Annotated in this window: 57 protein-coding genes, 1 tRNA gene, 1 pseudogene and 1 riboswitch (1 of these 60 cut by a window edge); of the genes and pseudogenes, 32 read left to right on the forward strand and 27 right to left on the reverse strand. The window is 66.2% G+C overall.

Going from position 1 to position 53,826, the window contains the following annotated elements; all coding sequences use genetic code 11:
* From DEO45_RS06865 to DEO45_RS06875, 3 genes are all read left to right on the forward strand, one after another.
* On the forward strand, positions 1–45 hold the 3' portion of the coding sequence (locus DEO45_RS06865) for a histone H1-like repetitive region-containing protein (RefSeq protein WP_114341587.1). It extends 618 nt beyond the left edge of the window; the window shows 45 of its 663 coding nt (coding positions 619–663); the start codon falls outside the window, past its left edge; the stop codon is at positions 43–45.
* Positions 46–179: 134 nt separating this feature from the next.
* Positions 180–611, forward strand: a complete 432-nt coding sequence (locus DEO45_RS06870; RefSeq protein ID WP_223250809.1) for a hypothetical protein — start codon at positions 180–182, stop codon at positions 609–611.
* 81 nt (positions 612–692) lie between these two features.
* Positions 693–1,721: an aminopeptidase gene (locus DEO45_RS06875; RefSeq protein ID WP_114341589.1), complete on the forward strand. Its 1,029-nt coding sequence runs from the start codon at positions 693–695 to the stop codon at positions 1,719–1,721.
* Between the two features lie 30 nt (positions 1,722–1,751).
* On the opposite strand, the gene DEO45_RS06880 is transcribed toward DEO45_RS06875, so the two are convergent.
* A complete protein-coding gene (locus DEO45_RS06880; protein WP_114341592.1) occupies positions 1,752–2,558 on the reverse strand; it encodes a cytochrome c in 807 nt (268 codons plus the stop codon).
* A 340-nt stretch (positions 2,559–2,898) separates the two neighbouring features.
* On the opposite strand from DEO45_RS06880, the gene pncB reads away from it, so the two are divergent.
* Positions 2,899–4,083 (forward strand): nicotinate phosphoribosyltransferase, encoded by a 1,185-nt coding sequence (gene pncB / locus DEO45_RS06885; RefSeq protein WP_114341595.1) that lies wholly within the window; start codon positions 2,899–2,901, stop codon positions 4,081–4,083.
* A 60-nt stretch (positions 4,084–4,143) separates the two neighbouring features.
* Here pncB and DEO45_RS06890 read toward each other — a convergent pair whose 3' ends face one another.
* The 3 genes from DEO45_RS06890 to DEO45_RS06900 all read right to left on the reverse strand — a co-directional run bounded on the left by DEO45_RS06890 (position 4,144) and on the right by DEO45_RS06900 (position 6,854).
* Positions 4,144–4,938, reverse strand: a complete 795-nt coding sequence (locus DEO45_RS06890; protein WP_114341597.1) for a MetQ/NlpA family ABC transporter substrate-binding protein — start codon at positions 4,936–4,938, stop codon at positions 4,144–4,146.
* Between the two features lie 231 nt (positions 4,939–5,169).
* Entirely contained in the window at positions 5,170–5,847 is a 678-nt protein-coding gene (locus tag DEO45_RS06895; RefSeq protein ID WP_114341600.1) for a methionine ABC transporter permease, read from the reverse strand.
* Positions 5,844–6,854, reverse strand: a complete 1,011-nt coding sequence (locus tag DEO45_RS06900) for a methionine ABC transporter ATP-binding protein (protein ID WP_114341602.1) — start codon at positions 6,852–6,854, stop codon at positions 5,844–5,846. The genes DEO45_RS06895 and DEO45_RS06900 overlap by 4 nt, the downstream gene beginning before the upstream one ends.
* 99 nt (positions 6,855–6,953) lie before the next feature.
* Here DEO45_RS06900 and DEO45_RS06905 point away from each other — a divergent pair, with 99 nt between their 5' ends.
* Positions 6,954–7,439: a glutathione peroxidase gene (locus DEO45_RS06905; RefSeq protein ID WP_114341605.1), complete on the forward strand. Its 486-nt coding sequence runs from the start codon at positions 6,954–6,956 to the stop codon at positions 7,437–7,439.
* A 138-nt stretch (positions 7,440–7,577) separates the two neighbouring features.
* Positions 7,578–8,060 carry an FKBP-type peptidyl-prolyl cis-trans isomerase gene (locus tag DEO45_RS06910; protein ID WP_114341607.1) on the forward strand — a complete coding sequence of 161 codons (483 nt, stop codon included), beginning with the start codon at positions 7,578–7,580 and terminating at the stop codon, positions 8,058–8,060.
* A gap of 81 nt (positions 8,061–8,141) precedes the next feature.
* Here DEO45_RS06910 and DEO45_RS06915 read toward each other — a convergent pair whose 3' ends face one another.
* Together DEO45_RS06915 and DEO45_RS06920 are read right to left on the reverse strand one after the other, a co-directional pair.
* Complete coding sequence (locus DEO45_RS06915) at positions 8,142–9,239, reverse strand: phospholipase A (protein WP_114341610.1); 1,098 nt, start codon at positions 9,237–9,239, stop codon at positions 8,142–8,144.
* A 118-nt stretch (positions 9,240–9,357) separates the two neighbouring features.
* A complete protein-coding gene (locus DEO45_RS06920) occupies positions 9,358–9,801 on the reverse strand; it encodes a hypothetical protein (RefSeq protein WP_114341897.1) in 444 nt (147 codons plus the stop codon).
* Between the two features lie 179 nt (positions 9,802–9,980).
* On the opposite strand from DEO45_RS06920, the gene DEO45_RS06925 reads away from it, so the two are divergent.
* Positions 9,981–11,213 (forward strand): winged helix-turn-helix domain-containing protein, encoded by a 1,233-nt coding sequence (locus DEO45_RS06925; RefSeq protein WP_114341613.1) that lies wholly within the window; start codon positions 9,981–9,983, stop codon positions 11,211–11,213.
* A gap of 13 nt (positions 11,214–11,226) precedes the next feature.
* Here DEO45_RS06925 and DEO45_RS16575 read toward each other — a convergent pair whose 3' ends face one another.
* Positions 11,227–11,697, reverse strand: a complete 471-nt coding sequence (locus DEO45_RS16575; protein WP_189339690.1) for a hypothetical protein — start codon at positions 11,695–11,697, stop codon at positions 11,227–11,229.
* Positions 11,698–12,039: 342 nt separating this feature from the next.
* On the opposite strand from DEO45_RS16575, the gene DEO45_RS06935 reads away from it, so the two are divergent.
* The 6 genes from DEO45_RS06935 to DEO45_RS06960 all read left to right on the forward strand — a co-directional run bounded on the left by DEO45_RS06935 (position 12,040) and on the right by DEO45_RS06960 (position 16,185).
* Positions 12,040–12,249 carry a cold-shock protein gene (locus DEO45_RS06935; RefSeq protein ID WP_114341702.1) on the forward strand — a complete coding sequence of 70 codons (210 nt, stop codon included), beginning with the start codon at positions 12,040–12,042 and terminating at the stop codon, positions 12,247–12,249.
* Between the two features lie 257 nt (positions 12,250–12,506).
* Complete coding sequence (locus DEO45_RS06940; protein WP_068096862.1) at positions 12,507–12,716, forward strand: cold-shock protein; 210 nt, start codon at positions 12,507–12,509, stop codon at positions 12,714–12,716.
* Between the two features lie 86 nt (positions 12,717–12,802).
* Entirely contained in the window at positions 12,803–13,729 is a 927-nt protein-coding gene (locus DEO45_RS06945; RefSeq protein ID WP_114341706.1) for an alpha/beta hydrolase family protein, read from the forward strand.
* 57 nt (positions 13,730–13,786) lie between these two features.
* Positions 13,787–14,848, forward strand: a complete 1,062-nt coding sequence (locus DEO45_RS06950; RefSeq protein ID WP_114341709.1) for an NADH:flavin oxidoreductase/NADH oxidase — start codon at positions 13,787–13,789, stop codon at positions 14,846–14,848.
* Positions 14,849–14,858: 10 nt separating this feature from the next.
* Complete coding sequence (locus DEO45_RS06955; protein WP_114341713.1) at positions 14,859–15,734, forward strand: pirin family protein; 876 nt, start codon at positions 14,859–14,861, stop codon at positions 15,732–15,734.
* Between the two features lie 148 nt (positions 15,735–15,882).
* The gene (locus DEO45_RS06960) at positions 15,883–16,185 is read left to right on the forward strand and encodes a DUF962 domain-containing protein (RefSeq protein ID WP_114341716.1); all 303 of its coding nucleotides are present in this window, start codon (positions 15,883–15,885) and stop codon (positions 16,183–16,185) included.
* Positions 16,186–16,194: 9 nt separating this feature from the next.
* On the opposite strand, the gene DEO45_RS06965 is transcribed toward DEO45_RS06960, so the two are convergent.
* On the reverse strand, positions 16,195–16,584 hold the full coding sequence (locus tag DEO45_RS06965) for a cytochrome c (protein WP_114341720.1): 390 nt from the start codon (positions 16,582–16,584) through the stop codon (positions 16,195–16,197).
* 119 nt (positions 16,585–16,703) lie between these two features.
* Here DEO45_RS06965 and DEO45_RS06970 point away from each other — a divergent pair, with 119 nt between their 5' ends.
* On the forward strand, positions 16,704–17,513 hold the full coding sequence (locus tag DEO45_RS06970) for a tRNA threonylcarbamoyladenosine dehydratase (RefSeq protein ID WP_114341900.1): 810 nt from the start codon (positions 16,704–16,706) through the stop codon (positions 17,511–17,513).
* Between the two features lie 98 nt (positions 17,514–17,611).
* Here the strand turns inward: DEO45_RS06970 and DEO45_RS06975 are convergent, their stop codons facing one another.
* The 3 genes from DEO45_RS06975 to gluQRS form a co-directional block, all read right to left on the reverse strand.
* Positions 17,612–18,538 (reverse strand): tetratricopeptide repeat protein, encoded by a 927-nt coding sequence (locus DEO45_RS06975; RefSeq protein ID WP_114341723.1) that lies wholly within the window; start codon positions 18,536–18,538, stop codon positions 17,612–17,614.
* Positions 18,539–18,746: 208 nt separating this feature from the next.
* Positions 18,747–19,487 (reverse strand): acetoacetyl-CoA reductase, encoded by a 741-nt coding sequence (gene phbB, locus DEO45_RS06980; protein ID WP_114341725.1) that lies wholly within the window; start codon positions 19,485–19,487, stop codon positions 18,747–18,749.
* Positions 19,488–19,598: 111 nt separating this feature from the next.
* Complete coding sequence (gene gluQRS, locus DEO45_RS06985; RefSeq protein WP_114341727.1) at positions 19,599–20,465, reverse strand: tRNA glutamyl-Q(34) synthetase GluQRS; 867 nt, start codon at positions 20,463–20,465, stop codon at positions 19,599–19,601.
* Between the two features lie 128 nt (positions 20,466–20,593).
* Between gluQRS and htpX the strand changes: the two genes are divergently transcribed.
* Positions 20,594–21,496, forward strand: a complete 903-nt coding sequence (gene htpX, locus DEO45_RS06990) for a protease HtpX (protein WP_114341730.1) — start codon at positions 20,594–20,596, stop codon at positions 21,494–21,496.
* A gap of 70 nt (positions 21,497–21,566) precedes the next feature.
* On the forward strand, positions 21,567–23,435 hold the full coding sequence (gene htpG / locus DEO45_RS06995) for a molecular chaperone HtpG (protein ID WP_114341733.1): 1,869 nt from the start codon (positions 21,567–21,569) through the stop codon (positions 23,433–23,435).
* A gap of 244 nt (positions 23,436–23,679) precedes the next feature.
* Here the strand turns inward: htpG and DEO45_RS07000 are convergent, their stop codons facing one another.
* From DEO45_RS07000 to DEO45_RS07030, 7 genes are all read right to left on the reverse strand, one after another.
* Positions 23,680–24,633: an HNH endonuclease gene (locus DEO45_RS07000; protein ID WP_114341735.1), complete on the reverse strand. Its 954-nt coding sequence runs from the start codon at positions 24,631–24,633 to the stop codon at positions 23,680–23,682.
* A 74-nt stretch (positions 24,634–24,707) separates the two neighbouring features.
* A complete protein-coding gene (locus DEO45_RS07005; protein ID WP_114341738.1) occupies positions 24,708–25,670 on the reverse strand; it encodes a restriction endonuclease in 963 nt (320 codons plus the stop codon).
* 249 nt (positions 25,671–25,919) lie between these two features.
* Positions 25,920–26,477: a hypothetical protein gene (locus DEO45_RS07010; RefSeq protein ID WP_114341740.1), complete on the reverse strand. Its 558-nt coding sequence runs from the start codon at positions 26,475–26,477 to the stop codon at positions 25,920–25,922.
* Between the two features lie 326 nt (positions 26,478–26,803).
* Entirely contained in the window at positions 26,804–27,427 is a 624-nt protein-coding gene (locus tag DEO45_RS07015) for a DUF4124 domain-containing protein (RefSeq protein ID WP_189339691.1), read from the reverse strand.
* 100 nt (positions 27,428–27,527) lie between these two features.
* A complete protein-coding gene (gene pnuC, locus DEO45_RS07020) occupies positions 27,528–28,097 on the reverse strand; it encodes a nicotinamide riboside transporter PnuC (RefSeq protein WP_114341743.1) in 570 nt (189 codons plus the stop codon).
* 1 nt (position 28,098) lies between these two features.
* Positions 28,099–30,291, reverse strand: a complete 2,193-nt coding sequence (locus DEO45_RS07025) for a TonB-dependent siderophore receptor (protein WP_114341905.1) — start codon at positions 30,289–30,291, stop codon at positions 28,099–28,101.
* 54 nt (positions 30,292–30,345) lie between these two features.
* A riboswitch (TPP riboswitch) is annotated at positions 30,346–30,441 on the reverse strand.
* Positions 30,442–30,495: 54 nt separating this feature from the next.
* Positions 30,496–31,626: a phosphotransferase enzyme family protein gene (locus DEO45_RS07030; RefSeq protein WP_114341745.1), complete on the reverse strand. Its 1,131-nt coding sequence runs from the start codon at positions 31,624–31,626 to the stop codon at positions 30,496–30,498.
* A 129-nt stretch (positions 31,627–31,755) separates the two neighbouring features.
* On the opposite strand from DEO45_RS07030, the gene DEO45_RS07035 reads away from it, so the two are divergent.
* The 4 genes from DEO45_RS07035 to DEO45_RS07050 all read left to right on the forward strand — a co-directional run bounded on the left by DEO45_RS07035 (position 31,756) and on the right by DEO45_RS07050 (position 34,489).
* Complete coding sequence (locus tag DEO45_RS07035) at positions 31,756–32,649, forward strand: AEC family transporter (RefSeq protein ID WP_114341907.1); 894 nt, start codon at positions 31,756–31,758, stop codon at positions 32,647–32,649.
* Positions 32,650–32,720: 71 nt separating this feature from the next.
* Entirely contained in the window at positions 32,721–33,308 is a 588-nt protein-coding gene (locus tag DEO45_RS07040) for a response regulator (RefSeq protein ID WP_114341749.1), read from the forward strand.
* A gap of 36 nt (positions 33,309–33,344) precedes the next feature.
* Complete coding sequence (locus DEO45_RS07045; protein WP_114341752.1) at positions 33,345–33,743, forward strand: RNA-binding S4 domain-containing protein; 399 nt, start codon at positions 33,345–33,347, stop codon at positions 33,741–33,743.
* Between the two features lie 98 nt (positions 33,744–33,841).
* Positions 33,842–34,489 (forward strand): response regulator, encoded by a 648-nt coding sequence (locus DEO45_RS07050; RefSeq protein ID WP_114341754.1) that lies wholly within the window; start codon positions 33,842–33,844, stop codon positions 34,487–34,489.
* A gap of 9 nt (positions 34,490–34,498) precedes the next feature.
* Here DEO45_RS07050 and DEO45_RS07055 read toward each other — a convergent pair whose 3' ends face one another.
* Together DEO45_RS07055 and mutS are read right to left on the reverse strand one after the other, a co-directional pair.
* The gene (locus DEO45_RS07055) at positions 34,499–35,941 is read right to left on the reverse strand and encodes a catalase (RefSeq protein WP_114341757.1); all 1,443 of its coding nucleotides are present in this window, start codon (positions 35,939–35,941) and stop codon (positions 34,499–34,501) included.
* A gap of 192 nt (positions 35,942–36,133) precedes the next feature.
* Positions 36,134–38,773, reverse strand: coding sequence for a DNA mismatch repair protein MutS (mutS, locus tag DEO45_RS07060; RefSeq protein WP_114341760.1), 2,640 nt, complete (start codon positions 38,771–38,773; stop codon positions 36,134–36,136).
* A 90-nt stretch (positions 38,774–38,863) separates the two neighbouring features.
* On the opposite strand from mutS, the gene DEO45_RS07065 reads away from it, so the two are divergent.
* From DEO45_RS07065 to DEO45_RS16485, 8 genes are all read left to right on the forward strand, one after another.
* A complete protein-coding gene (locus DEO45_RS07065; RefSeq protein ID WP_114341762.1) occupies positions 38,864–39,373 on the forward strand; it encodes a CinA family protein in 510 nt (169 codons plus the stop codon).
* Positions 39,374–39,521: 148 nt separating this feature from the next.
* The gene (gene recA / locus DEO45_RS07070; RefSeq protein ID WP_114341765.1) at positions 39,522–40,559 is read left to right on the forward strand and encodes a recombinase RecA; all 1,038 of its coding nucleotides are present in this window, start codon (positions 39,522–39,524) and stop codon (positions 40,557–40,559) included.
* Between the two features lie 32 nt (positions 40,560–40,591).
* Complete coding sequence (locus tag DEO45_RS07075) at positions 40,592–41,128, forward strand: regulatory protein RecX (protein ID WP_114341767.1); 537 nt, start codon at positions 40,592–40,594, stop codon at positions 41,126–41,128.
* 83 nt (positions 41,129–41,211) lie between these two features.
* Positions 41,212–43,839 (forward strand): alanine--tRNA ligase, encoded by a 2,628-nt coding sequence (alaS, locus tag DEO45_RS07080; RefSeq protein WP_114341769.1) that lies wholly within the window; start codon positions 41,212–41,214, stop codon positions 43,837–43,839.
* A 267-nt stretch (positions 43,840–44,106) separates the two neighbouring features.
* Positions 44,107–44,310, forward strand: coding sequence for a carbon storage regulator CsrA (gene csrA, locus DEO45_RS07085; RefSeq protein ID WP_114341772.1), 204 nt, complete (start codon positions 44,107–44,109; stop codon positions 44,308–44,310).
* 87 nt (positions 44,311–44,397) lie between these two features.
* Positions 44,398–44,490, forward strand: a tRNA-Ser gene (locus DEO45_RS07090).
* Positions 44,491–44,572: 82 nt separating this feature from the next.
* Positions 44,573–45,487 (forward strand): site-specific integrase, encoded by a 915-nt coding sequence (locus tag DEO45_RS07095; protein WP_114341776.1) that lies wholly within the window; start codon positions 44,573–44,575, stop codon positions 45,485–45,487.
* 23 nt (positions 45,488–45,510) lie between these two features.
* Positions 45,511–45,837, forward strand: a complete 327-nt coding sequence (locus tag DEO45_RS16485; RefSeq protein ID WP_147269685.1) for a hypothetical protein — start codon at positions 45,511–45,513, stop codon at positions 45,835–45,837.
* A 21-nt stretch (positions 45,838–45,858) separates the two neighbouring features.
* Here the strand turns inward: DEO45_RS16485 and DEO45_RS16490 are convergent, their stop codons facing one another.
* From DEO45_RS16490 to DEO45_RS07105, 3 genes are all read right to left on the reverse strand, one after another.
* The gene (locus tag DEO45_RS16490; RefSeq protein WP_147269686.1) at positions 45,859–46,101 is read right to left on the reverse strand and encodes a hypothetical protein; all 243 of its coding nucleotides are present in this window, start codon (positions 46,099–46,101) and stop codon (positions 45,859–45,861) included.
* 190 nt (positions 46,102–46,291) lie between these two features.
* A complete protein-coding gene (locus tag DEO45_RS07100) occupies positions 46,292–46,843 on the reverse strand; it encodes a hypothetical protein (protein WP_114341779.1) in 552 nt (183 codons plus the stop codon).
* 23 nt (positions 46,844–46,866) lie between these two features.
* Positions 46,867–47,199 (reverse strand): outer membrane protein assembly factor BamE, encoded by a 333-nt coding sequence (locus DEO45_RS07105; RefSeq protein WP_147269687.1) that lies wholly within the window; start codon positions 47,197–47,199, stop codon positions 46,867–46,869.
* A 181-nt stretch (positions 47,200–47,380) separates the two neighbouring features.
* On the opposite strand from DEO45_RS07105, the gene DEO45_RS07110 reads away from it, so the two are divergent.
* The 4 genes from DEO45_RS07110 to DEO45_RS07125 all read left to right on the forward strand — a co-directional run bounded on the left by DEO45_RS07110 (position 47,381) and on the right by DEO45_RS07125 (position 49,576).
* On the forward strand, positions 47,381–47,749 hold the full coding sequence (locus DEO45_RS07110) for a helix-turn-helix domain-containing protein (protein ID WP_114341786.1): 369 nt from the start codon (positions 47,381–47,383) through the stop codon (positions 47,747–47,749).
* A 6-nt stretch (positions 47,750–47,755) separates the two neighbouring features.
* On the forward strand, positions 47,756–48,484 hold the full coding sequence (locus tag DEO45_RS07115; protein WP_114341790.1) for a hypothetical protein: 729 nt from the start codon (positions 47,756–47,758) through the stop codon (positions 48,482–48,484).
* Between the two features lie 71 nt (positions 48,485–48,555).
* The gene (locus DEO45_RS07120; RefSeq protein WP_114341793.1) at positions 48,556–49,203 is read left to right on the forward strand and encodes a hypothetical protein; all 648 of its coding nucleotides are present in this window, start codon (positions 48,556–48,558) and stop codon (positions 49,201–49,203) included.
* Between the two features lie 136 nt (positions 49,204–49,339).
* Entirely contained in the window at positions 49,340–49,576 is a 237-nt protein-coding gene (locus DEO45_RS07125) for a hypothetical protein (RefSeq protein WP_114341796.1), read from the forward strand.
* Between the two features lie 253 nt (positions 49,577–49,829).
* On the opposite strand, the gene DEO45_RS07130 is transcribed toward DEO45_RS07125, so the two are convergent.
* The 4 genes and pseudogenes from DEO45_RS07130 to DEO45_RS16580 all read right to left on the reverse strand — a co-directional run bounded on the left by DEO45_RS07130 (position 49,830) and on the right by DEO45_RS16580 (position 53,583).
* Positions 49,830–50,840: an NAD-dependent epimerase gene (locus DEO45_RS07130; RefSeq protein WP_114341799.1), complete on the reverse strand. Its 1,011-nt coding sequence runs from the start codon at positions 50,838–50,840 to the stop codon at positions 49,830–49,832.
* Positions 50,841–50,855: 15 nt separating this feature from the next.
* Positions 50,856–52,133 carry a Vi polysaccharide biosynthesis UDP-N-acetylglucosamine C-6 dehydrogenase TviB gene (gene tviB, locus DEO45_RS07135; RefSeq protein WP_114341803.1) on the reverse strand — a complete coding sequence of 426 codons (1,278 nt, stop codon included), beginning with the start codon at positions 52,131–52,133 and terminating at the stop codon, positions 50,856–50,858.
* 109 nt (positions 52,134–52,242) lie between these two features.
* A pseudogene (locus DEO45_RS07140) lies at positions 52,243–52,713 on the reverse strand (transposase); the annotation flags it as partial.
* Positions 52,714–53,406: 693 nt separating this feature from the next.
* Positions 53,407–53,583, reverse strand: a complete 177-nt coding sequence (locus tag DEO45_RS16580; protein ID WP_189339692.1) for a hypothetical protein — start codon at positions 53,581–53,583, stop codon at positions 53,407–53,409.
* Positions 53,584–53,826: the final 243 nt, after the last annotated feature.

Genomic DNA, 53,826 nt, shown 5'->3' on the forward strand with positions numbered 1-53,826 from the left:
GTGCTGGCCGCCCAGCGCGGCGAGCAGGGCAAGCGCAAGGGCTGACTGGCTTTGCGGATCGTTGCCCGGCGCGACATGGCTGGCGGATAAATGCCGCACGGCCACGTGTCGCAAACTCAGTACGCGTTCAAGCTGCGCGCCCTAGTTTGGCATCGTCACTCCTCTGAGGGAGGCGGATCATGAAACGTCTGCTGGCCAGCCTTGCCCTGACCGCTGCCGTCGCGGCGGTCTCGGGCTGTTATTACGATCCGGGTTACAGCTACGTGCGCGGTTCCGGCTACGTCGGCGATGCCTACTATGGCGACGGCGGCAGTACCTATGTCGTGACGCCGGGTTACTACGACGGCTATTACGACAACTATTACGGCGGCTATTACGGCAACGGTTATTACGGCTGCTGCTACGCACCCGGCGTCAGCGTGGGAGTCGGCAGCGTATGGTACGGCGGCTCGCGCTATCGCCACGATGGCTACCGCGACGATCACCGTGACTATCGCGGTCATGCCGGCCAGTGGCAGGGTCGCCGCGACGGCGGTCACCGGGACCGCGGCGACCACGATGACCGCAACAACCATCGCGGACGCTATCGCGACCACGATGATCACCGCTGAGGCATGAGACAGCACGGAGGGATGCCCCGGCTCCAATGGCCGTCGCGCCGCGGTTTTCCAAGGCTCATCGTCATCGCGGCGATGGGCCTTTTGCTGTGCGCTTGCGGCGGCCTGCGCTACTACGCCCAGGCGGTGCGCGGGCAGGGCGAGCTGATCGTCCATCGGCATGCGGTCAGTACCTTGCTGCAGGATCCGGCCACCGATCCGCAGCTCGCCGCACGCCTGCAACGTGCGCAGCAGGCGCGCCGGTTCGCCTCGCAGCAGCTTGGACTGCCGGACAACCGCAGCTATACCGGCTACGTGGTGCTGGACCGGCCGTATGTGGTGTGGAACGTGTTCGCCGCGCCGCGCTATTCGGTGGAGGCGGTGCCGCAGTGCTTTCCGGTGGCGGGCTGCGTGGCCTATCGCGGCTGGTTCGGCGAAGCCGATGCGAAGGCCGATGCGGCGCGGCTGCAGGCGCGCGGCGATGACGTGTGGATCGGCGGCGTGCCGGCGTATTCCACCCTGGGTTGGTTCGCCGATCCGATCCTGTCGAGCATGCTGCGCTGGGACGACGACGAGCTGGACGGCACCATCTTCCACGAGCTGGCGCACCAGCGTATCTACGTGAAGGGTGACACCGCTTTCAACGAATCCTTTGCGACCTTCGTGCAGAACGAGGGCTTGCGCGAATGGCGCCAGTCGCGCGGCCTGCCGCCGGGCGACGGCAACGCGCAGGCGATGGACGACGGTTTCACCCGGCTGGTGCTGGACTTGCGCGCGCGGCTGAAAACCCTGTACGCCAGCGGCATGGACGCCGCATCGATGGAGGCCGGCAAGCAGCGCGAAATCGCGGCGTTCCGCGTCCGCTACGCCCAGTGGCGCGACCGGAACTGGCCGGGCGAACACCGCTACGATGCCTGGGTTGCCCGCCCCATCAACAACGCGCGACTGTTGCCGTTCGGCCTGTACGACCGCTGGACGCCGGCGTTCGCCGCGCTGTTCCGGTATGCCGGGCAGCGTTGGCCGGCGTTCTATACCGACGTGCGCGAACTCGCGCGGAAGCCGCAGGCGCAACGCGAGCAGGCGTTGCGGCAATGGTGCGCGGGAAACTGTTCGGACGGAAACTGAAGGGCCCAGGGCCGCCGCTGAGTCCCTGCATCAGCGGGCCGGCTTTCGCCCCGCCATATGCCGCAGGTAGGCCAGCACGGCGTCGAGGTCGGCATCGGACAGCGCATGCGTGTCGAATCCGGGCATCTTCGCCTGCGGCCAGCGACGCAGCGACTGCGGATCGCGGATGAACGCGCGCAACAGGTCGGCGCGCAGGTATTCGGTGGGGTTGTGCGGGAGGTTCAGATCCGGGCCGAGCCTGGCATCGCCCTGGCCGTTGAGCGTGTGGCACGCAAAGCAGGTGCGTTGGAATGCGGCGAAACCACGCCGTACTTCGTTGTCCGGCGGCAGCGAGGGATCGGGCAGGATCGCCGGGAAGCGTTCGGCCACGCCGCCCAGTCGGCGGATGCTCGCCAGCTGATACGGCCATTGTTCCGGGCCGATGCGTGCAGCCTTCGGCCGCGTCCACACCACGTAGAACGGCCCGGCGCTGCCGTGCCCGGGCAAGACAGGCCACGGCCGGGCCGGATCCTCGACCGCCAGCCACGCTTCGCCGCCCAGCCTGTTCAACAGCAACGCGGCGGGGATCTCGGCGGCAAAGCCGTCGGCGGCGACGAACTGCAGGTGGTCGCCTGCCGCAATGCCTCCAAGCAGGGCGGCAAGCGGCACCGCGCGGTAGCGCATCGGGCGATGGAACGCGACATCCGCCGGCACCTCGATTATGCGTGCGTCGCCCCGCTCGAGCAGGGCCTTGGTCCGATAGGTCACGACGCCGTGGCCGAGGTCGACCCTCAGCTCGGCCGCCGCCGCGGGTTGGGCCAGGCACAGCGCGATCAGGCACAGGACGATCAGCTTCATGGCCGGTTCCGGCGGGAGGTGGTGGGATGACGCGTGACGATGCACGCAACGAGGGCGCCCGCGCAAGCCTGTCGGAAAGCTGAACAAGTCCCCGCATGCACGTTGAACTCACGCCCGGGCGGCCACACTAAGGCCATGTATCGCCGTGACGGCGACAAGAAGTGGTGCAGTCCATCGCATCACTGAGGGGTCGGCACTTCCTCCCCTGGATGCCACCTGACAAACCCCATCAGTCCTCCCCTGGCTGATGGGGTTTTTTTTGCGCGAAAACTCCGCCGGTGCGCGTGCCACATGCCCTGGCGTGGATAATGGCTCACTTCCGTGCGCGCCTGGGCGACTGATGATCATCGATTCGCTGCTCGACACTGACCTGTACAAGTTCTCGATGATGCAGGTGGTGCTGCACCAGTATCCCGCCGCCCAGGTCGAATACCGCTTCAAGTGCCGCACTCCGGACATCGACCTGGTGCCGTGCCTCGACGAGATCCGCGCTGAACTGAAGGCGCTGTGCCGTTTGCGTTTCGCGGCGGACGAGCTGGACTACCTGCGCGGCTGGCGTTTCATCAAGAGCGATTTCGTCGATTTCCTCGGGCTGTTCCAGCTCAACGAAAAGTATGTGGAGATCGCGCCGGCCGAGGCCGGGAACGGCGAGATCGAGATCCGCATCCGCGGACCGTGGCTGCACACGATCCTGTTCGAGGTGCCGCTGCTGGCGATCGTCAACGAGGTGTACTTCCGCCATGCCAGCGGCGGCCTCGACCCTTCCGAGGGGCGCCGGCGGCTGCAGGCGAAGATTGCGCTGCTGCGCGACACGCCCGGCTATGCCGACTGCAAGGTGGCTGACTACGGCACGCGCCGGCGCTATTCCCGGGTGTGGCAGGAGGAGGTGGTGACCACCCTGCGCGATGGCCTGGGCGAGCAGCTGGCCGGCACCAGCAACGTGTGGCTGGCGCGCAAGCTGGGGTTGACCCCGCTGGGCACGCTGGCGCACGAATACCTGCAGGCGCATCAGGCGCTTGGCCCGCGCCTGCGCGATTCGCAGGTGGCGGCGCTGGAGGCGTGGGCGAAGGAGTATCGCGGCGACCTCGGCATCGCACTGTCGGACGTCTACGGGCTCGACGCGTTCCTGCGCGACTTCGACATGTACTTCTGCAAGCTGTTCGACGGCACCCGCCACGACTCCGGCGATCCGTTCGTCTGGGGCGAGAAGGTACTGGCGCACTACAGCGCGAACCGGGTCGATCCGCGCAGCAAGGTGCTGGTGTTCAGCGACGGGCTGGACATCCCCAAGGTGATGCAGCTGTACGCCTACTTCCGCGGTCGCTGCCAGCTGGCGTTCGGCGTGGGCACCAACCTCACCAATGACATGGGGCCGGCGCCGCTCAACATCGTGATCAAGATGATCCGCTGCAACGACCAGCCGGTGGCCAAGCTGAGCGACTCGCCCGGCAAGAACATGTGCGAGGACCAGGCCTACGTGGCCTATCTGCGGCAGGTGTTCGGGATTCCCGCCGCGCAGGGCTGATCGCGGAGTGCGATCTGCGGTTTCCGGCTCCTTTCCTGCAAGCAGGGAGGGAGCGCTAGCCTAGAACGCGGGCAGCACGGCGCCGTGGTACTTCTGTTCGATGAACGCCTTGATCTCGGGGCTGTTCAGTACCCTGGCCAGTTTCTGCACGCGCGGGTCGTTCTGGTTGTCGGGGCGGCCGACCAGGTAGTTCACATACGGCGAGTCCTTGTCCTCGATCAGCAGCGCGTCTTTCGTGGGGTTCAGTCCCGCGGCGAGGGCGTAATTGGTGTTGATCAGGGACAGGTCCACCTCGTCCAGCGTGCGCGGCAGCATCGCCGCCTCCAGCTCGCGGAACTTCAGGTGTTTCGGATTCGCGGTGATGTCCTTCAGCGTGGACAGCTCATTGTTCGGATCTTTCAGCGTGATCAGGCCATGCTTCGCCAGCAACAGCAGCGCGCGGGCGCTGTTGCTGGGGTCGTTCGGCAGCGTTACGCCGGCACCATCGGGCAGCTGGTCGATGTTCCTGTACTTCTTCGAGTACGCGCCGAACGGCTCGATGTGCACGCCGGTGATGGTGATGAGGTGGGTGCCGCGCTCGCGGTTGAACGCGTCCAGGTAGGGCTTGGTCTGGAAGTAGTTCAGGTCGATGGCCTTCTCGGCCAGCTGGGTGTTTGGCTGCACATAGTCCGCGAATACCTTGATCTGCAGATCCACGCCTTCCTTCGCCAGCAGTGGCTTGGCCTGCTTGAGGATCTCGGCGTGCGGAATCGCCGTGGCGGCCACGCGGAGCACCTGGCCGTCCTCCTTCGGTGCGGAACAGCCCGTCAGGAACAGGGTCAGGGCGGCGGCAAGGGAGGCAAGCAGCAATCTCATGGTCAACATCCACTTGTGCGATGCACAATGATAAGCGGTCTATACCGCCAGACACAAACCGGCGGGACCAGCGTTTCCTGCAGCGCGTCAGGCCTTCGGCGTGGCATAGCCGGCCAGCAGAAGCAGGGCCAGGACGGCGGCGACAGCGGCGAGCAGCAAACTCATGGCGGCGATTCTCACAGGCGGCCAACGAAGGTAGGCCGTGGATACTGCCGGGCACAAATAACCAAATCAGCGCCGCTTATAACGCGCCACGATGCGGTCGCCAATCATCTGCAGCGCCTGCACCAGCAGGATCAGCAGCACTACGGTGACCAGCATGTAGTCGGACTTGTAGCTGAGATAGCCGTAGCGGTAGGCCAGGTCGCCCAATCCGCCGGAGCCGATCGCGCCGCCCATCGCGGTGTAGCCGACCAGCGCGATCGCGGTGACCGTGATGCCGGCGAGCAGGCCGCCGCGGGCTTCGGGGAGCAGCACGTGGCGCACGATCTGCCACAGGCTGGCGCCCATCGCCTGGCTGGCCTCGATCACGCCCTGCTGCACCTCGCGAAGCGCGGTCTCCACCAGCCGCGCGAAGAACGGCGCGGCGCCGATCACCAGCGGCGGGATCGCGCCGCGGATGCCCAGCTTGGTGCCGACCAGGGCGTAGGTGACCGGCATCAGCACGATCATCAGGATGATGAACGGCACCGAGCGCAGGATGTTCACCAGCAGCGAGGTCGCGGCATAGAGCTTCGGCATCGGCCGCAGCTGGCCCTTGCCGGTCAGGTACAGCAGCACGCCCAGCGGCAGGCCGATCAGCACGGTGAGCGCCAGCGAGCCGCCCAGCATCAGCAGGGTGTCGATGCAGGCGCGGCCGATCTCGCCCCAGTCGTCGATGTTCGGAAAGAGTTTCTGCAGCGGGTTCATCGGCGCAACTCCTCGATCTCGATGCCGGCCGTGCGCAGCGCGGCCAGCGCGGCGTCCACCCGTTCGCCCTGCATGGCCAGGGTGAGCTGGCCGTAGGGCAGGTCCTTGATGCGGTCGATGCGACCGGCGAGCAGGTTGAACTCGACCCCGGTCTCGCGCGCCACGCGGCCCAGCGCCGGCGTCAGCGTGGCGTCGCCGCGGAAGCTCAATCGCAGGAGCCGCCCGGGCACCCGGGCGAACGGCGCCAGTTCGCTGGCTGCTTCTTCCGGCAGCGCTTCGTTGACGAAGCGCTTGGTGGTGGGGTGCTGCGGATGCAGGAACACGTCGGCGACCGCGCCGCGCTCGACGATCGCGCCCGCGTCGAGCACCGCCACGCGATCGCACACGCGGCGCACCACGTCCATCTCGTGGGTGATCAGCACGATGGTGAGTTTCAGCTCGCGGTTGATCTCGGCCAGCAGTTCCAGCACCGAGGCGGTGGTCTGCGGATCGAGCGCGCTGGTGGCCTCGTCGCACAAGAGGATCGTGGGCCGGTTGGCCAGCGCGCGGGCGATGCCGACACGCTGCTTCTGGCCGCCGGAAAGCTGCGACGGGTACTTGTCGGCGTGCGCACTCAACCCCACCCGCGCCAGCAGTTCGTCGACGCGTGCGCGCAGCACGCCGGCATCGCGTTCGCCGGCCAGCCGCAGCGGGAACGCCACGTTGTCCGACACCGTCTGCGAGGCGAGCAGGTTGAAGTGCTGGAAGATCATGCCGATCCGGCGCCGCTGCGCGCGCAGCGCCGGTTCGTCCAGCGCGGTCATCTCGGTGTTGCCGACGAAGATGCGCCCGCCGCTGGGCCGCTCGAGCAGGTTGATCAGCCGTATCAGCGTCGACTTGCCGGCGCCGGACAGGCCGATGATGCCGAACACCTCGCCGTCGGCGATGTCGAGGCTGAACGGCTGCAGCGCGGGGATGTCCCTGCCGTCGACGCGGTAGGACTTGTGGACATCGACGAAGCGGATCACGACGGGCCTGGCCTGCGGATGGGTGGGCCATTCTATGCCACGTGCTATGGCGGCGATGGCGTATGCTGCGGGATGAACCTGTCGAGACGGAGCCTTTCCATGTCCAGCGTGTACGACTTCACCGTTCGCGATATCGACGGCAACCCGCGCCCGCTCGCCGAATGGCGCGGCAAGACCCTGCTGATCGTCAACGTCGCGTCCAGATGCGGCTTCACCCCGCAATACAAGGGGCTGGAAACGCTGTGGCAGGATCAGCGCGATCGTGGACTGGTGGTGCTGGGTTTCCCGTGCGACCAGTTCGGCCACCAGGAGCCCGGCGACGAGGCCGAGATCAGGACTTTCTGCAGCACCCAGTACGACGTGACGTTCCCGCTGTTCGCCAAGATCGAGGTCAACGGCGAGCACGCGGATCCGCTGTACAAGTGGCTGAAGAGCGAGGGCAAGGGCATCCTCGGCAGCGAGTCGATCAAGTGGAACTTCACCAAGTTCCTGGTCGACGCGGATGGCCAGGTGGTGAAACGCTACGCCTCCACCGACACCCCGGAGAAGATCGGCCGGGACACGCTGGCCCGGCTGGGCGGCTGACGGCGGCATGGCGGAGGGAGAGGCGGCCGGCACCGTGTTCCGGCGCCGCCGATCCCGGCGACCCTGCGCGCTTCTGCTACCCTTGCCCGCCCCTGTCGGCGCCAGGCCGGCGGACCAGACCCCATTCGCGAGAACGCCATGCAGATTGCCCAGAACTCCGTTGCCGCCTTCCATTACACGCTGACCGACGATGAAGGCCAGGTCATCGACAGCTCCGAGGGCCGCGAACCGCTGACCTACCTGCACGGCAGCGGCCATATCGTGCCGGGCCTGGAGAAGCAGATGGAGGGCCGCTCGGCCGGCGACAGGTTTACCGCCGACGTGGCGCCGGAGGAAGGCTATGGCGTGCATCACGCCGAGCTGATGCAGGAAGTGCCGCGCGCGGCGTTCCAGGGCGTCGAGGACATCCAGCCCGGCATGCAGTTCCAGGGCAACGGCCCGCAGGGGCAGATCAACGTCACCGTCACCAAGGTCGAGAACGACGTGGTGTTCATCGATGCCAACCACCCGCTGGCCGGCAAGACCCTGCACTTCGCCGTCGAGGTGACCGACGTGCGTGACGCCACCGCGGAAGAGCTGGCGCACGGCCACGTGCACGGCGCGGGCGGCCATCACCACTGATCGCCTGCACGGTAGGTCCACGCTCCGCAAGACGTACGAAGGCCCGGTGCCTGCACCGGGCCTTCGTCGTTGGCGGCCTGCTCAATACCAGTCGAGCAGCGACACGCCCAGGCCGAGGTAGGTGGCGTTGTGGTTGTAGTCGATCAGGCTTTCGCCGTAGCCCTTGAACACTTCCAGGTAACCGCGCAGGTTGCCGGCCACCGGGAAACTCCAGCTGAAGCGCGCCGAGCCATGGCTGCGGCTGCCGCCGCGCAGGGAGTGGCGCAGCAGCATGCCGAATTCCTGGCCGTGCCATTCGTGCACGATCTGCATCTCGCCACGGCCCATGTAATCGCTGATGTCGGGGTTGTCGTTGGTACGGCGCGATTCCGGAACGTGCCACCACGGGCTCAGCATCACGGTCCAGTCGTCGCGCTCGAAACCCACGTTCGCGATCACCCGGTTCCAGCTGCGCGACAACGGGTTGCTGCGCCCGTTCGACTGGTGGTTGAAGCCGATGCCGAGCAGGCGCCCGTCCCAGCCGAGCACCTGGTAGTGGGTATCGAATACCAGGGTGGCCTCGGGTTCGTAGTTGGTCTCGCGGAACGGGCGCGACAGCTTCGCGTTGTAGACCTGCCAGCGCGAGGACTGGGTGTAACCCACCCACAGGTCGCCGGCATCGCCGAACACGCCCTGCCATACCTTGGACTTCAGGCTGAGCTGGAACTTCATCTCGGCATTGTCCAGCTGCTCGCCCGGACCCGGCACGGTGTTGTCCGGATTGGGGCTGTGCGGGCGGCGGTTCTGGTTGCTGGTGACGAACACGGGCAGCACGTACACCGGCTTGTAGCCGCGGATGTTGAACGTACCGAGCTTGCTCTCCGGCGACAGCTCCCAGCGGCTGTCAAGCAGCGACAGCGGCTTGGCCACCTCGCTGTTGGTTTCCACGGCGGCGGCAGGTGCCTTCGCGCGGTCGCGGCCGAAGACGCCCGGCGTGGCGGTTGCCGGGTTCACCCGCTTCTGCGCCACCGGCAGGTTGACCCGCCCGGTCGCGTGGTCGTAGCAGGCCAGTCGCTGCGCATCGTTTTCGATCGCGGTACAGGCGCGGATGTCGGTGGGATCCGGATTCTGCGCGTGCAGGGGGGTACTTGCCCAGCCGATGCACAGCATCGTGGCGATGGCCGCAATCGATTGCATCATGCAGGAACGGTCCTGGCGGGTCGGCACGCCAGTCTAGCGGAGCGGCTTGCGCTGACGGTGATTGCCGCGTGAAAGCACCGGCCGCATCCGTGGCCGGCGTTTCGGGGTGAGGAGGAACCTACTTGTTGGAGAGCCAGCGCGCGTATTCGCTCTTGCTGATGCGGCCGTCCCGGTTGCGGTCGGCGTGGAGGAAGTCGTTGGCCAGCAGCGGGTAGGCTGCGGCCTGTTCCTCGGTGATGTATTTGCCGCCACCGGAAAGCTGCTCGAAGCTCGGCGCCGGTCCCGCGGGCGGGGGCGGCGGCATGCTCGAATGCACCACCAGTTCGCCGGCCGGCGTGTTCATGGTGGCCGCTCCTGTCTGGCCATTCGGTGGCGGGCTGGTCGTGCTGGCGGGCGGCGGCGATACCGAAGCGGCGGCCGGCGGCGATGCCATCGAGGCAGCGGGTGGCGGAGATGTCATCGAGGTGGCGGGCTGCGGCGACGCCTGCTGGGCGAGCAGGCTGCCGGCGGAGAACAGGGCACCAGCGGCGAACGTGGTCAACAGTGGCTTGCGGAATTTCATCATCGGTACTCCATGCCAGAATGTGGGTGGGTTCGTGCGGATGTCCGCATGGCAGCAGATCTTCGTTGCGGCCGATCCAGATTCACGCTAGCAGGGGTTATGTAAATGCCGACTCAAGATCGGTGGCATGAATTCGTGAAGAAAATGTTTCGTTGGGCGTCGCTTCAGGTGGTTTCCGCGTGCTGAGCCTGGGGCAGGCGCGCGCCTTGCAGCTGTCGGCGCAGGGCCTGTTGCAACCGTTGCGGCGGCGGCCACGTCGTGGCGATGTGGTAACGGCGATCGAGCGCATGCGCCTGTTGCAGATCGACACCATCCACGTGGTGGCGCGCAGCCCATACTTGGTGCTGCACTCGCGCCTGGGGGACTATCCCGCGACGTGGCTGGACGAGGCGCTGGAGGAGGGCCGGCTGGCCGAATGCTGGGCGCACGAGGCCTGTTTCGTCAGCGCCGCTGACGTGGCCTGGCATCGCGGCACGCACGGCCATCGCAACCATCATTGGGCGTACCGCAACGCGGCGCGGACGCATCGCGAGCACCGCGCCGACATGGAGGCGCTGCTGCAGGGCATCCGTTCCTCCGGGCCGGTGCGTGCGGCGGATTTCGCGCGCAGCGACGGCGTCGCGAAGCCGGGATGGTGGGAATGGAAACCGGAGAAGCGCTGGCTGGAGGCGTGGTTTGCGCTGGGTGAGCTGATGGTGGCGCGGCGCGACAATTTCCAGCGTGTCTACGACCTGGCGGGAAATGTGCTGGCCCGGCTCGACCCGCCGTTCGACCCCGCTTTGATGCCCGCCGCGGCGGAACTGCGCCGGCGTTTCGTCGTCGACGGCGTGCGCGCGCTGGGGGTGACCCAGGCCGGCTGGATCGCCGACTACTTCCGCCTGCGGCCGAAGGTGAGCGACCGCGAACTGGCGCCGCTCGTGGCCAGCGGCGAGCTGCTGGCGGTGCCGGTGCAGGGCTGGAATGTTCCGGGCTACGTGCACTGCGACCACGCCGAAGCGCTGGGCAAGGCGCTGGCCGGTCGCCTGCGCGCCACGCACACCGCGCTGCTGTCGCCGTTCGATCCGCTGGTATGGGATCGGGCGCGGGTGCGGGCGATGTTCGGTTTCGAGTACACCATCGAGTGCTACACGCCGGCGCCGAAGCGCCGCTACGGCTACTACGTGCTGCCGATCCTGCATCGCGGCCGCCTGGTCGGGCGGCTCGATGCGAAGGCCCACCGCGGCATCGGGGTGTTCGAGGTCAAGGCACTGTTCCTTGAGGCGGGTGTGGCGCCGGAGCCTTCGCTGGTGCGGGCGGTGGCGGCGGCAATCGCCGGCACTGCACGCTGGCACGGTACCCCGGAAATCCGGCTGGACCGCACCGACCCGGCGGCACTGGCCCGGCCGCTGCGCGCCGCGCTGAAACACGCGTGAGGACGGTTGGCCGCTACGGCGTGCTGGCCGGCGCCGGATTTTCCGCGCATGACTTGCCGTGCAGCGCCTCGCGCAGCTGACTGGCCAGCGAATAGCAACGCGTGGCCAACTGCGGACGGATGTCGGGGTTCTGCGAATCGCGCAGCAGGCTGGTGCGCATCGCCTCATAGCGGGACTGCAGTTGGCCCGGCGCATAGATCGCGGCCGCGCGATGGCAGGCCAGGTAGCTCGACAGGTAGTCGTCGCAGGCGGGAATGCCGGTCTGTTCCGGCAGTCTGGCTTCGTCGGCGGGGCTGCTGCTGGTCACGGCGTGCTTGCGGTGCGTCGTGCCGGCGGTGTTGGTGGTGGTCCTGGTGGTCGTGGCGGCGCCGGTCGTGGTGGTCGTGGTTGACCTGGTCGTCTTGGCGGCCTCGTGCTGGGCGCAGCCGGCCAGCAACAGGCCGCCGGCCATGGCGGCAAGGGTCAGGCGGGAAGGGATGGACATGGTCGGCTCTCCTCGGCAGCGCGACCGTTGCGGCGCGCCTAAGCCGCCGCAACGGTCGCAGATCGGGTGACTTGCCGCCACTAGACAATGTCGCAGGTCAAGAAAACCTGAATTTGCCGCCGGATGGATCAAAAACGATGACTTTGCTCCATTCCGTTCAACCCAGTCGTGCCGTTATGATCCGCCCACTGTGTTTGCCGGGGTCAGCAGAGTTTGTGACCCGATGCCGCCGATCCGCGATCTGCCACATCGTTCACCCCAGGGTTGTTTCCTTGCACACCAGTTGAGTCGGCCACTGCCATTGCAGTGGCCGAGCCCATAAACCTGTGGAGTGGTCAATTTATGTCTGATCGTCAGATCGGTACCGTCAAGTGGTTCAACGATGCCAAGGGCTTCGGTTTCATCGCCCGCGACAATGGCCCGGACGTGTTCGTTCATTTCCGCGCCATCAGCGGCAGCGGCTTCAAGAGCCTGCAGGAAGGCCAGCAGGTCTCCTTCAAGGTCGTGCAGGGCCAGAAGGGCCTGCAGGCCGAGGAAGTGACGCCGGCCTGATTCCGGATGCATGTAGGGGAAACCGGGCAACCGTGCCCGGTTTTTCCCTGCCCGGATTATGTCCGCGACAACCGGCTTGACAAATCACTTGCAATCAGAAAATCCGTTATGCTTGCGCCGCTGCGTCTGCTTGGCTACGTGCGTGCCCGGTAGGGATTTCCTGAATCCGACTGTTGCACCAGACCCTGCATGCTCAGTAAACCGTCGGCTCGTAGGGGCCGGTTTGTCTCAGCGTCTGGATAGGATCGGAGTGAGTCATGTCGGATCGTGAAGTGGGTACTGTCAAGTGGTTCAACGACGCCAAGGGTTTCGGCTTCATCAGCCGCGACAACGGCCCTGACGTTTTCGTGCATTTCCGCGCCATTACCGGCACGGGTTTCAAGAGCCTCCAGGAAGGCCAGAAGGTGAGCTTCAAGGTCGTCGACGGCCAGAAGGGCTTGCAGGCCGAGGACGTCACCCCCGTCTGATCGCGGTGGCGGAATTCGTTTTTGGGGGCCGGCGCAAGCCGGCCTCTTTTTTTGTCGCGGCCGCGGCGATTCGCTAGCCTGTGGGGATGAGCGACCATCCTTCCGGCCATGCACCCGAACCCGTTGCGGTGATCGAGCCGCTGGTGATCCCGGTGACGGCGGGTGACGGCGCCAGCTTCGAACTGCTGGCGATCCAGCCCGGCGGCGACTGGCACCAACTGCTGTACTGGGTGCCGGCCATGGGCATCCCGGCCCGGCACTACCTGCCGCTGGCCGGTGCGCTGGCGGCGCGGGGCATCGCGGTAGTGGTGCACGAGTGGCGCGGCATCGGTTCCAGCAACCGGCGCGCCGGCCGCACTTGCAACTGGGGGTATCGCGAGCTGTTGCAGGACGACCTGCCCGCGGGCCTGGCCGCGGTGCGCACGCGCTGGCCGCGGGCCGGATGCTGGCTGGGCGGGCACAGCCTGGGCGGGCAACTGGCCACGCTTCATGCCAGCCTGCATCCGCAGGCGTTCGCCGGCCTGTTGCTGGTGGCCAGCGGGGCGCCCTACTGGCGCCGCTTCCGGCACGGCTGGCTGATCGGCGCGGCGTACGCACTGGCTCCGCTGCTGGCTGGCCTGGTCGGCTACCTGCCCGGGCGGCGGATCGGCTTTGGCGGCAACGAGGCGCGCGGCGTGATCGCGGACTGGGCGCGCAGCGGGCGTACCGGGCGTTATGCCGCGGACGGGATGGCGCAGGATTTCGAGCGGCAGCTGACCGCCCTGCAACTGCCGTCGCTGGCCCTGCGCCTGCAGGACGATTGGCTGGGGCCACCGGCTTCGCTGGCCTGGCTGCTGGGCAAGCTGGGATCGGCGGAACGCCTGGTGGAGGTGGTCACGCCGCAGGACATGGGCGGCCTGCCCGCCGACCATTTCGGCTGGATGAAGGCGCCTGCGGCGGTCGCCACGCGGCTTGCCCGCTGGATGGAGGCTCGCGCCGCGCCGGTTGCCGCCCAGGACAACACCGCGGCTTGATTACGGCAGAAGCCGTCTGCATCTCGTCGGACTCCCTCTCCTGATCCGGACGCACCGATGAAACTGTTCGAACCGCTCGCCCAGCGCAGCCTGACCCTGCGCAACCGCCTGGTGGTGTCGCCGATGTGCGAGTACTCGGCCACCGACGGCGTGCCGAACGACTGGCACATGGTGCACCTGGGCAGTCGCGCAGTCGGCGGCGCCGCGCTGGTGATCGCCGAGGCTTCGGCGGTCTCCGCGCAGGGCCGCATCTCGCCGCAGGACACCGGCCTGTGGAACCAGGCCCAGCAGGACGCATGGCAGCCGATCACCCGCTTCATCAAGGCGCATGGCGCGATCGCCGGCGTGCAACTGGCGCATGCCGGGCGCAAGGCCAGCACGCTGCGGCCATGGGACGGGCATGGTCCGGTGCCGGCCGGGCAGGGTGACTGGCTTACCGTGGCGCCATCGGCGCTGCCGTTCGATGCCGGCTGGCCGGCGCCGCAAGCGCTGGACGAAGCCGGCATCCAGGCGGTGATCGCGGACTTCCGCGCCGCCGCGCAGCGATCGCTGGCGGCCGGCTTCGAACTGGTCGAGCTGCACGCGGCGCACGGCTATCTGCTGCACCAGTTCCTGTCGCCGCTGAGCAACCGGCGCGACGACCGCTACGGCGGTAGCCTCGAGAACCGCACCCGCCTGGTGCGCGAGGTGATCTTCGCCGTACGCGAAGTGTGGCCGGCCGAACTGCCGCTGTGGCTGCGCCTCTCGGCCACCGACTGGGCGGACGAAGGCGGCTGGGACATCGGCCAGAGCGTCGAACTGGCGCGCCAGGTGAAACCGTTGGGCGTGGACCTGATCGACGTCTCCAGCGGCGGCCTGCTGCCGCACGCGAAGATTCCGCTGGCGCCGGGCTACCAGGTGCCGTTCGCGGCGCAGATCCGCCGCGAGGCCGGCGTCGCCACCGGTGCGGTGGGCCTGATCACCGGCGCGGAGCAGGCCGCGCAGATCGTCGCCAACGGCGATGCCGACGTGGTGCTGATCGCCCGCGAGAGCCTGCGCGATCCGTACTTCCCGCGCCGCGCGGCGCAACAGCTGGGTGCGAAGATCGACGCCCCGGCGCAATATCAACGAGCCTGGTGAGGAGGGCGCGATGGAAGCCACCCCGATGCTGATTGCCGATGCCCGCGTGCACGATCTGGGCGACGGCTTCATGGTTCGCCGCATGCTGCCGGTGCTGCAGGCGCGCCACGTCGGCCCGTTCGTGTTCTTCGATCACATCGGGCCGGCCACGTTCGCCGCCGGCAAGGGCATGGACGTGCGGCCGCATCCGCACATCGGCCTGGCCACGGTGACCTGGCTGTTCGACGGGGTGATCCGTCATCGCGACAGCCTCGGCAGCCTGGCCGACATCCGTCCCGGCGAAGTGAACTGGATGACCTCCGGCCGCGGCATCGTCCACTCCGAACGCACGCCGCCGGAGGCGCGCCAGGGCGGGCAGCTGCTGCATGGCATCCAGGTCTGGGTGGCGCTGCTGCAGGCCGATGCCGAGGTGGACCCGGAGTTCCACCACCACGATCGCGCCGCGTTGCCGAAGATCCGCCGACCCGGCATGGAGGCCGTGCTGATTGCCGGCACGGCCTACGGCGAGCGCTCGCCGGTGAAGGTGTTCGCGCCGATGTTCTTCCTGGAAGTGCAACTGGCCGCGGGCGCCGAACTGGCGTTGCCAACCGAGCACAGCGAGCGCGGCGTGCACGTGGTCGAGGGCGCGGTCCGCTGGGGCGAACTGGAGGTCGGCGCGCTGCAGATGGCGGTGCAGGCTGGCCCCGCCGCGCCGCCGCTACGCGCGCACGAAGCGAGCCGCCTGATGCTGTTCGGCGGGGCGCCGCTGGATGGCGAACGGCACCTGTGGTGGAACTTCGTGGCCAGCACGCGCGAGCGCATCGAGCAGGCCAAGGCCGACTGGCGCGAGGAGCGCTTTCCGAAAGTGCCCGGCGACGACAAGGAGTTCATTCCTCTGCCGGAGTAGGCGGCACGGATTGCCTTGCTTCGCAGGGCGGACACTGTCCGCCGCTCTCGGCTTCAACGAGGCAAAGGCCGGCGGCCAGTGCCCGCCCTACAGCGCGCACGGATCGGTCGCGTGGCAGAATCGGCGCATACCGTCGCGGAGCAGAAACATGTCCGGCTACAGCAGCTTTGCCGAGTTCTATCCGTTCTACCTCAGCGAGCACGGCAACCGCATTTGCCGCCGGATGCATTTCATCGGCAGCACGCTGGTGCTGGCGGTGATCGTGCTGGCGCTGGCCAGCGGCCGGCTACGCTGGCTGTGGCTGGCGCCGGTGGCCGGCTACGGTTTCGCCTGGCTCGGCCACTTCGCGTTCGAGAAGAACCGTCCGGCCACCTTCAGGCACCCGCTGTACAGCCTGATGGGCGACTGGGTGATGTATGGCCAGATGCTGCGCGGCAGGATCCGCTTCTGAACGGCAGCCTCAGCGGTATTGTTGGTGGCAGCTCTTGCAGGTCTCGCCGACCGGCTTGATCGCCGCGGCCAGCGCCTCGCAGGTGGCCGGTGCGGCCTGCACCGCCTGCTGCAGGTGATCCTGCAACTGGGTGGCATCGTCGGTGAAGGCCTTCTCGTCGATCCCGAACACCGGCGTGATATCGCCGGCGGTGGACTGCAGGCGGGCCAGGTGGTGCTGGACCTTGACCGGGTCGCACTGCTTTGCCTTGATCGCGTTCTTCAGTTCGCCCAGGTGGTAGCCCATCGTCTCCATCACGGCCTTCGGCATCGGATTGCGCGCGGCCAGCGCATTCATCACGTTGGCCGTGCCGATCACGCCGATCACCAGGCCGAGCAGGATCATCAGGGCTACGCGCATCGGGACGGTTCCATGAGAAGGGAAGCCCGCAGGATAACCCGCGCCGGTGCACGGCATCCATGCAGGCACGATAAAATGGCGCATTTGCATCGCAGGATCCGCCGGTGACCCACGCAGACATAACCACGCACCCGCTCGGCGGCGCCGCGAGCGGGACGACCTTTCCGGCTGAGCGCTTCGCCGGCGTCGAACGCCTGTACGGCACCGGCAGCGTGGCGAGGCTGTCGCGCGCGCACGTCTGCGTGGTCGGCATCGGCGGCGTCGGTTCGTGGGCGGTCGAGGCGCTGGCGCGCAGCGGCGTGGGTCGGCTCACCCTGATCGACGCGGACGAGGTCTGCGTATCCAACACCAATCGCCAACTGCACGCGCTCGACGGCGAGTACGGCAAGTCGAAGGTGGGCGTGATGGCGGAGCGTGCGCACGCGATCAATCCGACGATTCGGCTGGAGGCGGTCGAACGTTTCCTCACCCCGTCCTCGCTGGACGAACTGCTCGATCGCGGCTACGACGTGGTGCTGGATGCCTGCGACGCGTTCCGGGTGAAGCTGGAGACGATCGCCTGGTGCCGCCGACGCAAGCTGCCGATCGTCAGCGTGGGCTCGGCCGGCGGACGCACCGACCCCACACAGATCCGCGTGCGCGACCTGTCGCGCACCGAACACGACGCGATGTTCAGCCTGATCCGCAAGAAGCTCCGCGCCGACTTCAACTTCCCGCGCAACCCGGACCGCTACTTCGGCGTGTCGGCCGTCTATTCGCTGCAGAACGTGCAGTACCCGCAACCGGACGGCACGGTGTGCGGCACCCGCCCGCCCGGCGGCGACGCGATGAACCTGGCCTGCGGCGGCGGCCTGGGCGCCGCCACCCATGTCACCGGGGCGTTCGCCTTCGCGGCCGTGGGCAAGGTGCTGGAGAAGCTGCTGGGGTGACTGGGCACGGGAGCGGCCGCTCCCGTGCCCGCATGTCGAGACCACCGAGGTCTGGTCAATCTCGCCGCATGATTCTGATGCCGGGGTGGCGATCAGCTCTACAAATTGCCGGGCTTGTGGTCCGGCGGGTTGTCATCAGGGGTCTTGTCCGTGGCTTCCTTGCCCTCGCTGGCGGGAACCGGAATCAGGGCGCCCACCGAGGTGGTGCCGATCGGATCCGTCTTGAATTTCGGGTCGTAAGGGTTGTCGCTTTCGCGGAACTGCCGATAGGCCACCACGCCATTCATGTCATGCCCGCTGGTGATCTCGAAGCCCGAACTGTCCGTATGCAAAGGTGCGCCCGTCGTACCCTTGCCTGTCCTGGGAGCCGAGGGGCCGCCTTTGGAGCCCACCGCCAGCGGCCCGGCCATGCTGCCGGTGCGTGAGCCGGTGATGCCTGCGCGCACCTGGGCCCAGCGCACCTTGGCTCGATGCAGGGCGGTGGCGTCGCCGTAGGTCGGCTTGAGCTGGTTCCACAGGGTGTTGACCTGGGCGAACTCGGCATCGCTCAGCGGCGTGATCATCAGGTCGCGCGCCGCGACGTAATCTGGTGTGTTGCGCTCTGCCGCCAGAACCATCCATGCAGCGCCCAATGGGCGATCCACCGGCACGCCCTGGCCGCGGTAATACATCACCCCGAGATTGTATTCGGCCGGCTTGTAGGCCCATGACGCGGCGATCTTGTACATGTCGATCGCATGGCGGTAGTTCTTCTGCTCGAAGGCGCGGGCGGCGATCCCGAAAAAGTACACCCCCGGCCTGGCGTCGCTTTCGGGGTTGGTGAAATCCTCGTTCGACGAGGCGCCGAAGGTGGGGTCGCTGTCGTACGAGGGCGCCGTGGTGGACGGGACAAAGGCTGGGGAAGCCGGAACGCCCGTGGCCGGCGCGGCTGGTGTGCCACTTTGCCCCCAGGCCGGCAGCGCCATGGCGAGAGCCAGGCCAGCAAGCATCCATGCGCAGGTGCCAGAAACATGTTCCGTGACCATGAGCGATCTCCTTTCACCGGGCTAGTGACCGTGGGATATACGCCCTGGGCGATGGGTCATGCAAGCCCGGCCGATGTCGTGCCGACTCGCCATCTGTTTGCCGGAGCGTCCCGCGATCGAACTCCACATGACGTGTCCCGGAGCTTGCGATGATCGCGGTGCACCCCGTGACCGCGCACATCTCACTCATCCGTACTCTCCAGCGCCCTCACCAACCCATGTAATGCCCGCCGTTGATCGCCAGGTTGGCGCCGGTAATCCAGCAGGTCTGCTCGCCGGTGAAGAAAGCCACCGCGTAGGCGATCTCCTCCGGCTTGCCCAGCCGGCCGACCGGGATCTGCGCCACGATCTTCTCGCGCACTTCCTCCGGCACCGCCATCACCATGTCGGTGCCGACGTAGCCGGGCGAGACGGTGTTCACGGTGATGCCGAACTTCGCGTTCTCCTGCGCCAGCGAGATGGTGAAGCCGTGCATGCCGGCCTTGGCTGCGGCGTAGTTGGCCTGGCCGTATTGACCCTTCTGGCCGTTGATCGAGCTGATCTGCACGATGCGGCCCCATTTGCGCGTGCGCATGCCCTCGATCACCGGGCGGGTGACGTTGAAGCAGGCGTTGAGGTTGGTGTTGATCACGTCCGTCCACTGCTGATAGTTCATCTTGTGGAAGGTGGTGTCGCGGGTGATGCCGGCGTTGTTGACCAGGATGTCGACCGGGCCGCACTTCTCCTCGATCGCGCGGATCATCGCCTCGCAGGCGACGGGATCGGAGACGTCGCCGGGCACCATGCACACCTCGATGCCATCCGCCGCCATGGCCTTGCGCCAGGCTTCGGCCTTGCCTGGGTCGCGGTAATTGGTGGCAACCCGATGCCCCTGCCCGGCAAGGTAGCGGATGATCGCGCTGCCGATGCCGCCGGTGCCGCCTGTGACCAATGCCGTGCGCTGCGTCATGTCCTTGGAACTCCTGTGCGGATGAAGCGGGGGCTGTCGCGCCGGAGCATGGCGGGGGCATGTTTCATGCCGTTGTCACGGGACGCCGGTGCGTTCGGCATTTATAGCGTTTCAGGCGAAGGAGTGACCGCTGCAATGCGGCAAATCCGCCGGATCGAAGCCCGCCAGCGCTTGCGCCAGCAGATCGCAGGCATCCGCTGCCATGGCCGGCGCCGGCACCCGCAGGAACGCCAGCGCCCGCCGCAGTGCCGGCAGCGGATCGGCGGGGTCGACCGGAAACGCCCGCTCGGACTTCGACAGCTTGCGTCCCTCCGCATCCAGCACCAGTGGCAGGTGGCGATAAGCCGGAGTGGGCAGGCCGAGGCAGCGCTGCAGCCAGATCTGCCGCGCGGTGGAGTCGAGCAGGTCCAGCCCGCGCACCACCTCGGTGATGCCCTGGAAGGCGTCGTCCACCACGCAGGCGAGCTGGTAGGAATAGAGGCCTTCGACCCGGCGGACCACGAAGTCGCCCACCTCGTCGCGCAGGTTCTGCCGCTGCGGACCCTGCAGCGCGTCGTCGAAGGCGATGGCGATGTCCGGCACGCGCAATCGCCAGGCTGGCGACTGGCCCGCCTGCGGCAGTGCGACGCAGCGGCCGTCGCGATGGATGCCGCCGGCGCCGGCCAGCTCGCTTCGGCTGCACCAGCAGGGGAACACCTGGCCGGCCTCGCGCAGCTGTTCGAACGCCGCGTCGTAGGCGGCGAGGCGCTGCGACTGGAACAGTGCCGGCGCGTCGGCGAGCAGCCCGAACGCCGGCAGGGCGGCGAGGATGCTGGCGGCCGAGCCGGGAACCTCGCGCGGCGGGTCGATGTCTTCCACCCGCAGCAGCCACTTGCCACCGGCGTGCCGCGCGCACAGCCAGCTGCCCACCGCGGCGACCAGCGAGCCGAAGTGCAGGTGTCCGGTGGGCGAGGGGGCGAAGCGGCCGCGGTAGCTCATCGGCGCATTCTAGGATAGCGGCGCGCGGTCGGTCGCCGCCCGGGCAACCCTTGAAAGCCGTCGCTTGCGCCCCGAATCTTGAGCCACGGTTTTTACGTTTCCTTCATGACTGCCATAGAGAGACAGCCATGCGTCGCATCGCATTGTTCATCGGTACCAACCTTGCCGTCCTGCTCCTGCTGAGCATCGTCTGCCACCTGTTCGGCATCGACCAGATGGCCGCCGCCCGCGGCTACGGCGGCATGGGCGGCCTGCTGGCCTACGCCGCCGTGTTCGGCATGGGCGGCGCGTTCATTTCGCTGGCGATGTCCAAGTGGATGGCCAAGATGTCCACCGGCGCGCGGGTGATCGAGCAGCCGCAGGACGAGACCGAGCGCTGGCTGGTCGACACCGTGCGCCGCCATGCGCAGAACGCCGGCATCGGCATGCCCGAAGTGGCCATCTACGATGCGCCAGAGATGAACGCGTTCGCCACCGGCATGACGAAGAACAGCTCGCTGGTGGCGGTCAGCTCCGGCCTGCTGCAGCAGATGAACCGCGACCAGGTCAGCGCCGTGTTAGGCCATGAGATCGGCCACGTGGCGAACGGCGACATGGTGACGCTGACCCTGATCCAGGGCGTATTGAACACGCTGGTGATCCTGGCTGCGCGCATCGTGGGCCGGCTGGTCGACAGCTGGATGTCGGGCGGCCGCGACAACCGCGAAGGCGGCACCGGCATCGGCTATTTCGTGACGGTGATGGTGCTGCAGCTGGTGTTCGGCCTGTTCGCCTCGATCATCGTGGCCGCGTTCTCGCGCTGGCGCGAGTTCCGCGCCGACGCGGCGGGCGCCCAGTTCGCCGGCCGCGGTGCGATGATCTCGGCGCTGCAGCGGCTGCAGGCCAACCACGGCGAGAACACGCTGCCGCAGACGATCGCCGCGTTCGGCATCTCCGGCCCGCTGGCCGATGGCTTCAGGCGGCTGTTCATGAGCCATCCGCCGCTGGAGGAGCGCATCGCCGCGCTGCAGAACCCCACGGTGCAACGCTGATCCTTTTCCGCGCAGCCGCCGATGCGGCGGCCGTCATTTCCAGCCCCACGCAACAACGGAACATCCACGCATGAACGCACCCGCCGAAACCCGCAAGTTCGAAGCCGAAGTCGCCCAGGTGCTGCACCTGGTCACCCACTCGCTGTATTCGCACAAGGAGATCTTCCTGCGCGAACTGATCTCCAACGCCTCCGACGCCTGCGACAAGCTGCGCTTCGAGTCGATCGCCAAGCCTGAGTTGTCGGCTGGCGACAGCGAGCTGCACATCGACGTGAGCTGGGATCCGGATGCGCGCACCGTCACCGTGCGCGACAACGGCATCGGCATGAGCCGCGACGAGATCGTGGCGAACATCGGCACCATCGCCAGCTCCGGCACGCGCCGTTTCCTGGAGGCAATGTCGGGCGAACAGAAGGCCGACGCGCGGCTGATCGGCCAGTTCGGCGTGGGCTTCTATTCCGCCTTCGTGGTGGCCGACAAGGTCACCGTGCTCAGCCGCCGCGCCGATGCGCCGGCGGCCGAGGGCGTGAAGTGGGAAAGCGACGGCAAGGGCGAATACTCCCTGGAGCCGGTCGAGCTGGCCGGACGCGGCACGTCCGTCATCCTGCACCTGAAGGCCGACGAGGACGAGTTCCTCAGCCGCTGGCAGCTGCGCGCGCTGATTACCCGCTACTCCGACCACGTGGCGTTTCCGATCCGCATGCCGACCGAGAAGGACGGCAAGCCGACCGACGAGTTCGAGACCATCAACGCCGCCTCGGCGTTGTGGGCCAAGCCGAAGTCCGAGATCTCCGACGCGGACTACCAGAGCTTCTACAAGTCGCTCGGCCACGACTTCAACGACGCGCTGGCCTGGACGCACAACCGCGTCGAGGGCAGCCAGAGCTTCACCACCCTGCTGTACATCCCGTCGCAGCCGCCGTTCGACCTGATGATGGGCGGCCGGGACGAGCGCAAGGGGCTGAAGCTCTACATCAAGCGTGTCTTCATCATGGACGCGGCCGAGGAACTGCTGCCGAACTACCTGCGCTTCGTGCGCGGAGTGGTCGATGCCGACGACCTGCCGCTCAACGTCAGCCGCGAAATCCTGCAACACAACCGACAGCTCGAGCGAATCAAGGCCGCCTGCGTCAAGCGCGTGCTCGACCTGATCGAGAAGCTGGCGAAGGACGAGCCGGAAAAGTTCGCCACCTTCTACAAGGCGTTCGGCAACACGCTGAAGGAAGGCATCAGCGAGGACGCCAACAACCGCGAGCGCATCGCCAAGCTGCTACGTTTCGCCAGCACCAAGGGCGAAGGCACCGTGCAGAACGTCTCGCTGGACGACTACATCGGGCGCATGGCCGTCGGCCAGGATGCCATCTGGTACATCACCGCCGACAGCTACGCCGCCGCCGCCGGCAGCCCGCAGCTTGAGGCGTTCAAGGCCAAGGGCATCGAAGTGCTCCTGATGTCCGACCGCATCGACGAATGGATGATCGGCAGCTTGAGCGAGTACGAAGGCAAGAAGCTCAAGAGCGTGGCCAAGGGCGAGGTGCCGCTGGACGAAGCCGACAAGAAGAAGCAGGAAGAGGCGACCAGGGAAGCCGGGCCGTTGCTGAAGAAGCTCAAGGAATTGCTCGGCGATCGCGTGGGCGAGGTGAAGGTTTCCGCCCGCCTGACCGACTCGCCCTCATGCCTGGCCCTTTCCGATTACGAGATGGCGCCGCATCTGGCGCGCCTGCTGCGCGAAGCGGGGCAGGACATGCCGGAGTCGAAGCCGACGCTGGAGATCAACCCGCAGCATGCGCTGGTCAAGCGCGTCGAGAGCGAAACCGACGAAGGCAAGGCGCGTGATCTAGCGATGTTGCTGCTGGAACAGGCGGAGATTTCCGCCGGGGCGCAGTTGCCGGATCCGGCGGCGTTCGTGCAGCGGATGAATCGAGTGTTGATGGGGTGAGGCGCTGGGCGCTTTGCTGATGTGAAAAGGCCGCCAATGGGCGGCCTTTTCTGTGCTGCTATTCCCGACTACTCGTCACTCCATCCATCAATGTTCGTCTTTTCGGCGAAGGCCGGAATCGCGTCATCTCCCCCACACCGTCATTCCGGCGAAGGCCGGAATCGCACTTGCCGTTGTCGTTCGTGGCCAAGAGTTTTCGTCCGCCTTCGGAGCCCGAGGCACTTATCCCTTGCGTGGCCAAGGGCTATGCGGAGAGCATCTTTCGAGTAAACAGCTCACGATGGTGCGCAAGGAACGACGCCTGCTCCGGCCGGAACCGATCAACGCGTTTATCCGGGTCGATAGACCACTTATCGAGCACCTCACGCGAAAGCGAAGGATGCACGCGCATCTGACCGTCATCTTCAAAAGTGATGAATTGCTCGTCGAACAACGCATCGACGTGCGGTGAGAGCATCAGGCCGTTGTAGCCACTGAGGCGTTCGGGATTGGAGGCTTCGCGCCAGGGTTTTATGTGGCTGGCGATCAGCAGGCGGGTGTCGGTGACGCCGGTGACCCGGCATGCCGGGTCGAGCAGGATGACCTGTTTGCGGAAGAAACCCTGGCCAACGCGAGCCCGGGTGAGCTGCAGACGTTGCGTCTTCGGGATCGATGCGTCCGTCTCGATGCGGTGGATGTCATCGAGCACTTGAGCGTTGGGCTCGTGGTCGATCAGATAGGTTGGTGGTTGATCGAGTTCTCGTACTTGTCGAATGTCCAGCAGCGCCATCAATACGTGGCCGAGCGCATTGGAGATGCCGGCCAGATAACAACCTTGATTGCCATTCCCATTTTTCTGTAGAGGTGAGTTGCGTTTCGGGAGCATCGGGCCGATGGCTTGAATGTGCTCCTTGGGCTGCAACGGACGGTGCGCAGCTTTGAATTCGACTTCCACCAGCCAGCCTTCATGAGCCCAATAGTCACCCACGTTGCCGAATTCGATTGGCTTGGGGCTCGGTGATGCGGCGACGGTTACGCGACCCACGGCGCCCATGCGGCCGTTCGCATATGAGAACACGACGTCGCCCGGTCGAACGAGCTTCATGTTCTCGTAGGTTTGGTTGAATGCGCCATTGGTGTTGCGGCAAGGCGACCACAGATAGCCGCCACGAACCTCGTGGTCGCGCGTCTGTTTGTGGTTGACCCCCCAGTAAGCCATCGAGTACTCCCGTCGGCCAGGTTAATGGAAAACCTGTCGAATCGGGCACCCATTCACGATACGCGCAAAAACCGCTACCGCAGCGGCATTTCCTTCGTGGTCTTCTCCAGAATCTTCATCGACTCGGCGTTCCGCTTTTTCCACTCGCGCAGCTCCGCATCGTTTTGCGATTCGCTTGCGTAGATCGTCGGCTGAGCGTGAGGAGTGGACGCCGCAGAGGGACGAGGTATGTAGGCTGGTTCCGGCCTATACGTGGCTTGGGTGTCGATAGATACTGCGACTGGCGGTGGCACGGTCGTGGTGGAAGGCGACAGCGCCGCGATCAGCAGCAGGCTCGCGACCATGCTTCCGCACAAAGCCAGCGGTGTATCCAGCGGGCTCGTGGCGCGCGCCCTGGTTTTTTGCAGCGAACGCACGGTGGCGATCAGCTCCCCGCCGTGGATCAGTTCGATCGGTTTGCCGTGGGCGAAACGCCGTGCTTCGCTGGTGTAGTAGCCGAGGGCGACGATCTTCACCGCGGCGGCTTTGTGATGCAGCAGCAGGCCGTACATCTCGCGCACGACTTTGACGCCTACCTGCCAGTTCTGCCATTGCTTGCATTGCACCAGAGTGGTCTTGCCGTTCTTGCGCAGGATCAGGTCGATGCCGCCGTCGGCGCCGCCGAGGCCGGTTTCTGCGACGGCGTAGCCCTGGCGGCGGAAGGCTTCGCCGGCGAGTTGCTCGAACTGGCGCCAGCTCATCCGGCGCAGGCTGTCGATGCCGGTCTGGCTGTCGAGCAGCTGTCGCCGGCGGCCGCGACCGATGAAGGAGGCGAGGGCGGCGAGCCAGCAGCCGATCAACAGCATCCAGGCGAGCGGTGCGTAGGCGCCAGCCGCCGACATCCGGCCGATGCCGGCGAGGACGGGGCTGTGGCTGGACGCGAGGTACCAGCCGATGCCATGTCGTATCGCGACATACCCGATCAGGCCGATCAGGATGCCGAGCCACCATGGCATGGCCGCGATTTGTTCGAAGCCGCTTGTCGTGCGTTTCGCCATTTCACTCCCCCTGAGTGCTCCCTGGCGCGGCCACCGTACTGCAAACTAGCGCGCGGGAAAAACCTGCTGGCCACGTTGGAGCATCGGCCTGCAACAATTTGACCCTTGCGCTTGAAGCAAAGACTCCCAAGCGCAAGGCTTCGCGCGCGTGGAAAAAGCGCCTCGCCTGCAGGACGCGCAGGTCGACCATCGGGTGACCCTGTCCAAACAAGCGGCCCCTCGCTGGCGACGGGCACGCTTCGCGTCGCTTCAGTGGCCGGATGTGGGGGCACGCGCCGGCGCGGGGCTGCTGCGGGCCTGGATGGTCGGCATGGGTACGGCCCGGTAGCCCTGGTTGTTCCAGTTCCGGTTCATGTCGCGGTCGTTGTCGAAACGGAGCCGCGTCCCGCGGTTGTAGGCGTTCCCGCTGGCGAGCGCCAGCCGGTGGCCGTCGATGTGCACCCAGTACCAGGAACCGGAAGGTACCGGGGAGCTGGACACGTAGGCGAACTGGGCGTCGTAGTTGCCCTCCTGGCGAGGCGTTACCCGCAGGGCCAGGTTGGCGATGAACTGGCTGGCCACTGGGCGGCCGTGTTCGGTGGCCGGCTTGCTGATCAGTTCATCCAGATTCTCGCGCAGCAACCGGTTGAGCCGCGGCGAAAGCTCCGTGGCCGGCGATACGTCGGTGACCTTGCCCTGCGCGTTCACCTGCACCAGCACCGGCAGGACCTTGGGCGTGAATGCGTTGAGCGAGCCCGAATCGGCCATCGCGCCGCCGGTGGCGGCCGACAATATCCCGGAAAGCATCAGTACGTGGAACCGTTTCACAAGGCCTCCTTGGCACTGCCAGGTGCTCATCGCGGGCCCCTGCACGGTGCCCGCTTCTTCAGCTCTTCCGACTCTCCTCCCGCGGCGCCGCGCAGTCAAATGGAATCAGGGCGGCCCGCGAACGCGCCGTTGCCGGAGGCAAAAGCAGGCACTTGAAGACCAGCTCGCGTGCCGTGCCCGGCCGATCGTATGGAGCCGCCGGGCGCTCCCCGAGGCGGCCTGATCCTCGGCTACGGAGGCGCGAACATGCACGAGATCCGCGAAGGCGTGCGCCGGCTCGGCCTGTGCATCTGACGCGTCGGCCGGCTATGTGGCCGGCGAGAGCTTCAGCACTGTGTGCGGCCGCCGGCCAGCTGCTTGCATGGATGGAAGATGGGTTCGTCCGATGACGGCGGGTGATGGTCGTGATCGTCGTCGCGATCCCGGTCGCGATGGCGATCCCGGTACGGCGGGGGGCCCCAGTAGACCGGCGGGGCGTTGTAGACCGGCTGGCTCAGCTGGTTCTGGTAGTCCGCATTCTGTTGGCGCAAGGCCTCGTTCTCGGCATGCAGCCGGTCGCGCTCGGCCGCCTGGTCGCTCAGCGACTGCTGCCGGGCCTCCTCGGCGCGCTGCTGCGCCGCGTAGGCATCGTCGGCGTCACGCTGGGCCTTTTCGTCCATCGCCTGCTGGCGTGCGTCGAGGCGCTGCTGGTAGAGTGCTTCGAGATGGCGTGAATCCGCATAGCGCTTCGCCAGCTCGTCCTGGCCCAGACGCAGGTAGCGGTCGATGACTTCGGTGTCGTCCGCCTGGTGCAGCAGCTCGCCGCTGCCGTGTGGGCACGGGTGGTCGGTATAGGCGATCTGGCCGCCCTGGGTGCATTTGTAGATGTTCTGCGCGCCGACCGGCGCCGCCGCGGCCAGCAGCAGGACGGCGGCGTACAGGAGCGGTATTCCACCCGGCGGGATTCTCATCCTGGCGTCCATCCGGCAGTGACGTTGCATGCAGCCGTAGTGTCGTCGCAGCGGCGTTACGATTCGCTGAACATGCCGGGCTCTGGCTTCCGTGCCGGCTTCAGGTGGAGGCAGGTGCGTTGCCGGCGCGGCGCCACGTGCGTAGTCCGATCGCCGCCAGCACGATGAAGCCGGCGTACAGCGCCGCGGTGATCAGCAGCGACTTGTAGACGTACTCGCCGATGTAGATCGCGTCCACCGCGATCCACAGCCACCAGGCGGCGATGTGCCGGCGTGCCTGCCACCATTGCGCGACCAGGCTGAAGGCGGTGAGCGCGGCGTCCAGCCAAGGCAGGGCGGCGTTGGTGCGGTAGTGCATGAACGCGCCCAGCGCCAGCGCGCCGAGCACGCCCAGTGCGATGTGCGCCACCGCCTGTCGGCGCGGCAGCGCAGCCACCCGCACGCGGCCGTCGTCGCCCAGGTGCTGCAGCCAGCGCACCCAGCCGTAGCCGATCAATATCGCGAATGCCAGCTGCAGCAATGCGTCGGAATACAGCTTCGCATCGACGAACACCCAGGCGTAGACCAGCACCGACACCAGCCCCACCGGCCAGCACCACGGCCGCCGGCGTGCGGTGAGCCAGACGCCCCAGGCGCTCAGCAGCGCGGCAATGAGTTCGATCCAGCCCATGTCAGAACGCGAAGGTCGCGGAAAGCCGTGCCAGCCGCGGCGCGCCGGGGAACAGGTAGCTGTCGCCGCCGGAACTGCCGGTGTCGCGCCAGTAGAAACGATTGAACACGTTGTCGACATTCAGCCGCACGATCAGCGCGTGGCCGTTCCACCGGGTGGTGTAGCGCAGGCCTGCATCGAATACGTGGTACGCCGGCACGCGCGTCATGCCGTCCGGCGTGGCAACGTTCGGGCTGGCGTAGCGCCAGCCGCCGAGCAGGCCGATGTCGGCCGCGAACGGCAGGCGGTAATCCAGGTAGACGGCCGTGCGCAGGCGCGGCACGTTGACCACCTGGTGGCCCTCGTAGGCTGCCGTGCCGGTACCCTGGGCGCGTGCCTGGACCAGGTTGACGCTGGCGGTGAGGCGCAACGCGTCGCTCAGCTGGCCGGCGGCGTTGAGTTCCAGCCCGGTATGCGCCTCGCTGCCCTGCTGGACGAAGGTGAAGCCCGCGGCGGTGCTGTCCGGCTGCGTGAACTGGTACGGCTGGCGGATGCGGTACAGCGCGGCCGACAGGCCGAGCGCGTCGCTCCATGCGTACTTCACGCCGGCTTCGGTCTGGCGCGCCAGCAGCGGGGTCAGGGTGGTGCCGCCGTTGGAGGCCCAGTACGGCGCCTGGCTGCCCAGCGACAGACTCTCGCTATAGCTGGCATAGGCGGTCAGCCGGCCGGTCGGCTGCCACAGCACGGCGGCCTGCGGCAGCACCTTGGCGAGGCGGGTGTCGCGCTGCGGCGCGCCGGCATCGTCGTAGGCGCGCTCGTGCAGACGCACGTAGCGGCCACCGGCCAGCAGCTGCCAGTGGGCACCGAGGTGGATGCGGTCGAGCGCGAAGATCGAGTGCTGCCAGCTGGTGAGGCGCCGTGCCTCGGCGCCTGGCTGGTTCGGCGATGGCGCGAAGTACGGCGGGTCGATCTGGTCGATGTTGCCGGTACCCACGTAGTCGTAGACGTAGGGGCGCAGGTCGATGGTGCGGCGGAACGCGCTGGCGCCGAGGCTGACCTCGTGGCCGATGGTGCCGGTGTCGAACGAACCCTTCAGCACCGCGCGCGCCTCGTCGTTGGTGCGCGCCTCGTCGGGGCTGCGGTAGTCGTAGATGTCGTAGTCGCCGTTCGGCGCGAAGAACCAGCCCGGGGTGGCGCCGCTGGCGCAATCGGGCGAATAGAAGCAGCCGTAGGCGAACGCCACGTTGTCGTCGATCAGGGCGCGGCTGTGGCCGGCCGAGAGCTGTGCGTGCCAGTCGTTGCCGAGGCGGTAGTCGAAGCGCAGCGTGCTGTTGCTGGCGTCGACGTCGACCGGCTGCTGCCACGGCTGGAAGCCGAGCATGCGGGTGCGGCTGGGATGGGCGGGCAGGCTGCGGCCGCCGAGCAGCTGGTAGCCGGAGACGGAGCGCTGCGAGCTGACCTGGTAATCGCTGTCCAGCTGCAGGGTGGCGTCGGCGCTGATCTTCCAGTCGGCGGCCAGCGACACGAAGTTGCGCCGACCGTCGGCATGGTCGACGTACGAATGCATGCCCTCGTGCGCCGCGTTCACCCGCACGCCGAACGTGGGCGAGAGCCAGCCGCCGACATCCACGGCGAAGTAGCGCGAGCCGTGCGAGTCGGTGCCGACGGTGGCGCTGCGCACCTCGGCCGGACGCTTGCTGACGTAGTTGACCAGCCCGCCCGGCGCCAGCACGCCGGCCTCGAGGCCGCCCAGGCCCTTGAGGATTTCCACCCGCTGCTTGTCTTCCAGCGCGATCGGCTGTTCGCCGGTCAGGCTCATCTCGTTGAGCCGGTAGCCGGTGGCGAGGTCCAGCGCGAAGCCGCGGATGGCGATGTCCTGGTAGTAGCCGACCGGCGCGTAGTTGTCGCCCAGCGCGGCGTCGGCGCGCGCCAGTTCGCTCAGCGTGCGCGGCTGGCGGTCGTCGATCTGGTCGCGGGTGATCACGCTGACCGCCGCGGGAGTGTCCAGCAGTGGTGCGTTGCCGAAGCTGCCGAAGGTGTCCAGCTGCGAGTTGTCGGCGTGGTAGCCGTGCGCGCTGTCGGCCTCGACGTGGACGGGCGCCAGCGGCGTGGCCTGCGGCCTGGTGGTGTCGTCGTCGGCATGGGCGGAAGCCATGACGGCGAGCAGGGCGAGGATCAGGGAGGAGCGTGCGGAGGGAGTGCGGAGTGAGGCCATCGTCGTCTTCAGGTGCTGCGGACGAAGCGACGGCGACCCGGCCGTCGCATGGACGTGCCGGATCTGCAAGCTCCCTACGCCGGTATGAACCGGATCAGGTTCCAAGGGACTCTCTCAGCCCGGCCATGCCGGGCACCCCCGCTTCAAGAACGCCTATTTAACCACGATTGGACGGCCGCCGCCGCGACGCTGGCTCCTCCCGGCTCAGGCGTAGTCGCGGATTGCCTGCAGCAGGGCCTGCCCCGGCGGCGTGCGGAACCATGCCGGATGGCCGCGCAGGAAGGTGTCGTAGGCGACGTCGGCGTTCGCCGGCGAGCGGGTGACGGCGTGGTAGTACTCGACCTCGGACAGCGCGAAATCCACATGCACCAGCGGCAGCAGGTTGGCCAGCAGGTGGAGATCGGCGGCAGTCAGCGGATGCAGCTGGCGATAGCCGTCGATCAGCGCGCGGGCAATGTCGGGGCGGCCGGCGTCGGCGTCGAGCGCCAGCCAGGCGATCGCGTTGCGCTCGATCGCGGTGGCGAGGTCGAACAGCGCGAAGTTGGCGGCGGCGAGCCCGAAGTCGAGCACGGCGCCGATCCGGGCGTCGTCGCGGTCGTCGCTCCAGCACAGGTTGGAGACGTGCCAGTCGCCGTGCGTCCATAGCATGGGCTGTTGCGCCAGTTGCGGCTGCACCGCGGCATGCCAGGGCGCGAGCAGTCCGGCGAGGTCCATCGGCCAGTCGCGGCCGCGCAGGTAGTCGGCCAAACCGGGGCGTTGCGGCAATTGCGCGCGCAGCGCGGCGACCGGGTCGACGGCGCGGATCAGTTCGCTGCGCGCGACCAGCAGGTGGGTGCCGCGCTGCGGCGCGCGGTAGTCCGCGGCCGCCTCGTGCAGGGCGGCCAGCATGCGGCCGGCGGTGAGCGCGTGCATGCGGTTCGGCAGCGGCTCCCAGGAGATCGTCTCGCGGTACAGGTCGATGCCGCCGGCGTGCCCATGCACCTCGTAGGTCCAGTCGCCGATCGCCACCGCGGTACGCCCGTGCGCATCGGTCAGCACGGCCGGAATCGACATGCCGTGCGCGCGCAGGTGCGCGATGAAGCGATGCTCCTCCTCGAGCGTGGCCACCGATCGCACGTCGCGATGGTGGCGCTTGACGAACCACGTGCCGCGATCGGTGGCCACCAAGCAGGCGGCCGACAGCGGCCGCGGGCTGTGCCAGTCGATCCGGATCGGCGTGCCCGATGCCGGGTAGCCGCGCAGCAGCGCCGCGACTTCATCCATGGTCAGCGGCGGCCAGTCCGGCGGCGTGCTGTCGCCGGCCAGTCCGTGCGCAAGATGGAGGTGGTCGTTCATGGCGGCGGTGGGCTTGCGCGGGCGATAGACGCGGGATTATCGCCGATAAGCCCGCGGCGCCGGCTTCCGTGCGGGTGCAGCATCGCGTTTAATGGGCGACTTCCCCCGCGATGGCCGCCCATGAGCGCGATGCTGCTGCTGTTCGTCTGCCTGATCCTCGGCACCCTGGTGGCACGCTTCGCGAAGCCGCCGGCCGGGATCGTGTCGGGCATCAACTGGTGGGTGCTGAACGTGGCGTTGCCGGCGCTGGTGCTGGAGCTGATCCCGAAGGTGAAGTTCGACCCGCAGCTGTGGTTCCCGGTGGCGGCGATGTGGCTCACGTTCGGCGGCGCGTGGCTGCTGTTCGGCCTGCTCGGGCCGCGGCTGGGCTGGTCGCGGCAGCGCACAGGTGCGCTGATCCTGGTCTGCGGCCTGGGCAATACGGCGTACATGGGCTATCCGATGGTACAGGCGCTGCACGGCAAGGCGGGCCTGGCGCTGGCGGTGGTGGCCGACCAGATCGGCGCGTTCCCGGTGCTGGCCTCGGCCGGCATCGTGGTGGCCTCGCTCTATTCCGGGCGCACGCCCCAGCTTGGCCCGATCGTGCGCCGCATCGTCACGTTTCCCGCCTTCGTCGCGCTGGCCGCGGGCATCGTCGCGGGCCTGTGCGGTGGCTGGCCGGTCGTGCTGGAAGGCGTGTTCGCGCCGATCGGCGCCACGCTGACGCCGCTGGCACTGTTCTCGGTGGGCCTGCAGTTCAAGTTCCATCCGGGCCAGCGCCAGCTCGGCGCGGCGGCCTGGGGCCTGGGCTGGAAGCTGCTGCTGGCGCCGCTGGCGTGCTGGGCGATGGGCAAGGCGGCCGGCGTGGGCGGGCTGGTTCTCACCGTGGGCGTGCTGCAGGCGGCGATGGCGCCGATGGTGTCGGCGGCGATCCTGGCCGACGAGTACGAGCTGGAGCCGGCCCTGGCGAACACCGTGCTGGGCGCCGGCATCGTGCTGTCGCTGCTCACCGTGCCGCTGGGCAACCTGCTGCTCGGGGCGTAGCGCACGGCTTGCGCCCGGCCCGCGCTGCGTCGAGACTAGCGGCCGGAATCCATGGGCGGGGGGCTCATGTCATGGCAGGTTTCGATCTGATCAAGCGCATGTTCGGCGATCATGGCGAGCGCCGCGCGGTACCGCGCAGCGGCGAGCCGAAGGAAGCCTGCGTCCTGGTGGTGGACGACTCGCCCACCATCCGCGCGGTGCTCGGCAAGATGCTGGCGCAGAGCGGCCATATCGTGCTGAAGGCCGCCGACGGCGAGAGCGCGCTCGACATCGCACGCAGGGATCGCCCCGACCTGATCTTCCTCGACATCGTGATGCCGGGCATGAGCGGCTTCGCCGTGTTGCGCGCGCTGCGCCATGATCCGCTGACCAGGGACATCCCGATCGTGATGATCAGCGGCAACCTGCAGGCGACCGAGCAGTTCTACGTGCAGCGCTTCGGCGCCGACGATTTCATGAAGAAGCCGTTCGGCCGCAGCGAGGTGTTTGCGCGCATCGAGCATCTCACCCGCAGCGGTCGCCTGGTGGTGCGACAGCGCACGGTGGAGGAGGCGGTGCCGATGGAACCGATACCCAGCGACGCCGAGCATGCGGAGATCCCGGATATCGCGATGCCTGATCCGCACGACATGGTTGTGCCGCCCGCCGCCCGCGACTGAGTCACACGCGATTGCGATGGCGCGATAATCCCCGCCATGAGCAAACCATCAGAGCCGGCAACCACCGACACGCGCGCCGACGTGTGGTTGTGGGCCGCCCGTTTCTTCAAGACGCGCAGCCTCGCCAAGCAGGCGATCGACGGTGGCCGCATCGACGTCAATGGCGTCGGCTGCAAGCCGGCGAAGACCCTGCATGCGGGCGACCGGCTGAAGATCAGCCGTGGCGAGGAACGGCTCGAGGTCGAGGTGCTGGTGTTGTCCGACCGGCGCGGCCCCGCCAGCGCGGCGCAGGCGCTGTATCGCGAGACCGAGGCGAGCTGCGTGGCGCGCGAGGCGGCCCGCGAGCAGAAGCGCCTGGTCGGTGCGAACGGTCCGGTGAAGCGCCCGGACAAGCAGGCGCGGCGCGAATTGCGACGGCTGAAGGATACGCGCTGAGCAGTGCATCGCAGAACGGGGGGCGGATCTGCGGGAATATCCTCGCAAATCCACGGGGTTGGCGCTGTCGCGCCATCCCATCGGCCCGGGAGGCTTGCATGGACGGACACGCACTGATCAATGGCATCGGCTTCTTCAAGCGCCTGCTCAGCAGCCATGTGGCCGCGGAGGAGAATGAGGCGCCGCGGGCCACGCTGGGTGCACGCATGCTGGTGGTCGACGATTCGCCCACGATCTGCGCCGTGCTCGGCAAGATGCTGCGCCAGGACGGTTACGCCGTGCTCAACGCCACCAGTGGCCTGGATGCGATCGGGCTGGCCTGCAGCGAGCAGCCGGCGCTGATCTTCCTCGACATCGTGATGCCGGGCATGAACGGCTTCGCCGTGCTGCGAGCGCTGCGCCACGATCCACGGACCCGGCACATCCCGATCGTGATGATCAGCGGCAACCCGCAGGCGACCGAGCAATTCTACGTGCAGCGCTTCGGCGCCGACGATTTCATGCGCAAGCCGTTCGACCGCAACGAAGTGTACCTGCGCATCGGACAGCTGGTGCAGTCCGGTCGTCTGGACGGCCGTTTGCCGTCGGCACCGGTACCGGCACCCGTCGAAGCACTGCCGGCACTGGCCACGGAACTGTCGGTCGATGAGCTGGCCGACATTCCCGATATCGCGATGCCCGACGCGGAAGCCACCCCGCGCCTGGCCGGCGTGCCCCCGCTGCAGGTGGTTCACGGCATCGGCTGAGGGCCAGCCTCAGATCGCCATGCCCAGCGCCCTTGCCACGCCTGCCGCATAGGCCGGATCAGCCTTGGCGAAGTGGCCGAGCTGGCGGCGGATGATGTCTTCCGGCACACCCTGCATCGCCGCGGCGATGTTGTCGAACAATTGCTGCTTCTGCGCGTCGCTCATCAGGCGGAACAGGTCGCCGGGTTGCCGGTAGTCGTCGTTGCCGGCGCGGTGATCGTAACGGTCGGCATCGCCTGAAATTTTCAGCGGCGGCTCCTGCACCGACGGGTCCTCGACCGGGCCGCCGAACGAGTTCGGCTCGTAGTTCACGCTGCCGCCGCCGTTGTCGCCGTGGCGCATCGACCCGTCGCGCGCGTAGTTGTGCACCGGGCAGCGCGGCTGGTTCACCGGCAGCTGGTCGTGGTTCGCGCCGAGCCGGTAGCGCGCGGCGTCGGCGTAGGAGAACAGGCGGAACTGCAGCACCTTGTCCGGCGAGAAGCCGATGCCGGGCACCACGTTCGCGGGCGAGAAGCTGGACTGCTCGACCTGGGCGAAGTAGTTGTCGGGGTTGCGGTTGAGTTCCATCACCCCGACCTCGATCAGCGGGTAGTCCTTGTGCGGCCAAACCTTGGTCAGGTCGAACGGGTTGTACCAGGTGTTCTCCGCGTCGACCTCGGGCATCACCTGCACGTACAGCGTCCACTTCGGGAAATCCCTGCGCTCGATCGCCTCGTACAGGTCGCGCTGGTGCGATTCGCGGTCCTCGCCGATCAGCTTCGCCGCTTCCGCGTTGGTGAGGTTGCTGATGCCCTGTTGCGTCTTGAAGTGGAACTTCACCCAGTGGCGCTCGCCGGCCTCGTTCCAGAAGCTGTAGGTGTGGCTGCCGAAGCCGTGCATGTGGCGCAGCGTGGCGGGAATGCCGCGGTCGCTCATCAGGGTGGTGACCTGGTGCAGCGATTCCGGCGACAGCGACCAGTAGTCCCACATCGCAATGGGGTTGCGCATGTTGCTGCGCGGGTCGCGCTTCTGCGTGTGGATGAAGTCGGGGAACTTGTACGGGTCGCGGATGAAGAACACCGGCGTGTTGTTGCCGACCAGGTCCCAGTTGCCTTCTTCCGTGTAGAACTTCAGCGCGAAGCCGCGCACGTCGCGCTCGGCGTCGGCCGCGCCGCGCTCGCCGGCCACGGTGGAGAAGCGCGCCAGCATCGGCGTCTGCGTGCCGGGCTTGAATACCCTGGCGCGGGTGTACTTCGTGATGTCGCGGGTGATGGTGAGCGTGCCGAACGCGGCCGAGGCCTTGGCATGCACCACGCGTTCGGGGATGCGCTCGCGGTTGAAGTGCGCATGCTTCTCGAACAGCGCCACGTCCTGCACCAGCAGCGGGCCGCGCGGGCCGGCGGTGAGGCTGTTCTGGTTGTCGGACACCGGGGCGCCGGCGTCGGTGGTCAGCGTCTTGCGGTTCTGGCTCATGGCGGGCTCCTGTGGGGGACTTGGTGTTCGGCCAATCTACGCAGGCATGACGATCAATGGAATTCGAATGTTTCGATGTTGGCGATAGTTCAAGGCTATCGATAGGCGGCCGCTGCCGTGCCCGGCAGGTGAGCATCCCCGACGAGGCGTGAGCGCAAGGTGGCGGCGGCCGGCGGCGTTGGCCGCCGGCGCTCAGCCCGGTCGTTTCAGGCGGTAAAGCAGTTCCAGCGCTTCGCGCGGGGTCAGCGCATCCGGGTCGATCTCTTCCAGCATGCGCTCGGCGGCGGAAGGCTGCGCCGGGGCGAACAGGCGCAGTTGCGGCGAAGGTTCACCGGCCGGCGCGGGTGCGCTGGCGTGCTGGTGCATGCCGCGCTCGAGCTCGGCCAGGGTGCGTTTCGCTTCGGCGATCACCGATTTCGGCAGGCCGGCCAACGCGGCCACCTGCAGGCCGAAGCTGCGGTTGGCCGGACCCTCCTTCACTGCGTGCATGAACACCAGTTGCTCGCCTCGCTTCTGGTCGTGGAACTCCACGGCGTCCAGATGCACGTTGGCGATCGACGCGAATTCGCCGGCCAGTTCGGTCAGCTCGAAATAGTGCGTGGCGAACAGGGTGTACGCGCGGCAATGGCGCGCCAGGTGCACGGCGGCGGCACGCGCCAGCGACAGGCCGTCGTAGGTGCTGGTGCCGCGGCCGACCTCGTCCATCAGCACCAGACTGTCGGCCGTGGCGTTGTGGAGGATGTTGGCTGTCTCGCTCATCTCCACCATGAAGGTGGACTGGCCGCGCGAGAGGTCGTCGCCGGCGCCGATGCGGGTGAAGATGCGGTCGATCGGGCCGATCACCGCGCTCGCCGCCGGCACGTAGCTGCCGATGTGCGCGAGCAGCACGATCAGCGCGTTCTGGCGCATGTAGGTGGACTTGCCGCCCATGTTCGGGCCGGTGATCACCAGCATGCGGCGGGTGTCGTCGAGCTTCAGGTCGTTCGGCTCGAACGGCTCGTCGCGAACTTTCTCGACCACCGGATGACGGCCGCGTTCGATCGCGATGCCGGGCTCGTCGGTGAGCTGCGGAGCGCTCCAGTCCAGCGCCTCGGCGCGCTCGGCCATGGTAGCCAGCACGTCCAGCTCGGCCATCGCGGCGGCGGCGGTTTTCAGCGGGTCGAGTTTTTCGGTGAGCGTGTCGAGCAGCGCCTCGTACAGCGCACGCTCGCGCATCAGCGAGCGTTCCTTGGCCGACAGCACCTTGTCCTCGAACGCCTTCAGTTCCTCGGTGATGTAGCGCTCGGCGTTCTTCGTCGTCTGCCGGCGCGTGTAGTGGGTGGGCGCCTTGTCCGACTGTGCCCGGGTGATCTCGATGTAGTAGCCGTGCACGCGGTTGTAGCCGACCTTGAGCGTGGGGATGCCGCTGGCGGCCTTCTCGCGTTCCTCCAGCTCGACCAGGTACTGGTCGGCGTGGGTGGACAGGCGGCGCAGTTCGTCGAGTTCCGCGTCGTAGCCGTCGGCAATCACGCCGCCGTCGCGCTGCAGCACCGGCGGCTGTTCCACGATGGCGCTGGCGAGCAGGGCGGCACTGTCGGCATGGTCGCCGATGCGTTCGACCAGGGCATGCAGCAGCGGGCTGAGCTCCTGTTGAGGAGTGCGGCCATGGATGGCCGCTTCCTGGTCTTCGCGGCCGGGGAAGATCGCACTGGTGACACTGGGCGCGGCCAGCAGGCCATCGCGCAGCGTCGAAAGGTCGCGCGGCCGCGCCGAACGCAGCGCGACGCGGGCGAGGATGCGCTCGAGGTCGCCGATGCGGCGCAGTTGTTCGCGCAGGCTCTCGTGGCGCCGACTGTCGATCAGCGTACCGATCGCCTGATGGCGCTGGCGCAGCACGTCGCGCGAGCGCAGCGGCCGGGTCAGCCAGCGGCGCAACAGGCGCGCGCCCATCGGCGTCACGGTTTCGTCGAGCACGCCGAGCAGGGTATGTTCGGTGCGACCGCTGGGATGCGTGTCCAGTTCCAGGTTGCGGCGGGTGGCCGCGTCCAGCGCGATCGTCTCGCTCGCACTTTCCACCGCCATGCCGGTGAGATGCGGCAGCGCGCTTTTCTGGGTTTCCTCGACATAGCCGAGCAGGCAGCCGGCGGCAGCGACCGCCAGCGGCAGCCTGTCCACGCCGAAGCCGCCGAGGTCGCGGGTGCCGAAGAAACGGTTCAGTTCGCGTTTGGCGGCATCGCCGTCGAAGTGCCACGGCGGGCGCTTGCGCAGGCCGGGCAGGGTGCTGACCAGTTTCGGCCAGGCCACGTCCTCGCCGACCAGGGTTTCGGCCGGCTGCAGCCGCGCTAGTTCGGCGGCCAGCGCCTCGGCGTTCGGCACTTCGCTGAGCAGGAAGCGGCCGGAGGTGAGGTCCACCCAGGCCAGGCCGTAGTCGCCGTGCGTGCCGGCGGCGATCGCCAGCAGCAGGTTGTCGCGGCGCTCCTCCAGCAGCGCGGCATCGGTCACCGTGCCGGGCGTGACGACGCGCACCACCTTGCGCTCGACGATGCCCTTGGCCAGCGCCGGGTCGCCCATCTGTTCGCAGATCGCCACCGATTCACCGAGCCGCACCAGCCGAGCCAGGTAGTTTTCCGCCGCGTGGTACGGCACGCCGGCCATCGGGATCGGCGCGCCGCCGGACTGCCCGCGCTGGGTCAGGGTGATGTCGAGCAGCCGCGCCGCCTTGCGCGCGTCGTCGTAGAACAGCTCGTAGAAATCGCCCATGCGGAAGAACAGCAGCACGTCCGGGTGCTCCGCCTTGGCCGAGAGGTACTGGCGCATGAACGGGGTGTGCTTGGTGAGATCGTCTTGGCTCATGCAATGCAAGTCTTGGCGTGGTCGCGCGGAACAGGTAGAACGGTGCCCCTGCGCGTGGCGCAGAGTTTCGTCCAAGTCCAGGAGTCTCGCATGGAGTCATCGTCCGTTCCTACCGATGCCGAGCTGCAGGCGCTGGCCGGCGAGGTAGCCACCGAAGTACAGCGTTGTCGGCTGATGCTGGTGACGGCCGAGTCGTGCACCGGCGGCTGGATCGCCAAGACGCTTACCGACCTGCCGGGCAGCTCGGCCTGGTTCGACGCCGGCGTGGTGACCTACAGCTACGAGGCCAAGGAGGCGCTGCTCGGAGTCAATCCGCGCACGCTGGAGCACAGCGGGGCGGTCAGCGAGGAAACCGCGCTGGAGATGGTATCCGGCGCGCTGGCGCGTTTCGGCGCCGGCGTGGCGGTGGCGGTGACCGGCATCGCCGGACCTTCCGGCGGCACCCCAGACAAGCCGGTCGGCACGGTGTGGATCAGCTGGAAGCGCCGCGGCGGCTACGGTCATGCGCGGCAGTTCCATTTTCCGGGCGACCGCGAGGCGGTGCGCCGGCAGACCGTGGCGGCGGCGCTCATCGGCCTGCGCAAAACACTGACGGAGTGACGCGCGATCCGCCGCCAGACCCGCTTGACCAGTGTGGGATACTGGCCGTCAACGTCGATTTCCCGTGATCGCACCCCTTGATCGCAGCCGGTGAGATCCGATCCGGGCATCATGCACTCCAATCACAGCCCAACCGGAACACAAGACGATGGATGACAACAAGCGCAAGGCGCTCACCTCCGCCCTCGGCCAGATCGAAAAGCAGTTCGGCAAAGGCGCCGTGATGCGCATGGGCGACCGCGTCAACGAACCGGTCGAGACGGTCTCCACCGGTTCGCTGGGGCTGGACATCGCGCTCGGCGTCGGCGGACTGCCGCGTGGCCGCGTGGTCGAGATCTACGGTCCGGAGTCCTCCGGCAAGACCACCATGACCCTGCAGGCGATCGCCAACTGCCAGCGTGCCGGCGGCACCGCGGCGTTCATCGACGCCGAGCACGCGCTCGACCCAACCTATGCCGAAAAGCTGGGTGTCAAGGTCGACGACCTGCTGGTGTCGCAGCCGGATACCGGCGAGCAGGCGCTGGAAATCGCCGACATGCTGGTGCGCTCCGGCGCAGTCGACATGGTGGTGGTCGACTCGGTCGCCGCGCTGACCCCGAAGGCGGAAATCGAGGGCGAGATGGGCGACTCCCACGTCGGCCTGCACGCCCGCCTGATGAGCCAGGCGCTGCGCAAGCTCACCGCCAATATCAAGAAATCCGGCTGCCTGGTGATCTTCATCAACCAGATCCGCATGAAGATCGGCGTGATGTTCGGCAGCCCCGAGACCACGACCGGCGGCAACGCGCTGAAGTTCTACGCCTCGGTGCGCCTGGACATCCGCCGCATCGGCGCGGTGAAGAAAGGCGAGGAGATCATCGGCTCGGAGACCCGCGTCAAGGTGGTCAAGAACAAGGTGGCGCCGCCGTTCCGCCAATGCGAGTTCGAGATCCTGTACGGCGAGGGCACCTCGCGCGAGGGCGAGATCATCGAACTGGGCGTGGCGCAGAACCTGATCGACAAGTCCGGCGCCTGGTACAGCTACAACGGCGACCGCATCGGCCAGGGCAAGGAGAACGTGCGCCAGTTCCTGCGCGACAACCCCGCGATCGCCAACGAGATCGACAAGCAGCTGCGCGAGCGCCTGCTGGTCCCGGCGGGCCGCCCGGCCGCCGCCGCCGCGGAAGAGGCGCTCGAGGAAGCGTGATCCGTGTCCGTTGACGGTTTCCCGCGGAAGACATGGCCCGGCTTGCCCGGGCCATGTCCGTTTGCGTGGCCATGAAACGCCCGCCCGGCAAGGATGATTCGGCCAAGCCGAAGCGCAGCGCCTACGACAAGGCGCTGGGCCTGCTGGCGCTCCGCGAGCATTCGCGCAAGGAGCTGAAGACCAAGCTGCGCCAGGGCGGCTACGAGGGCGACGAGGCTACTGCCGCGCTGGACCGGCTCGGCGAGCAGCACTATCAGGACGATGACCGTTTCGCCGAGGTGCTGCTGCGCAGCCGGATCGCCCAGGGCTACGGCCCGCTGCGCCTGCGCGTGGAGCTGAAAAGCCACGGCCTGACCGACACACGCATCCGTGCATTACTGGATGCGGCCGAGGTCGACTGGGACGTCTCGGCCGCCGTCCAGTTGCGTCGCCGCTACGGTAGCGCAGGCACGGCGGACCCGGCCGAACGCTCGCGCCGGGCGCAATTCCTCTTGCGCCGCGGCTTTGCCGCCGCCACAGTACGAAGTGTTACCCACGCCGAAGTGGACGAAGCCAACGATATTTCCTGAAACCGGTCATCCGTGGATGACGGGCTGACGGGTCGAGCGGCCTGGCCCCGGTGTGGCCTTTGTCGCCTGCCACCTTGATCCGCATGAAAACCTCCGACATCCGTTCCGCCTTCCTCGACTACTTCCGCTCCAAGGGTCACACCATCGTGCCGTCCAGCTCGCTGGTGCCGGCCAGCGACCCGACGTTGCTGTTCACCAACTCGGGCATGGTGCCGTTCAAGAACGTGTTCCTCGGCAGCGAGAAGCTGCCTTATGTGCGCGCGGCCGACGTGCAGCGCTGCCTGCGCGCCGGCGGCAAGCACAATGACCTGGATGCCGTGGGCTACACCGCGCGCCACCACACCTTCTTCGAGATGCTGGGCAACTGGTCGTTCGGCGACTACTTCAAGCGCGAGGCGATCGTCTGGGCGTGGGAGCTGCTGACGGAAGTCTTCAGGCTGCCGGCAGACAAACTGTGGGTCACCGTCTACCACACCGACGACGAAGCCTTCGACATCTGGAACAGGCAGGTCGGCGTGCCGGCCGAGCGCATCGTGCGCATCGGCGACAACAAGGGCGCGCCCTATGCGTCCGACAATTTCTGGCAGATGGCCGACACCGGCCCCTGCGGTCCATGTACCGAGATCTTCTACGACCACGGCCCCGGCGTGGCCGGCGGGCCACCCGGCTCGCCTGACGAGGACGGCGACCGCTACATCGAGATCTGGAACCTGGTGTTCATGCAGTTCGATCGCGCGCCGGACGGGACGCTCTCGCCGCTGCCAGCGCCATGCGTGGATACCGGCATGGGCCTGGAGCGACTGGCCGCCGTGCTGCAGCACGTGCATTCCAACTACGAGATCGACCTGTTCGCGCACCTGATCCGCGTGGCCGGCGAGCTCACCGGCACGAAGGATCTCGCCAACAAGTCGCTGCGGGTGATCGCCGACCACATCCGCGCCTGCGCATTCCTGATCGTCGACGGCGTGCTGCCGTCGAACGAGGGCCGCGGCTACGTGCTGCGCCGGATCATCCGCCGCGCGCTGCGGCACGGCTGGATGCTCGGCGTGCGCGGCGACTTCTTCTGGAAGATGGTGCCGCCGCTGGTCGAGGAAATGGGCCAGGCCTATCCCGAGCTGCCGGCGAAGCAGGCCTTCGTCGAGGACGCGTTGCGCACCGAGGAGCAGCGTTTCGGCGAGACGCTGGAGCACGGCATGCGCCTGTTCGACGAGGTCGCGGCGAAGTCGGGCAGGATCATCCCCGGCGCCGACGCGTTCCGTCTCTACGACACCTACGGCTTCCCGGTCGACCTCACCGCCGACATCGCCCGCGAGCGCGGGCTGGAAGTGGACATGGCCGGCTTCGAGCAGGCCATGAACGAACAGCGCGAGCGAGCCCGCGCCGCGGGCAAGTTCGAAGCCAAGGGCCAGATGCCGGCTGAGCTGGCCAGCCAGCTCAAGCCCACGGTGTTCCTCGGTTACGAGGCGTTGCAGGCGCAGGGCAGCAAGGTGCTTGGCATCGTGCGCGGCGGCCGGCAGGTCGAGCAACTGGCTGAAGGCGAGGATGGCCTCGTGATCCTCGACCGCACGCCGTTCTACGCCGAGTCGGGCGGCCAGGTCGGCGATGCCGGTACGCTGTCCAGTCCGGCTGGCCGCTTCGAGGTCGGCGATACGCTGAAGATGGGTGGCGTGTTCTTCGGCCACGCCGGTCGCTGGCATGGCGCGCAGCCGTTGCGCAGCGGCGACCTGGTCGAGGCCGCCGTGGACGCGTCGCGGCGCCAGGCGATCGTACTCAACCATTCGGCCACCCATCTGCTGCACGCTGCGTTGCGTCAGGTGCTTGGCACTCACGTCACGCAGAAGGGCTCGCTGGTGGCGCCGGAGCGGTTGCGCTTCGATTTCTCGCACCACAAACCGATGAGCCACGACGAGCTGGCCCGGGTCGAGGCGCTGGTGAACGCCGAGGTGCGTCGCAATGCGGCGGCCGAAGTGCACAACATGGGCTACGACGATGCGATCGAGTTCGGCGCGATGGCGTTGTTCGGCGAAAAATACGGCGACGAAGTGCGCGTGCTGAAGATGGGCGATTTCTCCACCGAACTGTGCGGTGGCACCCATGTCGGCCGCACCGGCGATATCGGCCTGTTCAAGATCGTCGGCGAAGCCGGTGTGGCCTCGGGCGTGCGCCGCATAGAGGCGGTGACTGGCGCCGGCGCGCTGGCCTGGGTTGCTGATGAGGAACGCCGCCTGGCCGAGTTCTCGCAGCTGCTCTCCAGCAGCGGCGACGACGCGGTGGACAAGCTGCGCCAGCTGTTCGACCGCCAGAAGAGGCTGGAGCGCGAGCTCGAATCGCTGCGCAGCAAGGCTGCCGGTTCGGCTACCGCCGACCTGGCCGGGGCGGCGAAGGATGTCGACGGCATCAAGGTGGTGGCGGCACGCCTGGAGGGGCTGGATGCGAAGTCGCTGCGCGACAGCGTGGACCAGCTCAAGCAGCAACTGGGCGACTGCGTGATCCTGCTTGCGGGCGCGGCCGATGGCCGGGTTTCCCTGATTGCCGGAGTACATGGCAAGGCGCTGGGCCGGATCAAGGCCGGTGGCGTGGTGGCGCACGTCGCCGCGCAGATCGACGGCAAGGGCGGCGGACGTCCGGACATGGCCCAGGGCGGCGGGGCCGACACGCCGAACCTGCCGGCGATCCTGGCGGCGCTGCCCGAGTGGATCGCCACCCAGTAGCCCGTTCGGAGCATGAACGGCAGGCGGTTTGGCCTGATCCAGACGCGTTGCGCATACGAATAAGGCTCAAGTACTATCGGCCTGTGTCGATGCTGCCGGGAACGGCTGTATCGCCAGTCAGGACGCTCAGGAGTGTTTTGGCTGTGAGCCGGGAAGGCGGTAGGGCCTTCGGCGGATCAATCGTCGAACTGCGGGATGGCGGACGCTCAGGGGTGAGGCACCGCCAGGCCGTGAGCCTGTGACCAACAGCTTTATGGAGTAGCAACCATGTTGATTCTGACCCGCAGGGTCGGTGAAACCCTGATGATCGGCGACGAGGTGACCGTTACCGTTCTTGGCGTGAAAGGCAATCAGGTACGCATCGGCATCAACGCGCCGAAGACGGTAGCCGTCCACCGCGAGGAAATTTACCAGCGGATCAAGGGCGAGAACGAAACCGGCGGGCCCTCGGACGAGTCCGCCGGGCATTGACCGCGCGGACCGCGCGAATTTAAGTCTTTACCTCGACCACGCCGGTCGGTATCCTTGCCGGCTCCGCACCGATGCGAAGAAAACCCCGGAGAGATGCCCGAGTGGCCGAAGGGGCTCCCCTGCTAAGGGAGTATAGGGTCAAAAGCCTTATCGAGGGTTCGAATCCCTCTCTCTCCGCCAGATACGCAAAGAGCCCTGATTTTTCAGGGCTTTTTTGTGCCCAGAGAAAACGGCGCGTGGACACCGGCGTGGACACTTCGCCATGCGTCTGCCGCATCACCTGGTTCGGTCTTCGACGGGTGTTTTTCACTTCCGTCAGAAGGTGCCGCTCGCACTGCAACCCCTCTTGGGCCTACGCGTCATCAAGCGCAGTTTGGGCACGCGCGATGCGCGTGCGGCGCAGGTGCGTGCGTACCTACTATCGGCTCGCTATGCTCAAGCCTTCGAGCAGGCAGGGAGGCGGGCGCGTATGGCAGGGAACCCGGCAGTCGGGCAAATCACGTACGGGACGCGCGAAAAGCGCTTGCGGCGGAAACTCGGATTCCAAGCCTTCACCGTGGAGCAGTTGGACGCGCTCTATGACCCCGAGCATTTGGCGACGCTAAGCGAGTCCGTACGCTGGGGTGCACTCATCGGCCTGTATACCGGCGCGCGGGTGTCTGAGGTGGGGCAACTGGCCCTGGCGGATTTTGTCGAGGTCGATGGGGTGTCATGCTTCCGCATCACTGCCCAGGGAGTAGGGCAAAGCCTCAAGACGGACGCCAGCGAGCGGACCATCCCCATCCATGCCGATCTCATCATGCTGGGCATTCTTGAGCGGGTGAAGGCGTTGAAGGCAGCAGGGGAATCCCGGTTTTTCCCGCGTGCGAAGGTGGGCTCCGTGAACGGCGCAGGCAACTTTCTATCGGCGGCGTTTGGGCGCTACATCGATACGCTGCGCATCAAAGCAGAAGTGGGGAAGGTCGGGTTTCATTCACTCCGCAAGACCGTTGTCCAGGTGATGCAGGGCGATGATGTGCCTGCGGAGTATCGGGCTCAGTACGTGGGGCATGAACTCGATGACGAGCATCACGCCGCCTACTCGCGCGAGTACACGCCCAGGGAGTTGGCGAAAGCGATTCATCCAGCGCTGACCTATGGGTTGGACTTGACGGCCATCAGTAGATTGCTCGAGTAGCCAAAAATTGACCAGGAGTGGAAATGTTTGAATCAGAACGAGTTTGGGCCGTCAGTCCTCGCAGCGGAACCGCGGTCGTTGAGTTCATTTTTGTGAGGAAGTACGAAGCTGATGGTTATACATGCTATGAGCGGAGGAGCGTTTTTACGCTACGCCTAACATCTGGTGATGTTCTCGATGTGGCGCGCAATCAATTTGAATTTGCCTTAGGCGACCTTCGTTCCTTCGACGATGCGTTGAGAACGAATGCTCAGTCGGCCGCTGCTCAGTTTGTTGCTGAAGCAAAGTTTCTCGAACTTCACGACAGGAAGTACGAAGGCGAAGAAGTGGCTCCGCCATTCGGGCCATAACTGTAGGCTCCACCTTTCGAATTACAGATTCTTGTCGCTGTTCGCGTCGAAGGTTGTGCCAACAGGAAACTGATGAGCAAAACGCCAAGAGGCGACTGTGGGTGCGGTTGCCCATCGTTCATTGCAAACGACGAGAGACTCATCCGCTTCTTTTGCAGCCTCTTTCGGATTGAGGCGTGTCAAAGCGGAAACATAGCATTGCAACCAAAACTGCTTTTGGTTTGTGGTTTCGCCTTCGCTTTTGATGTGGTCTGCAGTGGACATGACGGCCTCCCATTTTTTCCAAACCTAGCGAACATCCAAGACCTGTCAAGCTGACGGCAAAGAGCGCGTCTTAGCGTTCCTGTGGAACGCGACGCTCAGAGCCACCCCGCGTAGAGCCCCAACGCTAAGCGTCCAAGCCCGAGCCAGGGCCACCCCGAAGGCCAGCCCCTCCAGGTTGGCCTTTTTCATGTCAAGGATGCTTGACATGTTCCGGCTTTCTGCTTTCCTGGATGAGGGGCGAGCGGACTAGGGTCGGCGGCCACCGGTTTGGGTCATGGATGACCGTCGTCGCCCGATAGCCGGATAGGTAGGGCCGATGAAGGGCCCAATTCACGGCAATGAACACGGCGATGGCCACAAGCAGAAGCAATGCTTCCTGTGCATCCGATGCGTTGTAGGGAAAGTGCTGGCCGACCAACCACACGGCGCCAACGCTGGCACCAGCCGCGCCAATGAAGCCCGGCAGCGTCGTCAGCGGTCCTTTGCCTCGCGCCGGGTAGACGGTGAAGCGCGTCCATCCCGTGTCCGGCGATGGGGTCGTGTCGAACGACGACGCCAGGGGCGAGGCGTTGGGGTTATGTGGCGCGGGGGTGCTGCCCGATGCCATGGTTTTGCGGAGCAGGGGCCACAGCCAGACGGTGATCGCCGCGAGCAGTAGTGCGGTCGTGATGGGGCCACGGATGCCCGCCAGATAGGCGAGCAGCCAAAGCAGGGGCAAGCCGAATCGCAGGAGTCGATTCATAGGGATGGCTCCGGACGTTACCGTCAGAAGTTCTGCTCGCGCTCGTCGATGTGTTGAAGCACACCGCGGGCGTCAAAGCTCAACGCGACGGACTGTTCTTTGGTCTTGGGATGGGCGAAGGGCACGGCGACGAGGGGCGTGGTGCCGCTTGCATAGGTCCAGGTGGAGGTGCCCGGTCCATCTTCGCCAGCCGTCTTGATTTGGGGCTCGCCCAATTTGGCCCGCACGTCGGCCTGGGTTGTCTGGCCGGCTTTGAAGCCCTGGATGGCGGAAGAATCGAACGGCTGGCCCGTGGTGGCGCAGGCTGCGAGCAACACGGTCAGGGCAAGCAAGGCAGCGCGAAGTGCGGTTTTCATTAGATACCCCTGTTCCTTGAGCGGCACTGACTTCAGTGGAAGGGGGCGGGCAGTGCCGAATCGCCCCGGGCCGAACCGTAGCTTAGTTGAAGTGGCTATATCCTAACTAGAGATAAACGATGTAGGTGTATCGTTAGTAGGTGTATAGCTTTCTGACCCGCCAGCCAGCGGGTGGAAAGCGATGCAACGTCTTAAGCCAAAGCCGCCACAAAAGACGGCGAAAAAGTCTCAGTACCGGCCGGATTACAGGGCGGTGGGCTGGGCCTTGCGCACGTTTCGCCTGGATGCCGAGTTGACCCAGACGGACCTAGCGCAGCGGCTAGGTCGCTCTCAGAACTATGTGAGCCAGGCGGAGACCGGGCTAAAGCGGCTGGATGGCTTGCAGCTTTTGGACTGGGCTCACGCTTGTGGGCATACCCTGAAGGATTTCGGTGGGGCAGTCGAAGATCGACTGCGCTCACCAGGCCACGCCGAGGATGTGGCGGGGGCGGCCAAGGGTGCTGCAAAGAAGGCCAGTGAAAAGCGAGTTAGTCAGCGCACGCCTTCGTAGCCACTGATGTCCATTGAAGACCACCGATGGACCAATAACTACCTGACCATCACGGGCGGCGTCATTCATGCGCTGCGTGTGCGTGCGTACTACAAGGAAGTCATCCAGCCAGCACTGACTACCCTGGATGCCCAGATTGGCACCTGGGAAAGCAGTAATGAAGACGGGGCGCTCTTTGCCGCTGACGACGCGCGGCAACTCAAGCGAGCCACGATTGAGGCATTTTGCTTAGCACTTCAGTCGATTTGGGAGCGGCAACTTCGGGGGTATCTGCAAACATGCGATCCCTTTGGACAAAGCGATGTGGATTTGCAGCGTGCAACTTGGGATGTCCTCCAAGATGCATTTTTCCGGCTACGTGTCATCCGGATGGATGCCTTTGACAGTTTCCCGGTGCTTGACCTCCTGCAACTGGTCGGAAATGCCTGCCGGCACGGCGATGGACCTGCGGCGCGAACCTTGTTTGAGCGGTCTCCTGAGTTCTGGCCCATATGGGAAAAACTGGTTGAAGCGAGTTGGGCGATGCCCGATGGGCGGGAACCGCTGGTGGGGCCAGCCCCATTCGGCATGGTCGAGTTCCCCGCGGTGTTTCTTCAGCAGGCAACCGAAGCGATCGCTTGGTTCTGGGAGGATGTCGAATACATCTATCTAGCGAGCATTGCGCGGCCGACCCCTGAGGTGCCTCGGCTCATGGAGGAGATGCAAGCGGAGCGCAGAAAGCGGAAGCAGATATAGGCCAATATCGAACGCTGGACGTGGCCAGCGCTCGATGTTGGCTAGGATTTTCCAAACACAAGGAGAAACGCATGAAAGGCAAGGAAGGAAGTGGAGCAGCCAGCAGTTTCCGACAGACTTTAGAGAACCCGGAGGCCACGAGCGCGTTAATTGAGGCCGGTGATAAGGCTGTTGAGCATTTCACTGACTTGGCTGGCGAGGTTCCCATCCTTAAGTGGATTGTTGCAGCAGGAAAGACAGTTTCTAGCGTACGCGACTATTTTTTGGTCAAACGTATCGCAGCATTCTTGGCGGACTTCCAGGCAATCTCTCCCGAGAAGCGGAGGGTGGTCATCGACCGGTTGGACCGTGAACCGGAGTTTGCCAAACGTGCTGCGGAGGCTGTGCTCACGTTGCTGGACCGGGTGGATAGCGAGGTTAAGGCTGTTTGGGTGTCGCGTGGGCTTCGGGCCTATGCTGCCGGCTTGGTTACATCAGCGCAGCTGATGCGTCTGAATTGGGCCATCGAGCGCCTTCTGATTTGCGATGCAAGGGAGATCGTGAGCGCGTTTGAGTGGGTGCGGGCAGAGCCTCGCCGGATATGGGGCCAAAGCCCGTATGCGCTGGCTGCGCTCAGTGTTGGGCTGGCCAGCTTCGACGCGAAATGGGAGGAGGGGGCAACTCGTCCCACGGAACTCTGCGAACTTTTTGTCCGGCATATTTGGAAGCCGAACGACTGACGGGTCAAAGTATTCAGGAGGCGCAAGTCGAGTGGCCGGAAAAAATGCATCAACCCGAGTTAAACGGGGATAGTTTGAGCTTGACACTCAAAAAGTTTCAGTACGCTGGAGTTCCCATCCAGCCAACGAGACACCGATGTCCACACTGAAACTTGTTTTGCTTTCCGTCGAGGCGCTCTGTCATGAGGTCCTCTCCCGAGTGTTCAGGCGTGCAGCCAACCTCTTTTGGGTGCCGCTCCTGCTCCACCCGTTTGAACCCCTTTGGTGGCGGGCGCTCGTGCTGGCCCTGGTGCTCCAGAGCGTTGTTTTCTTCTGCCGCAAGATGAAGCGGGACCGCCTGAATGAGATTCTGAACGTTGAGGGCCGCATCTAGGGGTAGCTGAGGCCCTAGCCCGTGGGTTAGCTTGCGCGCTTGGACACTCCCTTGGACACTTTTGGCCGAGGTCCATGCGCTGTCGGGCTAGGTCTGGTGCGGGTTTGGGGATTTGGTAACGGTCTCCCTCTCTCTCCGCCAGATACGCAACTTAGCCCCTGAAGTGGGGCTTTTTTGTGCGCGCACGTCGATGGGTGGCGCGGGGTGGAAAATGAGCAAGGTGCGCATGATGGGACCGTCCCCCGCCTCTCGGCTACACGCGGTAGTACTCGCGGTACCAGCTGACGAAATTGGCAACGCCCGTATCGACTGAAACCCTCGGCGCATACCCGACCGCCTGGATCAGTTCCGATACGTCCGCCTCGGTATCGGGTACGTCGCCCGCCTGCAAAGGCAGCATTTCCATTTGCGCCTTGCGCCCGAGGCACTGCTCCAGCACCGTGATGTAGCGCAACAGTTCCACCGTTTCCGCATTGCCGATGTTGTACAGCCGGTAGGGTGCGACGCCGCTGCTGGCCGGGTCGGGATGATCCCCGTTCCAGCCGCTGTCCCTGCCCGGCAGCTTGTCCAGCGTGCGGATCACGCCTTCCACGATGTCGTCCACGTAGGTGAAGCTGCGTTTGTGCAAGCCGTGGTTGAACACCTTGATCGGTTCGCCGGCCAGTATGGCCTTGGTGAACAGGAACAGCGCCATGTCCGGGCGTCCCCATGGGCCATAGACCGTGAAGAAACGCAGCCCCGTGCATGGGATGCCGTACAGATGCGCATAACTGTGCGCCATCTGCTCGTTGGCTTTCTTGGAGGCGGCGTAGAGGGTAAGCGGGTGCTCGGTGGGCTGATGCTCGGAAAACGGCATGGCAGTGTCGGCTCCGTACACGGAGCTGGTGGAGGCGAACACCAGGTGCTCCACGCCATGCTGGCGACAGCCTTCCAGTAGGTGCAGAAAACCGGTGATGTTGCTGGCCACGTACACGTGCGGGTTTTCGGCCGCATAGCGCACGCCTGCCTGCGCCGCCAGGTTGATCACGCGCTGCGGCTTGTGCCTGGCGAAGGCGCTTTCCACCGCCGCGCGGTCGGCCAGGTCGGCATGGATATGCGTATAGCCCGGGTGCGCGATGAAACGCGCCAGCCGCGCTTTCTTCAGATTGACGTCGTAGTAGTCGTTGAGGTTGTCGAAACCGACGACCTCATCGCCGCGTTCGAGCAGTTGCAGCGCGACGTGTGAGCCGATGAAGCCGGCGGTGCCGGTGACCAGTACTTTCATGGCATGAAGTCCCGTTCAGAGGCGGCCATCGACCGTCTCGCGCGGCAGCAGGCATTTCACGTCGTAGATCACCGAGGCGGCCTTGCCGAACGCGCGGATGCCAGCGGGCCCCATGCCGACGAATTGCTGATGGCCCACGGCGACGATCACCGCGTCGTAGCTGCCGGGCTGCGGCTGGGCGACAGGCGTGATGGCATATTCGTGCTCGGCTTCGGCGGCGTTGATCCACGGATCGTGGACATCGACATGGGCATTGTAGCCGCGCAGAGCCAGCACGATATCGACCACGCGGGTGTTGCGCAGATCCGGGCAATTCTCCTTGAATGCCAGGCCCAGGATCAGCACGCGCGCCTGCACCGGGTTGATGCCTTTGCGCACCATCAGGCGGATCACTTCGCCGGCGATGTACGGCCCCATGCCGTCGTTGGTGCGGCGGCCGGCCAGGATCACGTCCGAATGATGGCCCACCTCCTGCGCTTTGTGCGTGAGGTAATACGGATCCACGCTGATGCAGTGACCGCCCACCAGGCCCGGGCGGAACGGCAGGAAGTTCCACTTGGTGCCGGCGGCCTGCAGCACTTCCAGCGTGTCGATGCCCAGCTTGTTGAACAGGATGGCCAGGTCGTTGACCAGCGCGATGTTCAGATCGCGCTGGGTGTTCTCGATGACCTTCGCCGCCTCGGCCACCTTCAGCGAGCTGGCCCGGTACGTGCCGGCGGTGATCACCGAGCCGTACAGGCGGTCGACGAAATCGGCCGTCTCCGGCGTGGAGCCCGAAGTGACCTTCAGAATGCCGGTGACGCGATGCTCCTTGTCGCCCGGATTGATGCGCTCGGGACTGTAGCCGGCGAAGAAGTCGCGGTTGTAGACCAGGCCGGAGCCTTTTTCGAGGATCGGGATGCACACTTCCTCGGTGCAGCCGGGATACACGGTGGATTCGTACACCACCACATCGCCGGGCTTGAGCACCTTGGCCAGTGTTTCGCTGGCCTTGATCAGCGGTGTCAGATCAGGGCGCTTGGCGAGATCGATCGGAGTGGGTACGGTGACGATGTAGGTATTGCGATCCCGCAGATCGCCCAGGTCGGCGCTGAAACGCAGGCGGGTGGCCGCGGCAAGCTCCGCGGTGTCGACTTCCAACGTGCTGTCGCGACCGGCAACCAGCTCGTCGATCCGGGCCTTGTTGATGTCGAAGCCGACGGTGTCATAGTGCTTGCCAAACTCCACGGCGAGCGGCAGGCCGACATAGCCGAGGCCCACAATGGCGAGCTTGGTGTTCTCCATGTTCCGCATACGGTCACCTCGAGATGCTTTGGGATGCTGTGATCTATTGAGAATGAAGCGGGCGTCCATCCGTCCGCAATGTATATCGCGACATCAAGGACAGAAAAGGGGCAAGTCACCGAGCATGGGGCGAGGGCGTCGCCTGGATGATCGTATCGTCCACGATCGTTCCCTGGCGCAGCAACAGGACCTTGCCGCTCAGGTGCGCGTTGACCGCTTCAATGACCTCCGCCGCCAGGTTGTGCTGCTCCAGGAAGCGACGGAACTCCAGCATCGTCGACTCGTCTGGAATCGCATCCTCGTTCAACTCCAGTCCTGCGAATCCGCGCATCGACTCGATCTCGTGCAACGCATCTTCCATCGCCGGATCGCTCAGCGCGTATGGCTGCTGCATGAAGTGGACCCGCAACGCCGACGATGGCGCCATCGTCGGCTGACCGCGACGCCCGGAGGCTGGATAGCTCGGCTCGAACAGCGGCAGCAGGGCGGCCCAGGACACGACTTTGTCGATCTCGCCAGGAAATCGTTCACGGCGCGCCGGCTTCTTCCTGGCCTCCAAACTCCACGAGGCGAACGAACGCTGCTTCATCGCAGATGCACTTCCTGGGGACGGGTCGACATGGTGCCTCACGGGGAATAGATCAGAGTGTCCTTGGCTGTGGACAGCCAGATGCGCATGTCGTTCCGACAGCCGCAGACTTCGGCCCGGTCGCATCTGCGCGTCAGTGTTCGGGCGAGGCGTCAATTGTCTTGGAAGCAATGGACAGGTGCGCTGTGCGCCGATGATCAGCGGTTGAGGAATCACGGCGAAGTTCTGTCGGGCGACGGATATCCCGAAGCTTTTGTCCAAAGGCGACTGTTGATTTGCGCATTGTAATGGCCACTCGCGGGGAAGGCATTTTGCGCATATGCCGCACTTCGGCATTTCGACGGGGATTCACGTTGCGCTTGCACTGGCACGGTGCCGACTATGCCAAGGTAGTCCGTGCATGAATCGTGCACGTCCACGCGCTGCCCATGCGCAGTTGCCCAGGATGGAAGTGAGGGCGGCCATCAACGGATGTCCGCGACGCGTCATGACCGCCTGTGGGTACGGCCTTGCGTGCGGCAGCTATTCAAAACGTGAAGACCGTGTGCCGGCTGCAGCCGTCGAGGCGCGACAAGTCCCTTGAGCCTCAGGGCGACGCCTTCAAATTGGGTGATTTGAAAGTCTGGCTGGGCGCCAGGCAGCGGGGGGCAGCATCCGGTCGGCGAGGATGCTGCAGCCTTGGCACTCAGGGTATCAATGCAGAATGTCCAGCTGGAACATCATCCAGCCGGCGACCGCACTGAGCATCAGACAAACAGCGAGCCAGAACCCTCGGGAATTCTTTCCCCAGAACGGCTTGTTCTTGTCGTTTTCCATGATTTTGTGCATTCGTGGCAGGGTGGCAGCTGAACAGCTCAGGGTATCGGCCATGTAGAAAGCCAGTATCGTGCCAAGCGAAGGTGAGTGCGAATTGGCCGTTAAGCTATCGCGATACACAGGCGCTGTTTGGGATAGGTATCGCAGTTTGACCCGGTTGACTGCCGCGGCGGTGCGCAGGGGAACACCTGATCCCGCATGCCGGGCCTGTTGACGCGACGACAGGCATCGTGCGCAGGCTGCGGGCACCCGTCCCTTGGTGTCGCTGCGGGTCAAAACCGGTCAAAAATTTGCCGG

Origin of the sequence: Rhodanobacter denitrificans, from assembly GCF_003335105.1 — a bacterium.
GTDB lineage: Bacteria > Pseudomonadota > Gammaproteobacteria > Xanthomonadales > Rhodanobacteraceae > Rhodanobacter > Rhodanobacter denitrificans_A.

Excerpts from the sequence above, each read along its gene's own strand:
- DEO45_RS06870 (WP_223250809.1), top strand. The coding sequence starts at position 180 with ATGAAACGTCTGCTGGCCAGCCTTGCCCTGACCGCTGCCGTCGCGGCG.
- DEO45_RS06875 (WP_114341589.1), top strand. The coding sequence starts at position 693 with ATGGGCCTTTTGCTGTGCGCTTGCGGCGGCCTGCGCTACTACGCCCAG.
- DEO45_RS06880 (WP_114341592.1), bottom strand. The coding sequence starts at position 2,558 with ATGAAGCTGATCGTCCTGTGCCTGATCGCGCTGTGCCTGGCCCAACCC.
- pncB (WP_114341595.1), top strand. The coding sequence starts at position 2,899 with ATGATCATCGATTCGCTGCTCGACACTGACCTGTACAAGTTCTCGATG.
- DEO45_RS06890 (WP_114341597.1), bottom strand. The coding sequence starts at position 4,938 with ATGAGATTGCTGCTTGCCTCCCTTGCCGCCGCCCTGACCCTGTTCCTG.
- DEO45_RS06895 (WP_114341600.1), bottom strand. The coding sequence starts at position 5,847 with ATGAACCCGCTGCAGAAACTCTTTCCGAACATCGACGACTGGGGCGAG.
- DEO45_RS06905 (WP_114341605.1), top strand. The coding sequence starts at position 6,954 with ATGTCCAGCGTGTACGACTTCACCGTTCGCGATATCGACGGCAACCCG.
- DEO45_RS06910 (WP_114341607.1), top strand. The coding sequence starts at position 7,578 with ATGCAGATTGCCCAGAACTCCGTTGCCGCCTTCCATTACACGCTGACC.
- DEO45_RS06915 (WP_114341610.1), bottom strand. The coding sequence starts at position 9,239 with ATGATGCAATCGATTGCGGCCATCGCCACGATGCTGTGCATCGGCTGG.
- DEO45_RS06920 (WP_114341897.1), bottom strand. The coding sequence starts at position 9,801 with ATGAAATTCCGCAAGCCACTGTTGACCACGTTCGCCGCTGGTGCCCTG.
- DEO45_RS16575 (WP_189339690.1), bottom strand. The coding sequence starts at position 11,697 with ATGTCCATCCCTTCCCGCCTGACCCTTGCCGCCATGGCCGGCGGCCTG.
- DEO45_RS06935 (WP_114341702.1), top strand. The coding sequence starts at position 12,040 with ATGTCTGATCGTCAGATCGGTACCGTCAAGTGGTTCAACGATGCCAAG.
- DEO45_RS06940 (WP_068096862.1), top strand. The coding sequence starts at position 12,507 with ATGTCGGATCGTGAAGTGGGTACTGTCAAGTGGTTCAACGACGCCAAG.
- DEO45_RS06945 (WP_114341706.1), top strand. The coding sequence starts at position 12,803 with ATGAGCGACCATCCTTCCGGCCATGCACCCGAACCCGTTGCGGTGATC.
- DEO45_RS06950 (WP_114341709.1), top strand. The coding sequence starts at position 13,787 with ATGAAACTGTTCGAACCGCTCGCCCAGCGCAGCCTGACCCTGCGCAAC.
- DEO45_RS06955 (WP_114341713.1), top strand. The coding sequence starts at position 14,859 with ATGGAAGCCACCCCGATGCTGATTGCCGATGCCCGCGTGCACGATCTG.
- DEO45_RS06960 (WP_114341716.1), top strand. The coding sequence starts at position 15,883 with ATGTCCGGCTACAGCAGCTTTGCCGAGTTCTATCCGTTCTACCTCAGC.
- DEO45_RS06965 (WP_114341720.1), bottom strand. The coding sequence starts at position 16,584 with ATGCGCGTAGCCCTGATGATCCTGCTCGGCCTGGTGATCGGCGTGATC.
- DEO45_RS06975 (WP_114341723.1), bottom strand. The coding sequence starts at position 18,538 with ATGGTCACGGAACATGTTTCTGGCACCTGCGCATGGATGCTTGCTGGC.
- phbB (WP_114341725.1), bottom strand. The coding sequence starts at position 19,487 with ATGACGCAGCGCACGGCATTGGTCACAGGCGGCACCGGCGGCATCGGC.
- gluQRS (WP_114341727.1), bottom strand. The coding sequence starts at position 20,465 with ATGAGCTACCGCGGCCGCTTCGCCCCCTCGCCCACCGGACACCTGCAC.
- htpX (WP_114341730.1), top strand. The coding sequence starts at position 20,594 with ATGCGTCGCATCGCATTGTTCATCGGTACCAACCTTGCCGTCCTGCTC.
- htpG (WP_114341733.1), top strand. The coding sequence starts at position 21,567 with ATGAACGCACCCGCCGAAACCCGCAAGTTCGAAGCCGAAGTCGCCCAG.
- DEO45_RS07000 (WP_114341735.1), bottom strand. The coding sequence starts at position 24,633 with ATGGCTTACTGGGGGGTCAACCACAAACAGACGCGCGACCACGAGGTT.
- DEO45_RS07005 (WP_114341738.1), bottom strand. The coding sequence starts at position 25,670 with ATGGCGAAACGCACGACAAGCGGCTTCGAACAAATCGCGGCCATGCCA.
- DEO45_RS07015 (WP_189339691.1), bottom strand. The coding sequence starts at position 27,427 with ATGAGAATCCCGCCGGGTGGAATACCGCTCCTGTACGCCGCCGTCCTG.
- pnuC (WP_114341743.1), bottom strand. The coding sequence starts at position 28,097 with ATGGGCTGGATCGAACTCATTGCCGCGCTGCTGAGCGCCTGGGGCGTC.
- DEO45_RS07025 (WP_114341905.1), bottom strand. The coding sequence starts at position 30,291 with ATGGCCTCACTCCGCACTCCCTCCGCACGCTCCTCCCTGATCCTCGCC.
- DEO45_RS07030 (WP_114341745.1), bottom strand. The coding sequence starts at position 31,626 with ATGAACGACCACCTCCATCTTGCGCACGGACTGGCCGGCGACAGCACG.
- DEO45_RS07035 (WP_114341907.1), top strand. The coding sequence starts at position 31,756 with ATGCTGCTGCTGTTCGTCTGCCTGATCCTCGGCACCCTGGTGGCACGC.
- DEO45_RS07040 (WP_114341749.1), top strand. The coding sequence starts at position 32,721 with ATGGCAGGTTTCGATCTGATCAAGCGCATGTTCGGCGATCATGGCGAG.
- DEO45_RS07045 (WP_114341752.1), top strand. The coding sequence starts at position 33,345 with ATGAGCAAACCATCAGAGCCGGCAACCACCGACACGCGCGCCGACGTG.
- DEO45_RS07050 (WP_114341754.1), top strand. The coding sequence starts at position 33,842 with ATGGACGGACACGCACTGATCAATGGCATCGGCTTCTTCAAGCGCCTG.
- DEO45_RS07055 (WP_114341757.1), bottom strand. The coding sequence starts at position 35,941 with ATGAGCCAGAACCGCAAGACGCTGACCACCGACGCCGGCGCCCCGGTG.
- mutS (WP_114341760.1), bottom strand. The coding sequence starts at position 38,773 with ATGAGCCAAGACGATCTCACCAAGCACACCCCGTTCATGCGCCAGTAC.
- DEO45_RS07065 (WP_114341762.1), top strand. The coding sequence starts at position 38,864 with ATGGAGTCATCGTCCGTTCCTACCGATGCCGAGCTGCAGGCGCTGGCC.
- recA (WP_114341765.1), top strand. The coding sequence starts at position 39,522 with ATGGATGACAACAAGCGCAAGGCGCTCACCTCCGCCCTCGGCCAGATC.
- DEO45_RS07075 (WP_114341767.1), top strand. The coding sequence starts at position 40,592 with ATGGCCCGGCTTGCCCGGGCCATGTCCGTTTGCGTGGCCATGAAACGC.
- alaS (WP_114341769.1), top strand. The coding sequence starts at position 41,212 with ATGAAAACCTCCGACATCCGTTCCGCCTTCCTCGACTACTTCCGCTCC.
- csrA (WP_114341772.1), top strand. The coding sequence starts at position 44,107 with ATGTTGATTCTGACCCGCAGGGTCGGTGAAACCCTGATGATCGGCGAC.
- DEO45_RS07095 (WP_114341776.1), top strand. The coding sequence starts at position 44,573 with ATGCGTCTGCCGCATCACCTGGTTCGGTCTTCGACGGGTGTTTTTCAC.
- DEO45_RS16485 (WP_147269685.1), top strand. The coding sequence starts at position 45,511 with ATGTTTGAATCAGAACGAGTTTGGGCCGTCAGTCCTCGCAGCGGAACC.
- DEO45_RS16490 (WP_147269686.1), bottom strand. The coding sequence starts at position 46,101 with ATGTCCACTGCAGACCACATCAAAAGCGAAGGCGAAACCACAAACCAA.
- DEO45_RS07100 (WP_114341779.1), bottom strand. The coding sequence starts at position 46,843 with ATGAATCGACTCCTGCGATTCGGCTTGCCCCTGCTTTGGCTGCTCGCC.
- DEO45_RS07105 (WP_147269687.1), bottom strand. The coding sequence starts at position 47,199 with ATGAAAACCGCACTTCGCGCTGCCTTGCTTGCCCTGACCGTGTTGCTC.
- DEO45_RS07110 (WP_114341786.1), top strand. The coding sequence starts at position 47,381 with ATGCAACGTCTTAAGCCAAAGCCGCCACAAAAGACGGCGAAAAAGTCT.
- DEO45_RS07115 (WP_114341790.1), top strand. The coding sequence starts at position 47,756 with ATGTCCATTGAAGACCACCGATGGACCAATAACTACCTGACCATCACG.
- DEO45_RS07120 (WP_114341793.1), top strand. The coding sequence starts at position 48,556 with ATGAAAGGCAAGGAAGGAAGTGGAGCAGCCAGCAGTTTCCGACAGACT.
- DEO45_RS07125 (WP_114341796.1), top strand. The coding sequence starts at position 49,340 with ATGTCCACACTGAAACTTGTTTTGCTTTCCGTCGAGGCGCTCTGTCAT.
- DEO45_RS07130 (WP_114341799.1), bottom strand. The coding sequence starts at position 50,840 with ATGAAAGTACTGGTCACCGGCACCGCCGGCTTCATCGGCTCACACGTC.
- tviB (WP_114341803.1), bottom strand. The coding sequence starts at position 52,133 with ATGCGGAACATGGAGAACACCAAGCTCGCCATTGTGGGCCTCGGCTAT.
- DEO45_RS16580 (WP_189339692.1), bottom strand. The coding sequence starts at position 53,583 with ATGGCCGATACCCTGAGCTGTTCAGCTGCCACCCTGCCACGAATGCAC.